The 57,671-nt window shown below is 37.2% G+C and carries 44 protein-coding genes, 1 pseudogene and 1 riboswitch (1 of these 46 running past the window's edge); of the genes and pseudogenes, 25 read left to right on the top strand and 20 right to left on the bottom strand.

Annotation, left to right across the window (positions count from 1 at the left end; translation table 11 throughout):
• Positions 1–328 carry the 3' portion of a glutathione-disulfide reductase gene (gene gorA, locus H3U97_RS01870; protein WP_086360287.1) on the top strand. 1,025 nt of this gene lie to the left of the window's left edge, so 328 of the gene's 1,353 nt are visible here — the last part of the coding sequence; its start codon lies beyond the left edge, outside the window; the stop codon is at positions 326–328.
• A gap of 65 nt (positions 329–393) precedes the next feature.
• Here the strand turns inward: gorA and H3U97_RS01865 are convergent, their stop codons facing one another.
• The gene (locus H3U97_RS01865; RefSeq protein WP_065577525.1) at positions 394–1,743 is read right to left on the bottom strand and encodes an MFS transporter; all 1,350 of its coding nucleotides are present in this window, start codon (positions 1,741–1,743) and stop codon (positions 394–396) included.
• Between the two features lie 246 nt (positions 1,744–1,989).
• Between H3U97_RS01865 and H3U97_RS01860 the strand changes: the two genes are divergently transcribed.
• From H3U97_RS01860 to mnmE, 3 genes are all read left to right on the top strand, one after another.
• Positions 1,990–2,541, top strand: a complete 552-nt coding sequence (locus tag H3U97_RS01860) for a DNA-3-methyladenine glycosylase I (protein WP_034901305.1) — start codon at positions 1,990–1,992, stop codon at positions 2,539–2,541.
• A gap of 10 nt (positions 2,542–2,551) precedes the next feature.
• Positions 2,552–3,160 carry a YdcF family protein gene (locus tag H3U97_RS01855; RefSeq protein ID WP_086360289.1) on the top strand — a complete coding sequence of 203 codons (609 nt, stop codon included), beginning with the start codon at positions 2,552–2,554 and terminating at the stop codon, positions 3,158–3,160.
• A 94-nt stretch (positions 3,161–3,254) separates the two neighbouring features.
• Positions 3,255–4,616, top strand: coding sequence for a tRNA uridine-5-carboxymethylaminomethyl(34) synthesis GTPase MnmE (gene mnmE, locus H3U97_RS01850; RefSeq protein WP_086320491.1), 1,362 nt, complete (start codon positions 3,255–3,257; stop codon positions 4,614–4,616).
• Between the two features lie 191 nt (positions 4,617–4,807).
• Here the strand turns inward: mnmE and H3U97_RS01845 are convergent, their stop codons facing one another.
• The 3 genes and pseudogenes from H3U97_RS01845 to H3U97_RS01835 all read right to left on the bottom strand — a co-directional run bounded on the left by H3U97_RS01845 (position 4,808) and on the right by H3U97_RS01835 (position 8,216).
• Positions 4,808–6,232, bottom strand: coding sequence for an MFS transporter (locus H3U97_RS01845; protein WP_232343713.1), 1,425 nt, complete (start codon positions 6,230–6,232; stop codon positions 4,808–4,810).
• Positions 6,233–6,248: 16 nt separating this feature from the next.
• Positions 6,249–7,421, bottom strand: coding sequence for a M20 aminoacylase family protein (locus tag H3U97_RS01840; RefSeq protein WP_198197813.1), 1,173 nt, complete (start codon positions 7,419–7,421; stop codon positions 6,249–6,251).
• 152 nt (positions 7,422–7,573) lie between these two features.
• Positions 7,574–8,216, bottom strand: a pseudogene (locus tag H3U97_RS01835) (RNA 2'-phosphotransferase).
• Between the two features lie 732 nt (positions 8,217–8,948).
• On the opposite strand from H3U97_RS01835, the gene H3U97_RS01830 reads away from it, so the two are divergent.
• The 3 genes from H3U97_RS01830 to H3U97_RS01820 all read left to right on the top strand — a co-directional run bounded on the left by H3U97_RS01830 (position 8,949) and on the right by H3U97_RS01820 (position 22,749).
• On the top strand, positions 8,949–10,652 hold the full coding sequence (locus tag H3U97_RS01830) for a ShlB/FhaC/HecB family hemolysin secretion/activation protein (protein ID WP_198197811.1): 1,704 nt from the start codon (positions 8,949–8,951) through the stop codon (positions 10,650–10,652).
• A 109-nt stretch (positions 10,653–10,761) separates the two neighbouring features.
• Positions 10,762–22,347, top strand: coding sequence for a hemagglutinin repeat-containing protein (locus H3U97_RS01825; RefSeq protein ID WP_198197809.1), 11,586 nt, complete (start codon positions 10,762–10,764; stop codon positions 22,345–22,347).
• A gap of 12 nt (positions 22,348–22,359) precedes the next feature.
• Complete coding sequence (locus tag H3U97_RS01820) at positions 22,360–22,749, top strand: hypothetical protein (RefSeq protein WP_086361260.1); 390 nt, start codon at positions 22,360–22,362, stop codon at positions 22,747–22,749.
• A 45-nt stretch (positions 22,750–22,794) separates the two neighbouring features.
• Here H3U97_RS01820 and H3U97_RS11525 read toward each other — a convergent pair whose 3' ends face one another.
• Positions 22,795–22,905 carry a SymE family type I addiction module toxin gene (locus H3U97_RS11525; protein WP_086362545.1) on the bottom strand — a complete coding sequence of 37 codons (111 nt, stop codon included), beginning with the start codon at positions 22,903–22,905 and terminating at the stop codon, positions 22,795–22,797.
• A 360-nt stretch (positions 22,906–23,265) separates the two neighbouring features.
• Here H3U97_RS11525 and H3U97_RS01810 point away from each other — a divergent pair, with 360 nt between their 5' ends.
• From H3U97_RS01810 to H3U97_RS01790, 5 genes are all read left to right on the top strand, one after another.
• Positions 23,266–23,835, top strand: a complete 570-nt coding sequence (locus H3U97_RS01810; RefSeq protein WP_198197807.1) for a hypothetical protein — start codon at positions 23,266–23,268, stop codon at positions 23,833–23,835.
• On the top strand, positions 23,825–24,277 hold the full coding sequence (locus H3U97_RS01805; protein WP_198197805.1) for a hypothetical protein: 453 nt from the start codon (positions 23,825–23,827) through the stop codon (positions 24,275–24,277). The genes H3U97_RS01810 and H3U97_RS01805 overlap by 11 nt, the downstream gene beginning before the upstream one ends.
• 992 nt (positions 24,278–25,269) lie before the next feature.
• Positions 25,270–25,542, top strand: a complete 273-nt coding sequence (locus tag H3U97_RS01800; RefSeq protein WP_198197803.1) for a hypothetical protein — start codon at positions 25,270–25,272, stop codon at positions 25,540–25,542.
• Between the two features lie 744 nt (positions 25,543–26,286).
• Positions 26,287–26,538 (top strand): hypothetical protein, encoded by a 252-nt coding sequence (locus H3U97_RS01795; protein ID WP_110448385.1) that lies wholly within the window; start codon positions 26,287–26,289, stop codon positions 26,536–26,538.
• A 317-nt stretch (positions 26,539–26,855) separates the two neighbouring features.
• Positions 26,856–27,062, top strand: coding sequence for a heavy-metal-associated domain-containing protein (locus H3U97_RS01790; protein ID WP_065614003.1), 207 nt, complete (start codon positions 26,856–26,858; stop codon positions 27,060–27,062).
• Positions 27,063–27,159: 97 nt separating this feature from the next.
• On the opposite strand, the gene thiD is transcribed toward H3U97_RS01790, so the two are convergent.
• From thiD to gutQ, 11 genes are all read right to left on the bottom strand, one after another.
• Positions 27,160–27,954 carry a bifunctional hydroxymethylpyrimidine kinase/phosphomethylpyrimidine kinase gene (gene thiD / locus H3U97_RS01785; protein WP_198197799.1) on the bottom strand — a complete coding sequence of 265 codons (795 nt, stop codon included), beginning with the start codon at positions 27,952–27,954 and terminating at the stop codon, positions 27,160–27,162.
• Between the two features lie 11 nt (positions 27,955–27,965).
• A complete protein-coding gene (gene thiE / locus H3U97_RS01780) occupies positions 27,966–28,607 on the bottom strand; it encodes a thiamine phosphate synthase (RefSeq protein ID WP_198197798.1) in 642 nt (213 codons plus the stop codon).
• A 15-nt stretch (positions 28,608–28,622) separates the two neighbouring features.
• Positions 28,623–29,396: a hydroxyethylthiazole kinase gene (gene thiM, locus H3U97_RS01775; RefSeq protein ID WP_370545670.1), complete on the bottom strand. Its 774-nt coding sequence runs from the start codon at positions 29,394–29,396 to the stop codon at positions 28,623–28,625.
• 60 nt (positions 29,397–29,456) lie between these two features.
• Positions 29,457–29,558: riboswitch (TPP riboswitch) on the bottom strand.
• Between the two features lie 50 nt (positions 29,559–29,608).
• Positions 29,609–30,970 carry a Trk system potassium transporter TrkA gene (trkA, locus tag H3U97_RS01770; RefSeq protein WP_034901318.1) on the bottom strand — a complete coding sequence of 454 codons (1,362 nt, stop codon included), beginning with the start codon at positions 30,968–30,970 and terminating at the stop codon, positions 29,609–29,611.
• A gap of 124 nt (positions 30,971–31,094) precedes the next feature.
• Complete coding sequence (gene trpS, locus H3U97_RS01765) at positions 31,095–32,090, bottom strand: tryptophan--tRNA ligase (protein WP_034901320.1); 996 nt, start codon at positions 32,088–32,090, stop codon at positions 31,095–31,097.
• A gap of 23 nt (positions 32,091–32,113) precedes the next feature.
• On the bottom strand, positions 32,114–32,809 hold the full coding sequence (locus H3U97_RS01760) for a phosphoglycolate phosphatase (RefSeq protein ID WP_198197794.1): 696 nt from the start codon (positions 32,807–32,809) through the stop codon (positions 32,114–32,116).
• The gene (rpe, locus tag H3U97_RS01755; protein WP_065614013.1) at positions 32,802–33,479 is read right to left on the bottom strand and encodes a ribulose-phosphate 3-epimerase; all 678 of its coding nucleotides are present in this window, start codon (positions 33,477–33,479) and stop codon (positions 32,802–32,804) included. The genes H3U97_RS01760 and rpe overlap by 8 nt, the downstream gene beginning before the upstream one ends.
• A gap of 41 nt (positions 33,480–33,520) precedes the next feature.
• Positions 33,521–34,342 (bottom strand): Dam family site-specific DNA-(adenine-N6)-methyltransferase, encoded by an 822-nt coding sequence (locus H3U97_RS01750; RefSeq protein WP_034901325.1) that lies wholly within the window; start codon positions 34,340–34,342, stop codon positions 33,521–33,523.
• A 49-nt stretch (positions 34,343–34,391) separates the two neighbouring features.
• Complete coding sequence (locus tag H3U97_RS01745; RefSeq protein ID WP_198197792.1) at positions 34,392–35,252, bottom strand: SPOR domain-containing protein; 861 nt, start codon at positions 35,250–35,252, stop codon at positions 34,392–34,394.
• Between the two features lie 66 nt (positions 35,253–35,318).
• Positions 35,319–35,840 carry a shikimate kinase AroK gene (gene aroK, locus H3U97_RS01740; protein WP_034901329.1) on the bottom strand — a complete coding sequence of 174 codons (522 nt, stop codon included), beginning with the start codon at positions 35,838–35,840 and terminating at the stop codon, positions 35,319–35,321.
• 184 nt (positions 35,841–36,024) lie between these two features.
• Complete coding sequence (gene gutQ, locus H3U97_RS01735) at positions 36,025–36,987, bottom strand: arabinose-5-phosphate isomerase GutQ (RefSeq protein ID WP_198197790.1); 963 nt, start codon at positions 36,985–36,987, stop codon at positions 36,025–36,027.
• Between the two features lie 379 nt (positions 36,988–37,366).
• Between gutQ and H3U97_RS01730 the strand changes: the two genes are divergently transcribed.
• The gene (locus H3U97_RS01730; protein ID WP_198197789.1) at positions 37,367–38,974 is read left to right on the top strand and encodes a hypothetical protein; all 1,608 of its coding nucleotides are present in this window, start codon (positions 37,367–37,369) and stop codon (positions 38,972–38,974) included.
• A 468-nt stretch (positions 38,975–39,442) separates the two neighbouring features.
• A complete protein-coding gene (locus H3U97_RS01725; protein ID WP_198197787.1) occupies positions 39,443–40,906 on the top strand; it encodes a hypothetical protein in 1,464 nt (487 codons plus the stop codon).
• 136 nt (positions 40,907–41,042) lie between these two features.
• On the opposite strand, the gene H3U97_RS01720 is transcribed toward H3U97_RS01725, so the two are convergent.
• The gene (locus H3U97_RS01720; protein ID WP_198197785.1) at positions 41,043–41,666 is read right to left on the bottom strand and encodes a LysE family transporter; all 624 of its coding nucleotides are present in this window, start codon (positions 41,664–41,666) and stop codon (positions 41,043–41,045) included.
• Positions 41,663–43,105: an LTA synthase family protein gene (locus tag H3U97_RS01715; RefSeq protein WP_198197783.1), complete on the bottom strand. Its 1,443-nt coding sequence runs from the start codon at positions 43,103–43,105 to the stop codon at positions 41,663–41,665. Before H3U97_RS01715 ends, H3U97_RS01720 begins: the two co-directional genes overlap by 4 nt.
• Before the next feature lie 266 nt (positions 43,106–43,371).
• Here H3U97_RS01715 and H3U97_RS01710 point away from each other — a divergent pair, with 266 nt between their 5' ends.
• The 10 genes from H3U97_RS01710 to H3U97_RS01665 all read left to right on the top strand — a co-directional run bounded on the left by H3U97_RS01710 (position 43,372) and on the right by H3U97_RS01665 (position 52,820).
• Positions 43,372–44,010 (top strand): nitroreductase family protein, encoded by a 639-nt coding sequence (locus H3U97_RS01710; RefSeq protein WP_086353865.1) that lies wholly within the window; start codon positions 43,372–43,374, stop codon positions 44,008–44,010.
• Between the two features lie 12 nt (positions 44,011–44,022).
• On the top strand, positions 44,023–45,210 hold the full coding sequence (locus H3U97_RS01705) for an FTR1 family protein (protein ID WP_198197781.1): 1,188 nt from the start codon (positions 44,023–44,025) through the stop codon (positions 45,208–45,210).
• A gap of 140 nt (positions 45,211–45,350) precedes the next feature.
• Positions 45,351–45,914 (top strand): iron transporter, encoded by a 564-nt coding sequence (locus H3U97_RS01700; protein ID WP_065578501.1) that lies wholly within the window; start codon positions 45,351–45,353, stop codon positions 45,912–45,914.
• A 67-nt stretch (positions 45,915–45,981) separates the two neighbouring features.
• Entirely contained in the window at positions 45,982–47,232 is a 1,251-nt protein-coding gene (locus H3U97_RS01695; protein WP_198197779.1) for a Fe-S-containing protein, read from the top strand.
• 22 nt (positions 47,233–47,254) lie between these two features.
• Positions 47,255–48,541, top strand: a complete 1,287-nt coding sequence (locus H3U97_RS01690; RefSeq protein WP_198197777.1) for an ABC transporter permease — start codon at positions 47,255–47,257, stop codon at positions 48,539–48,541.
• A gap of 13 nt (positions 48,542–48,554) precedes the next feature.
• The gene (locus tag H3U97_RS01685) at positions 48,555–49,697 is read left to right on the top strand and encodes an ABC transporter permease (protein ID WP_232343711.1); all 1,143 of its coding nucleotides are present in this window, start codon (positions 48,555–48,557) and stop codon (positions 49,695–49,697) included.
• 11 nt (positions 49,698–49,708) lie between these two features.
• Positions 49,709–50,368 carry an ABC transporter ATP-binding protein gene (locus H3U97_RS01680; protein ID WP_065563564.1) on the top strand — a complete coding sequence of 220 codons (660 nt, stop codon included), beginning with the start codon at positions 49,709–49,711 and terminating at the stop codon, positions 50,366–50,368.
• Between the two features lie 20 nt (positions 50,369–50,388).
• Complete coding sequence (locus tag H3U97_RS01675; protein ID WP_198197772.1) at positions 50,389–50,862, top strand: DUF4418 family protein; 474 nt, start codon at positions 50,389–50,391, stop codon at positions 50,860–50,862.
• Between the two features lie 81 nt (positions 50,863–50,943).
• Complete coding sequence (locus tag H3U97_RS01670; protein ID WP_198197770.1) at positions 50,944–52,155, top strand: FtsX-like permease family protein; 1,212 nt, start codon at positions 50,944–50,946, stop codon at positions 52,153–52,155.
• Complete coding sequence (locus H3U97_RS01665) at positions 52,155–52,820, top strand: ABC transporter ATP-binding protein (protein ID WP_198197768.1); 666 nt, start codon at positions 52,155–52,157, stop codon at positions 52,818–52,820. The genes H3U97_RS01670 and H3U97_RS01665 overlap by 1 nt, the downstream gene beginning before the upstream one ends.
• 88 nt (positions 52,821–52,908) lie before the next feature.
• Here H3U97_RS01665 and H3U97_RS01660 read toward each other — a convergent pair whose 3' ends face one another.
• Both H3U97_RS01660 and H3U97_RS01655 read right to left on the bottom strand, forming a co-directional pair.
• Complete coding sequence (locus H3U97_RS01660; RefSeq protein ID WP_198197766.1) at positions 52,909–53,427, bottom strand: nucleoside triphosphate pyrophosphatase; 519 nt, start codon at positions 53,425–53,427, stop codon at positions 52,909–52,911.
• A gap of 329 nt (positions 53,428–53,756) precedes the next feature.
• Entirely contained in the window at positions 53,757–54,185 is a 429-nt protein-coding gene (locus H3U97_RS01655; RefSeq protein ID WP_034904481.1) for a universal stress protein, read from the bottom strand.
• Between the two features lie 1,660 nt (positions 54,186–55,845).
• On the opposite strand from H3U97_RS01655, the gene H3U97_RS01650 reads away from it, so the two are divergent.
• On the top strand, positions 55,846–57,264 hold the full coding sequence (locus H3U97_RS01650) for a hypothetical protein (RefSeq protein ID WP_198197764.1): 1,419 nt from the start codon (positions 55,846–55,848) through the stop codon (positions 57,262–57,264).
• Positions 57,265–57,671: the final 407 nt, after the last annotated feature.

The raw sequence follows: 57,671 nt of genomic DNA, 5'->3' as shown, positions 1-57,671 counted from the left end.
AGTGTTTACTCACCCACCGATTGGTACAGTTGGTTTAAGTGAACCGCAAGCTATATTGCAATATGGTCCAGAAAACGTCAAAGTTTATAAATCTACTTTTACTGCCATGTATACCGCAGTCACTTCGCATCGACAACCTTGTCGAATGAAATTAGTCTGTGTTGGTGAACAAGAAAAAATTGTTGGTATTCATGGTATTGGTTATGGTATGGACGAAATCTTACAAGGCTTTGCTGTAGCATTGAAAATGGGAGCAACTAAAAAAGACTTTGATAATACCGTTGCAATTCATCCAACAGCAGCGGAAGAATTTGTCACAATGCGCTAATATTTATCATTCATCTTACTTTTTAACGAAAACAGGGCTATGGCCCTGTTTTTTATTAATAGACTTTAATGATCCGAATTATTTTGCCAGCCATTTTGGGCTAATGAAGTAAAGCCAACTACAACAGCCAGTAAAGCAACAGCTGAAATATAAATACCTGCGCCAAGATAACTAAATTCACCTAATAAGTGATCTGGACTTAATAAATAAATAGTTAACGTTGGGGTAATTGCACTAAATAGTGCGTAGGCTAAATTATAAGAGAACGATAATCCAGAATAACGAATTGCCGGTGGAAACGTTCTAGTGCCGATAATTGGCGTCATGGCGATCGAGCCAATAAATAGGCCAAATAGTGCCCAAATCGAATAAAGTTTTGTTAATGACATATCTGGCGCTAATGAACTGTAAAAATAGATACTGACTACTGCTAATCCGCCCCAAGTCAGGATTACTGTTTTAGCTGTACCTAATTTATCATCTAACCAGCCAGAAATAACACAACCAATAGATAAGGTTAAAGCAGCAATACAACCACCAATACGCCAATCAAGATTAGCAAAATGGTACATACCACCAACAATACGACCCGGGGTAATTAAAATACCAACCATAATAGCGGTTGATAATGACCAAGTTAATAAAGCGACAATCAAACATGCTGTTTTATGTTTTTTTAATACGGTAACTACAGGTATACTTTTTTCTAACGCTTTACGTGCAGCTAACTCTTTAAAAATTGGTGTTTCAGATAAAAATTTGCGTAAATATACTGAAATAACCCCAAAGATACCACCAATAATAAAAGGAATACGCCATGCATAATCCAAAATATTTTGGTTAGTAAAATAGAGATCAATAATAATTGTGACGAAAAAGCCAAGTAGGATACCACCAGTAATGCCTGATGTTAGAGTGCCGACACCTAAACCATAACGTTGTTTTGGGGTATGCTCTGCAATAAATACCCATGCACCAGGCATTTCACCGCCGATAGCCGCGCCTTGTAGCATTCGCATCAATAACAATAATAATGGCGCCACAATACCAATTGTTTCATAAGTAGGCAAAATACCAATGATAAAAGTAGGTAAAGCCATCATCGCCACACTTAAGGTAAACATTCTTTTACGACCAACTTTATCACCAAAGTGCGCCATAATAATGCCACCAACAGGGCGAACTAAGTAGCCTGCTGCAAAAATTCCCCAAGCAAATAAATCTAACGTTAACGGCGATAAGGTATGGGGTAAAAATAACGGTTTGACAATAGTATCAATATAGAGAGCATAGATAACAAAGTCATAAAATTCTAATGTTCCCCCTAAAGAGGATAATATCAATGTTTTTAAATCTTTACTGTTCAATGGACGTGCCACTGGTTGCCATTCAGCATTAATCTCGGATTGATTCATGAAAAAACCTTATTGTTATAGTTAAATAGATATAGCCAATTAAGAAAATGATTGTATTTTGACTAAATCTTAATAGTGAATGGTCATTCTGCCATAAAAAATAGACTTTTTTTTAATCATAAAAAAATTTAATCAATGACAATGATATGTCTGTTTGATTTATAATCAGTATAAAAAATGATATTAAATGAAAATTTTATTCAATTATCACGTATAATATTTTTGAAACATAAGGATGAAATAATAATGACAAAACGATGCAGTTGGGTGACAAATGACCCGTTATATATTGATTATCATGATAAGGAATGGGGGAATCCACAATATGATAGTCTAAAGCTATTTGAAAAAATCTGTCTTGAAGGCCAGCAAGCAGGATTATCGTGGATTACAGTTCTAAAAAAACGAGATGAATATCGTCGATGCTTTTTCAATTTTGAACCGCAAAAAATTATCCAATTAACGGCGGCTGATATAGAATCATTACTTGAAAATGAAGGATTAATTCGTAACCGACTAAAACTTAATAGCATTGTAAAAAATGCTCATGCCTACTTAGCTATGCAAAGTAATAATGAGGATTTTTCTCAATTTATTTGGTCCTTTGTTAATGGTAAACCTATAATTAACCACTTTAATGATATAAGTGAAGTTCCAGTTAGCACCGAAATATCAGATAGAATGTCAAAAGCACTAAAAAAGAGAGGTTTTTCTTTTGTTGGCACAACGATCTGTTATGCATTTATGCAATCAATGGGATTAGTTGACGACCATTTTGAAAATTGTTTTAAAAAATGAGAGGTATTATATGATAATCATTAAATTAATTAGATGGTTACTGATATTAATACTATTTTATTTTGTTATTTGTAATATTATTATTTTTATTTATGCTCACCAAAAACCAGCAGCCAATGCTGATACTCTGGTGGTATTAGGTTCACAAGTTGTTGGCACACCAGCACAAGCTCCTTTAACGTTACAAATTCGCTTGAATACTGCATTTAATTATTTGCAAGATAATCCCAATACAAAAGTAATTGTATGCGGAGGGCGGGGGAGTGATGAATCAGCGACTGAAGCGAGTGTGATGGCTGATTATTTAATCAAAAAAGGTATCGAATCTTCCAGGGTCTATTTAGAAGATAGATCAAGACGAACGGCACAGCAATTTGTCTATGCTAATCAAGTTTTACCATTGGGCAAGACAGTTGTGGTGACTAATGATTTCCATATTTTACGTTCAATCATGTTAGCTAAACGATCTAATATTGATAATATTTCCGGTTTGTCAGCGCCATTAAGTTATAGCAATTTTGATAAATATATCGCCATGATAAGAGAACCATTAGCTATACTTAACTCATGGCTATTTGATCATCCATTAGATTATGTTGAAACTAAAAATGATAATTAATCGGTTTCATTGCTTTAGACTATTTCACTTTACAGATTTTTAATAGTTGTCGTGGTATGATTAACCATTGCTATTTAAATTAAAATTGATAAATATGAATACAGATACAATTGTTGCACAAGCGACACCTCCAGGTCGTGGCGGTGTGGGAATATTGCGTGTTTCGGGCCCTAAAGCGCAAGATGTTGCTAAAGCAGTGTTAGGTATTTTACCTAAGCCTCGCTATGCGCATTATTTACCTTTTTTAGCATCGGATGGTACAACCTTAGATGAAGGTATTGCTTTATTTTTTCCTAATCCACACTCATTTACGGGTGAAGATGTGCTTGAACTACAAGGGCATGGTGGTCCAGTTATTTTAGATCTACTGTTAAAACGCATTTTAGATATTCCTAGTGTGCGGATTGCAAGGCCGGGCGAATTTTCAGAGCGAGCTTTCTTAAATGATAAATTGGATCTAGCTCAGGCCGAAGCGATTGCAGACTTAATAGATGCCAGCTCTGAGCAAGCAGCAAAATCAGCCTTATCTTCTTTACAAGGGGTATTTTCTAAAAAAATTAATACACTGGTTGAAGCATTAATTCATCTACGTATTTTTACTGAAGCAGCTATTGATTTTCCAGAGGAAGAGATAGACTTTTTATCTGATGGAAAAATAGCGGCAGAACTTGAGCAAGTCATACAACGATTAAACGAAGTCCGTCAAGAAGCTAAACAAGGTTCATTATTACGTGAAGGTATGAAAGTCGTCATAGCGGGTAGACCTAACGCTGGTAAATCAAGTTTACTTAATGCATTAGCAGGACGAGATGCCGCTATCGTAACGGATATAGCTGGAACAACGCGCGATGTTTTACGTGAACATATCCATATTGATGGAATGCCTTTACATATAATCGATACGGCCGGCTTACGTGAAGCTAGCGATGAAGTTGAACGTATTGGTATTGAGCGAGCATGGCAAGAGATTGATCAAGCCGATCGAGTATTATTTATGGTCGACAGTACAACAACTAATGAGACAAATCCTGAAAAACTCTGGCCAGAATTTATTGAACGTTTACCGAAAAACATACCTGTCACAGTTATTCGCAACAAGGCTGATTTAACTGGTGAACCATTAGGTTATAGTGAACAAAATGGCTATTGTCTTATTCAACTATCGGCAAGAACCGGAGAAGGTATTACATTATTACGTGATCATCTCAAACAGGTTATGGGCTTTACTAGTAGCACCGAAGGTGGTTTTCTGGCTCGTCGTCGACATCTGCAAGCACTTGAGAAAGCAGCAGAGCATTTAAATAATGGTCAATATCAACTTACCACCTTCCATGCTGGTGAACTATTGGCGGAAGAACTAAGATTAGCTCAAGAAGCACTAAGTGAAATTACAGGTGAATTTACTTCTGATGATTTATTAGGACGAATATTCAGTTCATTCTGTATTGGCAAATAAGTTTTATCTACAGATAACTAAACATTTCAAACAGATTTTTCTATTTCAAAACCCATATAATTTTTTAAGTTATATGGGTTTATTTTTCAGAGTTGTAAAAATTGTATTTTTATAAAAGTTTTAATTAAAAAATAGGGATAGATGCGAAAAGATTTATCCCTAATTTAAAATGATAAACAACCTATGCTAACTTATTTATTCTTGCCGGCATTATTGGGTACTAAAATTAAAATTGAAACAAAACATAACAGACAAAAGCCAACATTAATCCACAGTCCAATTGCTGCTGCTGTCGCTATGCTTTGCTCATTGGCAATAATTGCAGCATAAGTTGATGCCGAAATCGCCACACCGAATGCACCACCTAATGAACTTGCCATTTTATATATTCCTGATGCAACACCAACTTTATCTTCCGGAGCACTAGCTATTGCGGTATCAATTGATGGTGTGGCATAAAAGCCTAAGCCAAGACCCAATAAAATATAGCCGGCTAACACCGAAATAATATAAAACATGTTGGGTAAGAAAGTCAGTGTCATCAAGGCAATACCCGTACCGGTAATTAACGGCCCGAGTAACATTGGTTTTTTGGCTCCGACTTTTTGTAAGATTTTTTCACCTACTCGAATCATACATAAAACCGAAACTAAATAACCAATGGTCAATAATCCATTTTCGAAAGGGGTAAAGCCTCTTCCTTGTTGGGTATAAGTACTGGCAACAATTAATGTACCGGCAACAGAATTGAGCAGAAAGTTAGATAAGGTAGCACCACGATAAGGGACGTTTTTAAACAGTGAAAAATCTATAAATGCGCCATTCGCTTTGCGATTTTCAATAACAAAAAATAAAATCAGAAAAACCAAACAGATCATAGCGAGTGATAATGTCGTTACACTAGTCCAACCAAAAGTAGATCCTTTGGTGATGACAAGGTTTAACGTAACTAAAGTGATAACAAAAACGAATAACCCAACATAATCAAATTTAGGCAAACTTGATGGATCGTCAATCTTAGTTTCTGGTGTCCCTTTCAATAACAGCATACCTAACAAAGCACAGATGATTGAGATAATAAAAATCCATTGCCAACCTAAATAAGTGGCTATTGCCCCGCCGGCAAGTACACAAGTTCCTGAACCACCCCAAGAGCCAATTGACCAAAAACTTAATGCGCGCTGACGATCTTTACCTTGATAATAGGTTTTCACTAACGCCAAAGTCGATGGCATAATACAGGCAGCAGATAAACCTTGGATAATACGACCAGTAATAAACAGCACTTCACCTTGTGCGCAGATCAAACAAAGACAACCAATAATACTTAAAATAAAACCTAAATAGGTAAAACGAACACGGCCAAAGCGATCAGCTAATCCGCCAGCAACGACAATAAAACAACCTGAAAACAGAGCGGTTAAACTGACAGCTAGATTGAACGATGCAGGTGTAATACCGATACTATGTTGTACAGCCGGCCCGACATTGACAATAGACTGAGCAAAAAGCCAAAAAGTAATCACCCCTAATACAATGCCGAATGTTAACCGGTTATGATTTTTAAACTGCTCTATGGCTGAATTTTGAGTATTTGACATATTTAAATTTGACATAGCTGCACATTAATCCTTATATGTTTAAATAGCTTTCAGTTAATGCCACCCAATATGATGCAGCGATAACAATACAGTTATCATTAAAATCATATCCAGGATTATGCACACTACAAAAACCCGGTTCATCGCCATTACCTATAATCATATAGCAGCCATTGGGGTTACTTTCTAACATAAAAGCAAAATCTTCACTGCCCATAAAAGGATGACAATTATCATGCACGCGATCTTCGCCAACTAATTTTTGGGCAACATCAAAGGCAAATTTGGTTGCATCTGCTCCATTATGTAAAACCGGACTACCATTGACATGCTCAATTTCTACTGAGGCGCCAAAACTTTCCGCTTGTGAAGTGGCAACTTCGCTAATCCGTTTAAGTAATAAAGCACGAGTATCGTTATCCAGTGCTCTAACCGTTAACTTCATTAATGCATCGCTGTTCACCACATTTGGCGCTTCACCTGATTGAATACAACCAATCGTGATAACGGCTTGCTCAAATGGTGATACATTACGAGAAACAATACTTTGCAAGGCGGTGCCGATATAACAAGCGACAAGCGTGGCATCAATTCCTCGTTCAGGCATGGCACCGTGAGCTCCTTTGCCTTTAATCTTGATATGAATGGTATCGGATGAGGCCATAAGTGCGCCGGCTTTGAAATAGAAATGACCTTCTTTAAAACCTGGCATGTTGTGGATACCGAAAATAACATCACAAGGAAATTGTTTGAATAAACCGTCGTCAACCATTACTTTACCACCATATAACAACTCTTCAGCTGGTTGAAAAATGACATGTAAAGTGCCATCAAAGTGACGGGTTTCGGCAAGATATTTAGCTGCGCACAGTAAAATAGTGGTATGACCATCATGGCCACAACCATGGAATTTGCCATGGGTTTGGCTGCTCCATGGTTTTCCTGATGCTTCAATAATAGGTAGCGCATCCATGTCGGCTCTAATACCAATTTTTTTATCACTAGTGCCATTTTTTAAAACACCAACTACCCCGGTTTTAGCTAAACCACGATGTACTTCATAGCCCCATTCAGCCAATTTACTTGCCACTAAATCGCTGGTTTTATGTTCTTCAAAACCTAATTCAGGATGTTGATGAATTTGATGGCGAATATCAATAAACTCTTGCTCTGTTTTTCTAATCGTTTCCATAATATGCTGCATTTTAGGCTCCTAATTAACCTGAATATCGTTATGAAAAAAATAAAAAGAAGGGAACTACAAATCTAAACTATAATTAAAATTATGATTAAATTTAAAACCTGCAAACAACTTAATCAGTAAAACAGCTTAGATGAATAAATATACAATAACCGCTATTCTTGTGAATGTCGATGATTTCTATACGGTAATATTTGAAAATTGTTATAACGAAGTTGCATTGAGGTAATAGTCTGATCGAAAAAATGACTTGGCACATTATTCATTAACCAAACTTTATTATCGGCTAAATAAAACTCAATACCTTATGATACATAGTTAAAGAACTTCTCTTAAGACAACTGGTTTTCCATGACGTAAACCAACGGTTATAGCTGTTTTATTATCAATTGAAGGATGAACATAATGATGTCCGCCTGCAATCAAACATTGTTGAATGATTGAATCAACAGAACGGGTTGCTGTACCATGATATAAATATTCAGGTGGGATTTTTTCTATATGTACTATATTTACTTGATTAATCGAATGTCCTTGGGCTGCACGTATTTTCAAGGCATCTTCCGACAGAGTAAAGCGTTTTTTATCACTAGTTATATCGACTTGGCTAATTAAATCTTGCAACAGTGGTTGTCGATGTTTATTCGCTTGCCGAATTAAAACATCTATTCCAATCCAACCATTACTATCTAATGTGATACCAATAGATTCTGGTTTATGCCTTAAAACATAGCTTAAAAACTTACTAGTGTTCTCTAAATCTTTACTTGTGCGCTTTCTATTTGACTTCTTGCTCATGCGCTAAACACTTGTACTATTAAATCATAAGTTGGATTCTATCTTTTATTAAAAGTAATACAAGGTATATTGATAAAAATATTAAATAGTAATAAAGAAATGGTCTCTGTAGATTCCTTAATTGAATATGAATCTAATTTCAGTTTTGTAGCTTTTGATGAGCTTAATAATGCTACAGAATACATCGCAGATAATTTTGACAAGATGGTTTTTTTAAGTATTCTTACTTATAATAAATTCCGGATATTTCTTCAACGGTTAAATTGGCATAGTATATTTAATAGAATGCAAACTTATTTTCATAAAACTGAAGTTAGGCGCAATGGTTTATTAAATGATAATTACTATTATTTAATTCCCAAAAGGCAAAAAGGATTATTTTAAATGATAAATATCCTAGCTTTATCATCAATATATCTTCGTCATTTTGTTGTCACTCATCTAACCACGCTGTACTAAAAATAAACATAAAGTCAGAGTAACCATTTGATTAATAGAATAAATATATTTATAAATTTAAGCGAAATCCCCGAAACATTTATTACTGGTGTTTATAAAAAAGGAGCGGTTAATCGAATAATTAATTGAAATAAACAATACGAATAACATTGAATATATTATTAAAAAAAATTATAAATTGATATATATCGGTTTTTCGCGTGGATCTCCCTGTATTTTGTTGTTAGGATGGTCTTTGTGTCTATTTTTATGTGATGTTATTTTGTAATTAATATGATGAATTTATCGATTAAAAAATATTTATTTGCCTGGGGTGCCATTATCATACCCTCGTTTGTTGCGTTAGCTGAACCACCACCAACGCAACAACTGAGTGACCAACAACTGCTCCGCCAACAAGAGCGTGATAGAGCCCTTCAAGATACACTAACGCCTTCTGCACCTGACATCCATTTATTACCACCTACTCATGAAACAAGTGACATCAATTTTCCAACTGAATCATTATGTTTCAATATTCATCAGGTGCAATTATTAGAGCGAGATAAATTGCCTTGGTTTATTCCTATCAATAAACTGGCTCGTCAAGCCGAGCACCGTTGTTTAGGTGTAGACGGTGTCAATTTATTGATGACCAAAATACAAGACCGCTTAATTAGCTATGGATATATCACCACTCGCGTGGTAGCGCCTGAGCAAGATTTAACGTCAGGCACATTAAAACTATTGTTAGTGGAAGGCAAAGTGCGAAAACTCTACTACAGTGATGATAGTGATAAATATGCTCAATTGTATAGCGCAATGCCAGTAAGAGAAAATCAACCCCTTAACTTACGTGATATCGAACAAGGTCTGGAAAACCTACAACGGTTACCGACAGTTTCCAGCCAAATGAAACTGCTACCGGGTGACAAACCTGGGGAAAGTGATGTGGTTATCACGCGAAAGCAAAGCAAAATGTGGCGATTAGGGTTATCGGTTGATGATTCGGGGACAAAAGCGACTGGCCGAGACCAAGCTGGTGCGACTTTATATTTAGACAATCTATTATCCTTAAGCGATGCGTTTTATGTCTCCGGTGGTCACGATATTAATGGTAAAGGAAAATATGGATCACGTAACTTCCTCTTATCTTATTCTATCCCTTATGGCTATTGGTTACTGAGTGCATCATTATCCGGCAATAAATACCATCAAACGATAGCCGGTCAAAATGAGAATTTTGAGTATAGTGGTCGCAGCCGCAATGCTAATGTACAAATCAGCCGAGTAATTCATCGTAATGAATCACAAAAAACAACCTTAAGTTATGGCATAACCCTTCGTGAATCCCATAACTATATTAATGACACTGACATGGAGCTCCAACAACGTAAAACTACGCATTGGCAATTAGGGTTACAACATCGACATTATATTGACGATATGACTTTAGATGTGGGTGTTAGCTATCAAAAAGGGGTTCGTTGGTTTAATGCCAAAAAAGCCCCCGAAGAAGACAATCCTGAAGATACCAGCAGTGCATTGTCAAATATTTTTCTGGTTAATTTCTCCGCCAATGTGCCATTTAAAGTGAAAGAGCAATCGTTTCGCTATCGTTTAGACTATCAAGGCCAATATACCCGTGGTGATGACCTAACTTCACCAGACCAATTTTCAATTGGTGGCCGTTGGTCTGTACGTGGTTTTGATGGGGAATTAACATTAAAAGCAGACCGTGGATGGTACTTGCGTAATGAGCTTTCCTGGCAAGGGCCATTTAATCATGAGCCGTATCTAGGTATCGATACGGGTGAAGTGTCGGGCAATAAAAGTGAGTACCTACTAGGTCGACACTTAACCGGTGGCGTGGTCGGTATTCGTGGAAATAATTATGGTTTTTATTATGATTTCTTTGCCGGTAAACCAATCCGCAAACCAAAAGGTTTTAAAACCAACCCATTAACATTGGGCTTTAATGTTAACTGGAACTATTAAAATAATTATTTACTCATACGAAGCAATAAATACAAACAAAAGCAAGTCCTAACGTTTTACCGTAGTCAATCTAAAACAAGAATAAGCAGTATTAAGTAAGGAATAGATGATGAATAAGAAGTTATATCGAGTTATTTTTAATAAAAAGCGTGGTTTACAAATGGTGGTAGCGGAAATCGCTAAAACATCAGGTGGTAAAGAAAAAACAGCTACGGATGAAAAACTACCCGCTATCAAATCACTTTTTTACACACTTAAACCGATAACCTTATTCGTATCTCTTTCGTTAGGTTTTGTCACCCTCAGCTCACCCGTTTATGGTGCCAGCAATATTGTTGCCGATAAACAAGCCGCGAAACATCAACAACCGCAAGTGATTAATACCGCTAACGGTATTACACAAGTCAATATTCAAACGCCAAATAATAAAGGGGTTTCCCACAATAAATATCGGCAATTTGATGTTGCACAGCAAGGGGCGATATTAAACAACAGCAGTAAAATCAGTCAAACACAAATTGCGGGTCATGTACAAGGTAATGAATTTTTAAAAAACAGTGGACCGGCTAAAATCATTTTAAATGAGGTCAATTCTCGTAACCCAAGTCAACTTAATGGTGTACTTGAAGTTGCTGGTCAAAAGGCACAAGTTATCATTGCCAATCCATCGGGTATTACCTGTAATGGTTGTGGCTTTATTAATGCCAGTCGCTCAACACTCACGACCGGTAAACCTATTCTACAAAATGGTGACTTAACCGGTTATCAAGTTGAGCAAGGTAAGATTACGGTGACCGGAAAAGGATTAGATAGTTCAGAGCAAAGCTATACCGATTTAATTTCCCATACTGTATCAGTCAACTCGGCTATTTGGGCAAATGAGCTTAATGTGGTAACGGGGAAAAATAGGGTTAGTCAAGACAGCCAAACCGTTGAACCTTTAGATGATACTAATTCAAGTGAAAGACCCGAGGTATCTATTGATGTCTCGCAATTTGGCGGAATGTATGCTGGCTCAATACGCATGGTGGGCACCGAAAAAGGGGTCGGTGTGCATAATGCAGGTGAATTAGGTGCCAGCATCAACAATATTAGTATTAGTGCCGAGGGTAAAATTACTAACCGCGGTGCGGTACAGGCGACAAAAGATATTCAAATCAGTAGCCGAGATAATATTGACAATCAAAAACAAATTTACAGTAAACAAAATATTAAACTCAATAGTGGTAAAACCATTAATAATGATGGAACGTTAATTGCACAAAAAGATATAAAACTTAGTGCCAATAACATCCATAGTCAACAAAAAAGTGCCATCATTGCGGGTATTGATACACAAGGTAAGCTGACGCAATCAGGTCATATTAACGCCGATGCTAATGTCATCGCCTTAAACGGTCAAAATAAAGCCGGTGACAAATTATCATTAAAGGCCAAGCAAGCCATTAATCTTGATGATAGCCAAACGTATGCCAATGAGATAAATCTGATTGGTGACCAACTTTCGATTAAATCAGCACATTTACAAACTGAGCAACAACTCAATTTAAATCATACCGCATCAATTGATACCTCCAACGCCACATTGCAAACCAAAAAAGGGATTGTTGTATCAACCGAAACATTAACCAATAACAATGGCACATTCATTGCTGAAGAAGATATTGCAGTGAAGGCAAATCATGTGCAAAGTCAAGCCGCTAACATCTTGACATATGGCAAATTGACCATTGATGCCGATGATATTGATATGCAAAAAGCCGCGTTAAGTGCTAAAGATGCTATCACTGTTTCCGCTGGCAACATCAATGCTGATGAGCTTGCACTTATTACTGAACAAGACCTAAAGATTAAGGCACAAAATTTATCGGCTAACCAAGCGGATTTACAAGCGAAGAAGTCAATTCATATCAATGCCAATAACCTTTATGCACAATATCTTAAACTACTGACCACTGATGCGTTATCACTCAAGGCGAATCATTTAGTGTTAAATTATTCACAAATCAGTGCGTTAGGTTATCTTGATGTTGCCGCTAAAACACTACAGAATAAACAATCACGTTGGATTGCTGACAAGGATATCAATGTTAAAGCTGAGGACATTGACAACCAATCAAGTCAATTAAAAGCAACGGGTTCGATTAATTATCTATTTACGCATTTAAATAACAACGATACCGTCTTAGTCAGTGGTCAAGATTTAATCTTTACTGGTGATAAATTACAAAATATCAACGCAAAATGGCAAAGTGGTCATAACACCACCATCAATATAACAGGTTTATTTGATAATCAATCAAGCCTCATTGTATCAAAAGGTGAATTAGCGATACGGGCGCTAACAATAAATAACAATGATGGCGATTTAATTTCAGGCAAGTCATTAACTATTAATAGCAAACAATTAGCCAGTGAAAATAGCGTATTACAAGCCGAGCAAGCCCTTAAATTAACGGCCAGTGAACAGTTTGATGGCCAATCAGCAACGTTATATTCAGACCAGCAAATTGAAATTAATAGTGATAAAATCGATTTAAATCAGGCCTATGTCGGTTCGAAAGGTGATATTACATTAAAAGGGCAACATCAACAATTAAACGAAAGTGAACTCCTATCTAATGGCCAAATTGCAATTACTGCTGCCAATATTCATGCGGATGATGCCATTATTAAGTCCGCAAAAGATATAATCATTAATGCATTAGCCTTTGTGGCATTTAATCGAGCACAGCTTGTTACCAATCAACAATTAAAGATTAAAACCGAGCAAGCCGATACTGCAGAATCAAAGATGTATGCAAAATCGGGTATGCATATAGACGTAACAACACTGAATAACCAACATTCAAATTGGTTAAGTGAAAGTACTATCTCACTGTTTGCAAATCAGTTTAATAATCAAAAGTCGATCCTTGAAGCCAAACAAAATATTGATATTGATGCTACACAATTTAATAATCAAGAGACGGTATTATTAACTGATGGTCGTCTGATTATTAATGCAACAGATATTGATAATACCTCAGCGCAGATTCAGACTAAAGACGGCATAACTATTAATGCCAATAATCAATTATTTAATGATAACACCAAACTTATCACTGAAAATGACATTGATATTCATGCTAATGTGATAAGTAATACTCATGCCCAGTTATCCAGTAATCAATCTATCGCTATCAATGCTCAGCATCTTTATAACCAACATAGTACATTTTTTACTGGTGGTAAAATAAACGTTACAAGTAACATTATTAATAATGAAAAGAGTGAAATTAAAGCGACGCAAGGCATTGATATCCAAACCGATTCATTAGCCAGTGATGAAGCGGATTATCTCACTGAAGGTGATTTCAATCTTAATAGCCAAGATGCTTCGCTTAATAAAGCAAAAATTGCCAGTAAAGGTAACATGCACATTGTCGGTGAACAAACGTTGTCGATGCAAGAGGCACAGCTAACGTCACTAAAAAATATGCAGCTTAATGCCAACACACTTAATAGCTCAGCATCAGACATTTACAGTTTAGGAAATATTGATATTACCGCACAAACCGTAAAGAATGATAAAGCCTCACTCATCAGTGACCAAGACATCACCATACACGCTGACACGATAGATACAACTGAGAGTGAAATAGGCGCAGAGGGGGATATCAACGTCAGCGCCATAACACTTAACAATAATAAAGCCAAATGGATAGCTAAAAAAGCCATCAGCATTAATGCGCAGCAGTTAGCCAATACAGCTGCTCAATTAGCCAGTCATCAATCACTCAATATCCATGCTAAGCAAATTGACAATCAGCATGCCGTGCTTAGTGCAAAAGAAACTATAGCCATTGATGCTGATGAACTTGATAACAGCCAAGCAAAACTATTTAGTGACCAATCTGTTATCATAGCAGCAAATCACTTAATTAACCGTGAAGGGGTGATTAAAGCAGCGGATGAAATTACGATTAACAGTCAAAACATTGATAATAATCAAGCTATTTTTGTTGCTGAAAAGGATATTCAGATCCATGCCAACACACTGAATAATACCAAAGCAGCACTTCAATCCCAATCACAAATAGTGTTAAAAGCCGATCAGCTAAATAATGAGTCAGCATTACTGCTCGCGGGTGATAAAGGGCTTAATATCACCAGCCAAAACCTGAATAATCAGCAAGCGCAGCTTTATTCTAAAGGGGATTTAACAATCGACACCCAGAGCATGGATAATCAACATGCTAAAATGATTGCTGAAAAAGCCTTGCATATTCATACTGACCGGTTAAACAATCAACATGCCGAATTACAGGCTAAAGGCAATATCACGATTGACGCAACTGAGCAAAATAATCAGCAAGCGACAATATTATCGGAAAACGATATCAAACTAAAAGCCACTGAGAGTTTAGATAATCGTGATGCGCAGTTCACCGCAAATGGGTTGATAGATATTCAATCAACCCATCATATCGACAATTCACAGGCTAACTTACTCTCTAATAAGGGTATAGTTTTAAAATCAGCAAATGTGATAAATCAATCGGCGACATTAAAAACCAATGGACTGATAGATATCAAAGCAAACTCACTTGATAATCAAGCATCTGAATATCAGGCCAATAATATCGTGCTTGAAATTGATGATTTAAACAACCAACAAGCCAAATTAACCGCCAATCAAAATCTGATAATCAATGCCCAAGACTTTGATAACCGTCATGGACACTTACTGGCCAATGATATCTATTTAAAAACTAAAGCATATCGTGGTGATGGTACCATGAAAAGCCAAAATAATTTATCACTGAATTTACAAGATAGTTTTATTAATGAAAGTGAATTGTCTGCAAATGGGCATTTAGCGATTCGCACACAAAAAGATATTGTTAATAAAAATAAAATTACCGCAGGTCAACAAGTTTCCTTAGAAAGCCAGCAGTTAACCAATGAACAACACGCTGAAATTAGTGCTGAATATCTGTCGTTAAAACACCAAAATGTAACAAATCACGGGTTAATTGATGCAACCACAGCGGTGATGCGAACCCATCAATTAGATAACTTAGCCGGTGGCCGAATTTATGCAGATAACTTAGCTATTCATGCCAATATATTAAATAATCTGGCAAATAATAACATGGCTCCAGTCATTGCAGCTCGACAAAATTTCCATTTAGGTGTGGGTACGTTAAATAACTATGCCCATGCCCAATTACTTAGTTTAGGTAATTTTGTGATTGGCGGTGAACTGGATGAAAACTGGAGTGTGACTGGCTCTGCCAAGCAAATTAATAACCACTCAGCCACGATTGAAGCACAGGGTGATTTATATATAGCGACTAATGAACTTAATAATATGAATGATCATATTGTTACTGAAATGCGTCCAACGGATGAACCACCTGAAACCGAAACCTACTTCCAAACTTCAGGCGGGAATGGTCAAGATAAATACTCACCTAATGAAGTGACATATCGTATCCATTCGAAACATATGCCCGGTATAGCTTGTCAAAGTGGTGCAAGCCATAAACGATGTTTTTATTGGTGGAATGATATTCCTGAGCATTTACGGCATTCGGGTAGTTTACAACGAATGAGTGTTCCATCAAAAGGGATTAATGGTGTTGCCGACTCATGGGAATTTAATGTCATTAAACATAAATACCGTACCGTTATTTTAGAGACAGATCCAAGTAAAATCAGTGCTGCGGGTAATGTGATTATTCACGGACAAACCATTAATAATCAAGACAGTAAAATAGTTGCGGGTAACACGGTCAATATTAATGCAACCCAACTTAATAATCATGCTCAAGAAGCAGTCTCTAAATATGTGTATTCAGGAAGTATTTATCTACATAAAAGGCATAAGCAGGACAAATATGGCTGTTACTATCAAGGTGAATATAATAAAGCCGATGAAATTTTCGTTGATAATGCATTAAATAAAAATATTGTCGACCATCAAATTGTTGAAAAAACATCATTGACTGAGCAACCACACAGTGAAGTGAATGTTGAAAACAAACATAACCAAGTTGCGGTGGATAAAACCGTCAATGATACACTGACCCAACAAGCTAAAGTGGTTTCAGCACAAAGTATTGCCATTAATTCAAATCAATCAGATAGAACTCATATCAAAACTGATGCCAACCATCAACCAGGCACCATTACGTCGATTCTGCCAAAACCGACAACAACTATTGAAGAGGATTTACCTCATCAGGAAAATAATCCCCCTGCCGTTGATGAATCGACACTACCTGAAGCCGGCAATGACATAACACCATCGAAAACCATTAGTGTTTATGAGCCGGACTTAACCTTACCAGATAATAGCTTATGGATAGTCAATAAAGAGATTGACAAAAATTATATTGTTGAAACCGATCCGCGTTTTACTAACCGTAAAAAATGGTTAAGTTCTGATTATATGATTAATCGTCTAAGTGGCAACCCAGATTCAGTATTAAAACGTTTGGGTGATGGTTACTATGAACAACAACTTATTCAACAACAAATTGTTGGCTTAACCGGTCACCGTTACTTGCACGGCTATAAATCTGATATGGAACAATATCAGGCATTAATGGATGCGGGTATCAGTTTTGCTAAAGAATTTGGTATTGCAATTGGGGTGGAATTAACCGGCGAACAAATGCGGGCGTTAACCAACGATATCGTCTTGTTAGTGAAAAAAAGCATTATGGTAAATGGTCAACCAACTGAGGTACTTGTACCACAAGTCTATATGGTTAACCGACCTCAATTAGGTACTGATGGCGCATTAATTGCGGGTGACAATATTTTTGTTAAAGGTGAACAACTCAATAACACCGGCTTAATTGCCGCCAAACAAGATGCGTTATTACAAGGCCATGATGTCACTAACAAAGGGACCATCTATGGTGACCGAATTCAAATTGAAGCCGAAAATGATATTACCAATTTGGGTCACCTATTTGGTGACAAATTAGTTTATTTATCAGCCGATAACGATATTAATTTATTATCAAGCACGCGTACCCAAACCCGCGATCGAAATCGGCTGACCAATATTGATCAGGCCAGTACGATTTTGGTGAATAATGGCAATATTTTGATTGATGCCGGTCACGATATTAATGCAAAAGCCGGTTATATTGTCAATAATGGCAACGAAGGTAACACTTGGTTACAAGCTGGCCATAACATAGGCTTTACTACCGCAGAGCTGGAAGAAAAATTTGATATTACCAGTAAAAAAGATTATCGCAGAACAAACGAAAAAAGCGTTGTAGGTACACAAATTACAGCGGCTAATAATGTTCAGTTAACTGCTGGTAACGATATAACAGCTAAAACCGTAGACATTGCTACCGGTAACCACCTTGGTTTACAAGCAGGAAATGATATCAGTATAGAAGCTTCAAAAGAGCACTTTGATTTAGATGAATTTCATAAAAGTAAATCTAAAGGCTTTTTGAGTAAAACAAAAAGTAGTTCACATACAGTAATAGATAATAATACTTCTAAAGGAAGTGAACTAAGTGCCAATAGTGTAACAATAAAAGCAGGGCATGATTTAGATATATCGGGCAGCATGGTAATAGGGGCGCAAGATGTCTACCTCAATGCGGGTAATAATGTAAATATTGAAGCGGCAGATGAAACTTATTACCGCTATGAGAAACAAAAAACAAAAACATCTGGAGTATCAACAAGTTCAAAAGGAATAAGTGTTGGTTCGCAATCAACCAAGGCTACCTCAACCTCTAATGAAGTTAATCAATCTCAAGCAGGCAGTTTAGTCGGTACCTCCGGTGGTAATGTGATTATCTCGGCCAATAAACAAGTAACCATTAGTGGCAGTGACATTATTGCCGGTCGAGCAGAAGGTGATGATAAACGCGCCACCGGTCATATAGACATCAGTGGTGAAGATATTTTAATTATTCCGGGTCGAGATATTGTTGATAAAAAGCAGACTTACAAATCAAAATCTTCGGGAGTGGGTATTTCGTTTAGCAATCCAATAACGGATAGTGTGCAAAATATGCGAGATATTTTCAAATCCTCGGGCGGTAAAGTTGAAAAAGCTAAACAATTTACCGGTGAACTGGCTGCATTAGCTATGGATATAGGTAACCCGGTCTCATCACCGATTTCGTACCATAAATCATCAACGAAGAGTCAATCAAGCTTACACGGTGAATATAGTAGTGGTAGTACATTAACCGCTGCTGGCAATATACAGCTTCATGCCACTAATAGTCAGGAAAGAGATGCACAAGGGCAACTAACGCATGGCGATGTCGTCATTAAAGGAAGTGACTTAACCGCAGGAGAAGCAATTATTATCGATGCTAATCGTCATGTTGCTATTGAAACCTCGGCAGATAAACAATCGGAGCACAGTAAAACAACGAGTAAAAATTGGAGTGCCACGACAGCGTCGCCGACAGCGGGTTCATCGGTACGATTTATCAACGGCAGTCCAAATCATGGTGCGGGTATCTTACCTTATGGTAGTGAAAGCTCTGGTAATCGAAGTAATAGTGATGTAGTGGGTCAAAATGCTTCCACGCTCACGGCAAATAACATTGCCATCAATAGCCGTGAGGGCAATATCGACATAAAAGGAAGTCTATTAAACTCGCAATATGATATTAATTTACATGCAGCAAAAGGCGATGTAGATATTAGCGCCAGCACCAATCAATCACACAGTGAAAATAAAGGTTACCATAAAGTGATTGGTGAGCTTGGTGGCGATGGCTATAGTGGCACAGTGGGTTACCAACATTCACGATATAAAGAGTTAGAAGATAAAGCAACCCAAAGTAATATCCGCAGTGGACTTAACAGTACAAAAGGCAATATTAATGTCGTTGCAGGCGATGATGTTAAACTGGCGGGTGTTGATATTAGTGCCGGTAAATCTGTCAACCTCACGGGTAAAAATGTCATTATGGAAACCAGTGAAGACAGTCTGCACCAAAAAACGCAGAGCAGTAATAAACAATATGGTGTCACGGTTTCCACCTCCGGCTATGCGGTTACAGCGGCACAGTCAATTGAAAAGGCCGCCAAAGCAATTGAAAATAAGGAAGACAAACGTTTAGCGGCGATTTATATGGCACAAGCTGGGGTGAATGCCGCACAAGCTAATTTAACGGCGGCTGATTCCTCAGCGGAAATAAACCAACCAACAGTAAATGCTGAAAATAATGCTAATGCTAATGATGGTGGTTCTGCCTCTTTAATTAAAGTCAATGTAAGTGTAACGGCAGATAACTCAAAACAAAAAACAGAGTATCATAGCAATGCTCAAACTGGCACGGTGATCCATGCCGGTCAAAATGTGAATATCAATGCAGAAGAGAACATTGAAGGGAAAGGCGTTGATATTACCGGGCAAAACATCAATCTCAATGCGGGGAATGATATCAAATTTGATGCTGCCCACAGTACTGAAAAACTGAAAAGCACCGATTCAGGCAGTCACTACGGAGCCGGTGTTGGCTTTGGATTAGTGGGTGGGCAAAATGGTTTTTCAATTGAGTTAGCCGCCAGTAAATCCAAAGGTAAAGAAAACGGTACCAGTGATATCAATCACAACAGCACCATCACCGCCAGTAATACACTTAACATCCAGAGTGGTCGAGATGTTATTTTAACGGGCGCGGAGTTATCTGGTGAGCAAGTCATTGCTGATATTGGTCGCAACTTAACCATCAGTAGTGAACAAGATAAAGAAAAATACGATGCTAAACACACCTCTGTTGGTGCGAGTGCCAGCATCTGCGTACCACCATTTTGCTATGGAGCAAGTAGTGCTAGTGCTAACTTTGCCCAAGATAAAATGAAAAGTGATTATGAATCGGTTAACGAGCAATCGGGCATATTTGCCGGCAGTGGTGGTTATGATATTACCGTGGGCGAACATACCCAATTAAATGGCGCGGTGATAGCCTCGAAAGCTGACTCGTCAAAAAATCGCTTAGATACCGGCACTATAGGCTTTACTGATATTGAGAACAAAGCGGAATATGATGTCAGCAGCATCTCTGGCTCGGTTGGGGTAAGTAAAGGACAGGATAGTGGCGGTTTTTCACCAACCAGTGGTCAACCAACCATTTATGACCATAACGATGAAGCCTCGAATATTACCCATGCGGCAATCAGTGACGGTGAGTTAATCATTCGTGACCAAGATAAACAAACACAAGATATTAATGAACTCAGTCATGATACCGAAAATGCCCATAGTAAACTCAAACCAATCTTTAATAAAGAGGATGAGCAGACCAGATTAAACATTGTTACTAGCTTAAAAGAGTTAGGCGAACAGGTTAAAGAGCTTGAACGCACTATTCATAAAGATGCCGGTAAAGACTCGCAAGATGGCAAAATGGGCAATGACTTTAGTAAAGGCGTTGACTCAGCCGTATCAATTATTACCGGCATTATCACCGGCGATATGACCGGCGGTCTTGCTGGCGCCAGTGCGCCATGGCTGGCTGAGCAGATAAAACTGCACACCGGCCATCTAGATAAGGATGGTAAATGGCAAACCGATGATATTGCCGGCAATTTAATTGCTCATGCAATACTTGGCGCAGTAGTCGCTGAGCTACAAGGCAACTCAGGATTAGCCGGTGGAGCCGGTGCCGTGGCCGGTGAAGTTGCGGCAGATATCATCCGCAAACAACTGTATGGCAAAGAAGTCAAAGATTTAACCGAAGAAGAAAAACAAACCATCAGCGCACTATCGCAATTAGCAGCAGGTCTGGCAGTAGCTGCCGGTGGTAGTGTTGGTGATGCTGGCGCAGCTATAAGTAGTAGTAAAAATGCGGTTGAGAATAATGGAGAGAATCTTGGTTTTGATTTCTTTTTTTCAGAGTCAAAAATGAAAGCTCAATACAATTGCTATACAGATGATATTTGTAATAATTTAGATGACAATGCACGTGAACACGCTATACTTGAGCAGTCTGCTGAAATTCAGAAAGAAATTATAGAACCCTATAAAGAGGCCGGTGAACTTTTAGCTAATATAGAAAATACACTCCTTGATTTTACTCCAATAATAGGTGATGCAAAAGCATTTGCTGAAGCTGAAGATGTTATTGATTATACTATTGCATCAGTTGGATTAATACCTGGTGTAGGTGATGTAGTTGGTAAGCTCTTAAAAGAAGCAAAAGCGGCATTAAAAGTAGGCGATACAAAAAAAGCTAGTCAGTTGGTTCAAGAAGCTCAGAATAAACTAAACGCTCTTGACGTAGGCTCAGCAAATAAAGCTAGTAATACTGCTGGAAAGGGGACGAGTGCTAACATAAATAATGGAACAACTGGTACCGTATGGGATTCAGTGAAGGCAACTCAACCGAATTACCCTGGTTCAGTTATCCCTAAATCATTTGAGATGACTTTACCTAATGGGCAGAAAGTATGGATTCATGGTAATGCAACAGAACATATTGCCGAATATGCTCAATTTAAAGCGAAAGACTACACACCAGAAGCTGTAAGGTTATCGTCACAACAACAATTGAACAGTTTGCAAGGGGCTCTTAATTCAGCAACAAAAAATGGCGTTGAATATAATAAGTTAATTACAATCGGCGGTTGGGAGCTAAAATTAGCACCACCTCGTCAACTAGGTGAGCTTCCTGCAGTAATTCATGCTCGACCAGTTAAATAAGTAGGAGTATTAATGAGTATTAATTTAAGTGATCCTATCAAGATTATTTTTAATGAGATAGAAATAGATGATTATTTACCGTCAATTAAATTCAAAATTGATATTAATATAAATCAGTTCACTCATCTTTTAGCATATAGTGGAGAAATTTGGATTGAATGTAGCGTCTGGGATCGATTCTCTAAAGGGCTTAATGAGGGAAAAAACACTATATTAAATGATATGGATGATACTTTTATAATAAAGATAATAAAAAGTAATGAGTTCATAGAGTTTGCATGGTCAATTAAGAGACGAGATCCTGAAGGAAATGTTATGACTGCAGATTATAGCAGTAAAATTACTGATGATGTTTACTCTGTCATCAAAAATGAATTTATTAATTATCCTAAGTGGTGGTAGATAGTAAATCTCCCACCTAACCAACGGAGCTCTTCTTATCTATTTTTAGATCTGCATCGCAAGTTCAACCACCAACTTGCCCTGTTCAATCTTAATGGTGACAGGTAATCCGGGATAAAACCCAAGTTGCTCCAGCCAGCGGCCTTTAATGGTCAGTTGCGGTTTAAGGTTGAATTGCTAGTCGTTGGGACTGTAACCAACCATTTATGACCATAACGATGAAGCCTCGAATATTACCCATGCGGCAATCAGTGACGGTGAGTTAATCATTCGTGACCAAGATAAACAAACACAAGATATTAATGAACTCAGTCATGATACCGAAAATGCCCATAGCAAACTCAAACCAATCTTTAATAAATAGGTGATGCAAAAGCATTTGCTGAAGCTGAAGATATTATTGATTATACTATTGCATCAGTTGGATTAATACCTGGTTTAGGTGATGAAGCAGGTAAGATCTTAAAAGAAGCAAAAGCGGCATTAAAACTAGGCGATACAAAAAAAGCTAGTCAATTGGTTCAAGAAGCTGAGAATAAACTAAACGCTCTTGACGTAGGCTCAGCAAATAAAGCTAGTAATACTGCCGGAAAGGGGACGAGTGGAGCGGGACAAGCTGGAAATGCTGCTTCTGAGTTACCCGCTTTACCTCCGGGTAAACAAGGTTCGGTAATTAGAAATGAGCTTCTTGATCATGAGTACAAACAGGCCTTAGATATTGTTGAGTACAAAGGTGGAACATTTAAAGGAACTACTGAGAAAAGTCAAGCCGGTATTGATGGTTGGTTAAATGGGGTTCCTGTGCAATTAAAAGAAGTTCAGGGTCAAAGTATCCACTCAATACGAAATAATATTGTTCGCGGGGCAAATGATATGGCAAAAGCAGGCTATAAAGGGGATTTATATATAGATGCCTCTAAAACAGGAGTTAGTATGAAAGAAATGATTGATCGTTTTAAACCAGGCTCACCGGTATCCAACATTACTAAAGAAGGCACGGTAAATAATATATATATCAAAACTCAGGACGGTTGGTTAAATGTCACCGGTGATTCAATTACAAAGGGAGTAAGTAATGGCCTATGAAATCATGTTTCCAATTAAAAAAACACCTTCTTTTGAAGAATTATTGGATATTATAGTTGATGGTTTTAAGGTATATTCGTTACCAAGAAGGCAGTTATCTGTCGGACTATCTGCAAGCAAAGGTATTAATCTATCAGATAAATTTGTATATATACAAGACCATCAGCATGGATATTTTTGTTGGATAACTTTTGATTATTTTCAACCTGAATTTAGATATGAAGCTGAAATCGATTTGCCTATTATGGTGGGTATAAAAACCCGAGGAGAAAATGAATTAAAATTTTCTGTAGTAATAGGGTATATATTAGCCAAAGCACTCGAGGCCAGAGTAATTTATGATGATGCTTATCTAGTACAGCGAAAAGAAGTCTATCCTGTAGAGGAATTAAAGCCTTTTGTTGAACAATATATAAAAGAGCTTTATCCGGTAGATGAGTAATGGCGCGCGCCCGCCTAATCAGCGGGGGGGAGCTTTTATCGTTTTTCTTGAACTACATAGCAAGTCTGATAATCAGTTGGTCTTGCTCAACTTTAACCAATACAACCTGACCTGCATAAAAGTCCTATCGGCTAAAAGCAGAGGATTTTAGAAGTATTACTTATTATTACGAAAAAGGTAACATATTTAAAAATAAAGATTATAGAATCATCTTGATAAAGGTGGCAATCCTATTGGTGATTGGATTTTAAATAATTAATACTAAACATCTGTGAATAAAATTATAATTAAGTTTTTCATGATTTTGTAAGTTAGCTTGTCATAAAATATAAAGCAATTTTTTCAACTTGAGCTGAAAAATTTCAAAATGTCTACATACAAAGACAAAGAGGTGCTATCAAATGTTCACCTTTTCCATCATAAAGTTCAAATATCAATAAGACGGTATACACTCCTCAATTATTTTTACAAAGCCAAACTCAATAAACCATCTCAAAATTAACGGAAGGAGATAAGTTTTAACTCCAGCTCTATTGGATCCGAAACAAAAGTAGTAGGAAGTAATTCCATTCAAGCAAATATAACAGTGAAACTGACTTAAACCAGCGACAGCAATTGGAGCTGTTGATCCATTAAAAGGTAAGATAGTTACTGTATCAAATGGGGTTGTTCCTGCTAAGATAGCCCCTTAATTACAAGCCTATGCTGAAATTAGGGGGATTAGGTATTAAGACTTCATGTGGAAATAGATAAGGTTGTTGTGCAGAGTTTAGAGTTGCTAATGAGTTGTTATTAAACAATCCTAATCTTATTCATTACTGATTTTTATAAAAAGAAAAAGGTAATCAAATAATTAATATAAATAAAACATTAAAAGATATTATAAATTGATATATATCAAATTTATTCATGGATCTTCCAGTATTTTGTTGTTAACATGGTTTCATATCTTTTTTATGTGATGTTGTCTCGTAGTCAATATGATGAATTTAATGATAAAAAAATATTTATTTCTTTGGGGGGCCATTATCTTACCCTCGTTTGTTGCGTTAGCTGAACCATCACCAACGCAACAACTGAGTGACCAACAACTTATCCAGAAAAGAAAAAGTGATAAAGTTCTTCAATATTCATCAATACCTTCATCGCCTGACATCCATCTATTACCTACTACTTATGAAATAAGAGATATTCATTTCTCATCGGTTTTTTTCTATTTGAGTATTAATCAGATGCAATTATTAGAGCGAGATAAATTACCTTAGTTTATTCCTATCAATAAACAGTCTCGTCAAGCCGAGCACTGTGTTTAGCTGCATAAGGTTTCAATTTATTGATGACTAAAATGCATGACCGATTGATTAGCTATGGAGATATCAATACAGAATTAGTAGCAACAGAGCAAAAATTAGCATCAACAAAACTAAAACTATTATTTATGTAAAAATAAGAACCAGAAGCATATAAAAGTGAAAATAGTAGTAGATCTAGTGTAACTAGAGTTGGCGATATAGATGATATTGCTACAGCTGTTGCTCGCAGTAAAAATATGAGTGAAAAATAGCTATAAAGATATTAGGAAGTATTATGAATATATAAATATCAATAGGTTATGGAGATAAACCTGTTTCTAGTTATAATTTGGATTAAAAAGGCAATAGATATTTAACTTAATAAGAGTTAATCAAAATGTTAAAAGCGTAGCTACAGGAGAAGGAATATCAGATGGTTATGTTTATATGTGGAGTAAGGAGTTTTACTCACGGTAAAAGATAATTTCTGTCACAGTAATTTGCACTGTTAGGTAGTGGATATGTACATTCATTACAATTCAATAAAAAGATCTTTTACCAGCATAATTAGTTGGTAACAAAAGAAATTCACAGTTAGGAACTGGAAAAAGAAATATAGCTGAGCGAAAACTAGCCTCATAGTATAGCGCTACACTCGAAAGCATTATTTCTACTTTTGTTGGAGATAGTGTACAAGATAATATTGAGAAAATAATCATGAAAAAAAATAAGAAATATTTAGTATTATTAAATTATTTAATCTTTTTACCTTTCATGGGATTTTTATTAATTATTATAATGCGCTTGCTCATCTCATTAATATTGTTGATTAAATATGATATAGCTTTTGAATTTGGTATTCATGATATATGTTTAGCTGGTAAAGCAGCTTGTATTTGGTTTCCTTTAGCATTAGGTGTTTGGTGTTATGAATGCTTCCATTACGGAATTAAAATTTTTGGCAAATAATATTATCCCAGTTTAACAACTGGGATTTTTTTATTATAACGAGTAATTAATACTATAACTTTTATCCCAATCATGATAATTAGTTGTATAACAGTATGATATGTTTAACTTAATCTAGGCAAGGCTGTTAAAATTAGGTTAATTAATTTTTCCAAGTAGGCTTGGTTTTAGTTTGTTTTGGCGTAATATAAAGATTAAATTTTAATTCATTAATGGTAATAGCTAGCAGATTTGTTTTATTTAAAGAATAATCTAATTTTTCTATCTGTTGCCATTGATAATTTATCGGTAAATTATTAAATAACCAAAAGGGGTTAATGATGAAATTAATAGTCGATAATATGAGTTGTCAGCATTGTGTTAAAACCATTACTAAAGCAATTAATGATATTGATCCTAAAGCGAAAGTTACTGTTGATTTAGCTAAGCATGAAGTTGATATTGATGGTGGTACTATCTCGCAAGAAGCGGCAATTGCAGCAATTAATGAAGCGGGATTTGAGTTTGTCGGTATTGCTTATTAACAGTATTTAGCGTTATTAAATTTTAGGCGATTATCTCATCGCCTAAATCTTCGAGAGTACTTTTATCAAATCATCGATTAACAGTTTTTGTATACTTCTACCACCATTGATAAAAATGGTGAGTAGGCCCAATTCCCTTACCAATTTTTAAACTATCTGCATGTTCAATAGCGCCTTGTAGGTATTTTTTGGCTTGTTTAACCGCTTCTTCTAAATGATGTTTCGGTAACAAGGCTGCAATTGCTGCAGAGAGGGTACAACCTGTACCATGGGTATTTCTCGTTGCGATCCTCGGTGATGTCATTCTAATGATGTTGTCGTGAGTGATTAAATAATCAGGGCTTTCTTGACTTGGCAAATGTCCGCCTTTCATTAAGACTGCCTGACAACCCAATTTTAGTAACTCATAACCTTGTCGTTGCATTTGCTCTTCGTTTTTTGCCTCACTACAATCAAGTAATGCAGCCGCTTCAGGTAGATTAGGGGTGATGATTGTGGCTAATGGTAATAATAGATCTCGAATAGCAGAAACGGCATCAGCTTTTAACAATGGATGTCCGCCTTTAGCAATCATTACGGTATCAAGCACAATATTGGCAATAGGATGATTGTTTAATAGCTGATGAACTGTAGTAACAATCTCTTTATTCATTAGCATACCAATTTTAACACTATCAATGTGGATATCTTGATATAGTGTATTAAACTGTGCTTCAATAAATTCAGCGGGAATAGCATGTACACCATTAACGCCTTGCGTACTTTGTGCGGTTAATGCGGTGATCACTGACATACCATAAGCACCAAGTGCTGAAAATGCTTTTAAGTCAGCTTGAATACCTGCGCCACCACTAGGGTCACTGCCTGCTATTGTTAATGCAACTGTTGTCATGATTTGGTTTCCTATTTTGCCAGTTTTATTTTACTGATTAGGTCGGATGTCGCTTTGGCAAGATTAGCTTGTCCGCATATTGCCGACACAACGGCAATACCTTCAATGCCAGTTTGGATTACTTCGGTTAAATTATTCACGCCGATACCACCGATCGCCACGGCAGGGCATTGTTTCGCTTTAACCAGTTCTTTCAATTGAGTAATGCCAGTCGCAGCTGCGGCATCCTTTTTGGTTGTGGTTGGATAGATAGGTCCTATGCCAAGATAATCGACTAAATGCCAAGGAACATTCTCTAGTTGTGATTGATTTGAAACTGAAAGTCCTAACCATTTGTCTGTGCCAATTAAGCGTCGAGTAACGTCGACCGGGAGATCGCTTTGTCCTATATGAACGCCATCGGCATCAATGGCTAAAGCAATATCAACATGGTCATTGATAAATAGCGGAACTTGGGTACTACTTAGCACTTCTTTGAGCACTTGTGCAGCGTCATACCAATTTTTACCAGAGTATTCTTGTTCTGAACGTAGTTGCACTGCAGTAACGCCATTTTCAACAGCAATTTTGGTGGTAGTGACCATACCATCTATACCGCCACATAATAACGGATCGAGGACTAAATAGAGGGTTAAATCAAGTTGCTTTTTCATCAAACATCCTTATTTTTAGTTTTGATTGAATCGTGAAAGATGATCAATAACAGCAATGGCGAAACTACCTAACCCTTGTTGCTTACTAGCGAGTTGTCCTGCTTTTTTCATCATAAAACAAGCTGTTGCGGTAGCGGTTAAACGATCACTAGTGGTTGCAATAAATGCTGCTACCATTGCAGATAACGAACAGCCGGTGCCGGTTACTTTAGTTAAAGCGATATCGCCACCGACAATGCTATAAATTTGTTCGCCATCTGTGACATAATCTATCTCACCTGTTATTGCGACGATGGTTTGATATTTTTGTGCTAATAGTATTGCTGCATTTAATGCAGAATCGGTAGAATCAAGTCCATCAGGCCCTTTCGATGATGATTGTTGACCACTCAATGCAAGAATTTCAGAGGCATTTCCTCGAATAACACTTGGTCTAAAGGTTAACAGTTGTTTGGCAACTTCAGTGCGGTATTTAAGTGCCGCACCAACCGCTACAGGATCTAGTACCCATGGTGTCTGCGTCTGTTCAGCTTTTGCTGCAGCTAACAACATACTATTTGCGCTGTGCTCATCAATGGTACCAATATTAATTAATAAACTACTGGCAATAGTTACAAAGTCCTCAACTTCTTGTTTCGCAACGACCATTGCTGGCGAAGCACCAATGGCTAATAAAACATTGGCGGTAAAATTCTGTACCACATCATTGGTAATGCAATGGACTAACGGGCGTTGTTGTTTAACTTGCTCAATAAAGGGAATGGCATCATTGTTTTGAAATAACTGAATGGTAGACATATTCTTTCCTTATTTATTATTGATATTAAGGGAAGAATGTGTCAAAACGGATAATTAAGACGGAGACTTCCCTACGCTGGTATGAGCCAGATCAGGTTCAACGGGTAAAATCTCAGTTTTTTGTAGTAACAAAAAACACCCCGAGTCAAAAAATAATTTATAAAAACAGTTTTATTATCTACTGAGTTTATACTTTATACAAGCTATTGTAATAATCTTTCGATATCGCTAATAGATCGTCTATCTGGTAAGAAAATGATTAAGTGATCACCATCTTCGATCATTAAATCGGTATTAACAATAATCACATCTTCACCACGCACCACAGCACCAATAGTTGCCCCTGAAGGCAATTTTAGACTGTTAATATTTTTACCAACTAATTTTGAATTTTCTGCCTCACCATTGGCAACTACTTCGACAATTTCTGACTCACCCTGACGTAGTGAGACCACTTTAACCACACCTGTTTGTCTAACATGACTTAATAGCTCTGAAATAGTTGCATGTTGTGGTGAAATGGCAATATCAATTACGCTATCGTTTATTAACTCTAAATAAGCTTGTCGTTGAATAAGTACGATGACTTTTTTGGCTCCCATCCTTTTGGCAAGCATTGACGACATAATATTTGATTCATCATCACTCGTCACTGCCACAAACAGATCGGTAAGTTCGACTTGTTCTTGCGATAATAGCTCTTGATCCGATGATTCACCATGTAATACGGTCGTATTAACTAACTGCTCGGCAATTAATTCTGCTTTTTCGGCATTACGTTCAATCAATTTAACTTGATAATCGTTTTCTAATCGCTTAGCTAAAGCAACAGCAATGCCACCACCACCACTAATGAGTATTCGTTTATAAGGCTTTTCTAACCGTTGTAATTCACTGGTTACCGCTTTGATGTTAAGCGGTGGGGTAATAAAGTAAACCATATCCCCAGCTTCAATCAAAGTTGAACCAATCGGACGAATAAAACGATTTTTACGATAAATAGCCACCACCCGAGCTTCGACATGAGGTAAATGTTCTTTTAGCTCTGATAATTCACTACCCACCAATGCACCACCATAGTAAGCTGTAACGGCAACTAAGCAGACTCGATTATCATAAAATGAGGCAAATTGTAGTGCGCCAGGATATTGCACTAGCTGGCTGATATGATTGGTGATTAGATTTTCTGGGGCTATAATATGATCGATATTAATACAATCTTTATTAAAAAATGAGTATCTTTCATCATTATATTCTGGAGCTCGAATACGTGCGACTTTTTGAGGAATATTGAACATCACATGCCCAATCTGGCAAGCCATCATATTGACCTCATCAGAATTGGTAACAGCGACTAACATGTCGGCAGATTCTGCACCAGCACTTTCTAATACTTGTGGATAAGATGATTTTCCACAAATAACTTGTAAATCAAAACGTTCTTGCAATGATTGCAACTTGTCATGATCTTCATCAACAACAGTCACATCGTTCTGTTTTTCGGTAACCAGATATTCGGCAAGAGCACTACCTGTTTGACCTGCACCAAGAATGATAATTTTCATAACTAACCTATGATAATCAAAAAGGCTTCAATGGCATTTTTCGTTAACAAAAACGATAGTGCGTTTAGTCATTAAAGCCAATTGATATTGTTTAGCGTTAATTGCAATCTAGTTTTACGGTTAACTATACAAAACCGATTGCGTCATAAACTTTTTTCAACGTTGGCTCTGCTTTTGCACGAGCTTTTTGTGCACCTTCTTGCATAATTGTCAGAAGATAATTTTCATCATCACGATACTGATGATATTTTGCTTGTAAATCAGTTAACATATCAATAACTTGATTTGCGACCTCGGTTTTTAGATGGCCATACATTTTACCTTCAAATTCTTTCTCAAGTTCAGCAATAGGTTTACCCGTAATACCGGTTAAGATATCTAACAGATTTGATACCCCCGTTTTATTTTTTAAATCATAACGGACGACTGGTGGTTCATCAGAATCGGTCATTGCCCGTTTAATTTTCTTCTCGACATCTTTTGGATTTTCAAGTAAACCAATAACATTATTGCGATTTTCATCTGATTTAGACATTTTTTTGCTAGGATCTTGTAATGACATAACCCGAGCGCCAACTTTAGCAATAAATGGTTCAGGAACAGTGAAAATATCGCCATAAAGGGCATTAAAACGCATTGCAATATCGCGAGAAAGTTCAAGATGTTGTTTTTGGTCATCACCAACGGGAACTAAATTAGCTTGATATAACAAAATATCGGCAGCCATTAACACTGGATAATCAAAAAGCCCGGCATTTATATTTTCTGAATGACGAGAAGATTTATCTTTAAATTGTGTCATACGGCTCAATTCACCAAAATAGGTATAACAGTTTAATGCCCAACCTAATTCAGCATGTGCAGGCACATGGGATTGCACAAAAATAGTACTTTTTTGTGGATCAATACCACAGGCTAGATAAAGTGCTAATGTATCAAGTGTTGCTTTACGTAACTTATTAGGATCTTGGCGTACCGTGATCGCATGTTGATTGACGATACAATAAACGCAATCATATTCATTTTGTAAAGACACCCAATTCTTTAAAGCACCTAAATAGTTGCCTAATGTTAGTTCTCCTGATGGCTGAGCGCCACTAAATACAATTGGTTTACTCATAATTTATTCCTAATTTAAACTTATTATTTTTTTGCTTCAGCTTTTGGCTGAGGTAATAGGGTTAATATATCTTGAAAATCATCAAATAAAAAATCGGGTTCACTTGTTGCAATTGATTCGCCATAATTATAACCATAACTTAACGCAACAGTAGGGCAATTAGCATTTTTGGCTGCGCTAATATCATTTTTCGAATCACCAACAAATAATAACTGATCATTGTATAATCCAAATGTTGCCATGACTTGATAAAGTGGAGCCGGGTGTGGTTTTAATTTAATTACATCACCACCGCCGAGTACTAATGAAAAATACTCTTTGATACCTAATGAGCTTAGTAATCCCGGTAAAAATTGAGCCGGTTTATTAGTTACAAGTGCTAAAGGATAATGATTTTCATAAAGAGCTTTCAAGGTCTGTTTTACATGAGGAAACAGTGTTGTCTGTTCATCCATAACCTTATCATAATGCTGACTAAATATTTGTTTAGCTTCAGCAAAATATTCGTTTGACGGATTAATATCAATGGCTTTGAAAACGCGTTCAAGCATCACATCAATACCATTACCTACCCAGTTTTTAACTTGTTCATTGGTAACTGTTGGTAAATTTAAATCTGCCAACATTTTTTGGCTTGCTAAAGCAAGTCCAGGTACGCTATCTACTAATGTTCCATCTAAATCAAAAGCAATAGCTTGAATATCATCTAATTTAGCCATGTTTTACTCCTGCTAACTCTTTACGCATTGCATCAATTACCGTTTTATAGTCAGGTTGACCAAATATGGCTGAGCCAGCAACAAACATATCGGCTCCTGCCTTGGCAATTTCAGCTATATTATCTACTTTTACACCGCCATCAATTTCTAGGCGAATATTTCTACCAGAATCAATAATGCGTTGTTTAACTTGCCGCAATTTTTTAAGCGTTGCTGGGATGAATGATTGACCACCAAAACCTGGGTTAACACCCATCAATAAAATAATATCAACTTTATCCATCACATAGTCTAAATGGTCAAGTGGTGTTGCTGGATTAAGCACAATACCGGCACTGCAACCATGATCTTTAATTAATTGTAATGAACGATCTAGATGAATTGTCGCTTCTGGATGAATAGATATGTTTGTTGCTCCAGATTTGGCAAAAGAGGTAATTAGCTCTTCAACAGGAGAAACCATTAGATGGACATCAATTGGTGCACTAATTCCATAGTCTCGCAGTGCCTTACAAAACATACTACCCATTGTTAAATTGGGAACAAAATGATTATCCATCACATCGAAATGGACAACATCCGCTCCTGCATCTAATACTTTTTGGGTATCTTCACCAAGACGAGCGAAATCGGCGGATAGTATTGATGGTGCAATAATAAATTCATTCATAACATACCTCTACTCATAAACACCTTATACTTAAAAATAGCTTAAGATTTTTGGTATAAGGCCAATATTTCATCAATTTTTTTGCGTCCTTCGCCAGCGCAACTAATTGAGCGCCGCATTTCTGCTCGGTAAAGATGGCGCGCTTTACTATATAACGTTCTGGTATAGTGAGTATCATGATTTGATACCAGCACTGGAATCTCTTTTTTATAGGCAATTTGCTCAGCTAATTGTGACAACCTTTGATGTTCGTCAAACCCAAAATTATTAGAATAGTAGGCGGTAAAACCTGCTGTTTCATTAGGCGATAGATAAGGTGGATCACAATAAATAACGGAGTTACGTTTCGCCATTTTCATCGCTTTATGATAAGGCGTACAGACAAACTCAGCATTTTGCGCTTTTTTGGCAAAGAAATAGAGTTCCCTTTCTGGGAAATAAATAGTCTTGTAACGGCCAAATGGCACATTAAATAAACCACTATTATTATAACGACATAAGCCGTTGTAACAGTGACGATTTAAATAGACAAATAAAAGCGATCGCAAATATTGATCTTTACTATAATTAAACACATCACGTAGTTGATAAAATGCTTCAGCTTGGTTATTTTGATCATTAAATAGTAATTTAAGATCATTAATAAACAGCTCCGGATTGGATTGTAATAGCTTAAATAGTGCAATTAGATCATGATTGATATCAGCTAAAATATAACTTTTGAAGTTAGTATTTAAAAAAACGGAACCAGCACCTACAAAGGGCTCAATGAGTTGTTCACCTTCCGGTAGATACTGTTTTATAGTGTCTACAAGCTCATATTTTCCTCCAGCCCACTTTAAAAAGGCTCGTCGCTTCTTCAACGGAAACTCCTATTTTGTCATTGGTAGGATATATGAACAATATCCCTTACTATTTTGCCGATTTTTCTTTATTAATAGTTGCGCCAGATTTAACCCAAGGTTTATCTTTTTTTAGTGCATCTGGTAAAGACTTGATTGCTTTTCTGGCTTCATCAGCAGAATTATATGTACCATTAACTAAAATAAACCATTTGACATTATTTCGTTTAGTTTCATAAATTTGGTAATTGGTTATATTATGTTTTTTTACCAATTTTTTTAAACCTTCAAGCGAAGTTGAAGCACTCAGTTGAACTGAAAACTGATTACTCTTTATTTTGTCAATTTTAGTCGGTTTAGTATTTACTTTAGAACCACTAGTTGATTCAGTGTCAGGTTTATTGACTTTAGATTCAACTTGGTTCGGCGAGTTTAGTCTATTATTATCCACATTATTATGCGATGAATTATTACCCTGATGAGTATTATGGTCAACTTGTGACTCAGGTTTACTCTCTGGTGAACTCTGAGTGTTTGCATCACTACCGTTACTACCAGTTAATTCGCTACTATTTTGTTGTTCATTAACATTGGTAATTGGTGCTGGCGCCATAGGCGATGGTACCGTATCAGATGCTTGACCTTGAGCTGTAGCCGTTGCAACGTCATTGGATTGTGTTGTTATGGTTGGCTCAGGTTCTTGCGTTGAAACACCGCTAACTTCAGGAGGAGTTAGTTGTGTAGGAGCTTTTGGTTTTGACGAACGAAATAACATTGTACTAACTAATAAGACAATAATAACAACAGTTAACCCCATAATTATCAATTTCTTTTTCGAATAATGCTGAAAAAAATTGGTAATACTAAATGAGGGCGTAGACGGCTTATTGGATTGTTCTGATATATAACGATCATCTTTATCTACACGCATATTAACTCCTTAACCTATTAATAGGTTTAATGCCTTATAACCAACCATGGTTTATCGATCAATGATTTAAATTTGTTCTATTTTATCAATGATATATCCAGCAACACCTTTAGCACTTTGCTCATCGGTTTTAATTGTGATGTCAGCAATTTCTTCATAAAGAGGATCTCGTTCCTGAGCTAACTCTTCATAAAGTTCGCGAGGGGTATTGCCACCTTGTAATAAAGGACGACGTTTATCTTTTTGTGTTCTTGCCATTTGTTTTTCAATTGTTGTTTCTAAATAAACGACAATACCACGTGCTGATAATCGATTACGTGTCTCTTTCGATAGTACTGAACCACCACCGGTAGCAAGTACTACACCTTGTTTTTCAGTCAATTCATTAATGACTTTCTCTTCTCTGGCTCGGAATCCGTCTTCACCTTCTAAGTCAAAGATCCATGCAATATCAGCACCTGTACGTTTTTCGATCTCTTGATCAGAGTCAAAAAATTCCATGCCTAACTGCTGTGCAATTTGTCGGCCTATTGTGCTTTTTCCTGCCCCCATTGGGCCAATTAGAAAGATATTTCGCTTTTCTGCCATTGTAGTTTCATCATCTATTAATTTTGGTTAAAATTTACAACACAATATCAATTTGCTATGATTTTTATCATCATTTTATCTTTGAATTGTGTAACTTTCTTGGATCTCCGTCTAACGACAAAAATTTAGGTCGGTAATTATCTCAATAGATAGCCCCATTTTGCAACAGGTATTTAATAATCAGTTAACTTATTCCCGCTTGGTGTAGATCATGAATATTAAGTGCACCAACTAATTCACCTTGATTATTCACTACTGGCGCAGCTGTAATATTATGATCATTAAATGTTTTTAAGGCTTCGACCGCTTTCCAATTTTCCGGTATTTGATGTCCTGGACTGGTCATTACTTCGATAACATTGTCTTGTAGTGTACCATGTTTTAATAGTAATCGACGCAAATCTCCATCAGTAAAAACACCAACAATTTTATTATCATCTTGACATATTGCCACTAACCCTACACCAGTTCGACTTAATTCTAACATCGCATCGAGTACCGTTGCTGATTGTGAAACTTTAGGAATTAAATCTCCTTTTCGCATAATATCTTTTACGTGATTTAACAATTTAGCTCCTAGACTACCAGCAGGATGTGAACGAGCAAAATCTTCTTCTTTAAAACCACGAGCTCGCATAACGGCAATAGCCAATGCATCACCCATTAATAATGTATTAGTTGAACTTGATGTTGGTGCTAGTCCCATTGGGCAAGCTTCTTTTTCAATTGAAATGTCTAATACTGCTTGTGCTGCTGTCGCAAGTGGCGAATCAAGTCCTCCAGTAATAGCGATAACCGGAATATTCATGGCTGCAAGGATTGGTAAAATAAATTGAAACTCCTTTGCTCGACCAGAATAAGAGATCAAAATTACTACATCGTTTTCGGTTACCATGCCTAAGTCACCGTGTAGCGCTTCCGACGGATGCATAAAAAAAGCCGGACTACCGGTACTAGCTAATGAAGCGGCGATTTTTTTTCCAATATGTCCTGATTTACCAATACCTGACACGACAACTTTTCCCTTGGTGGACAAGATGAATTGACAAGCCTTAATAAAGTCTTTACCAAGTCGGGCGGGTAACTTTTGTGCTTCGTGAAGTTCAAGTTCAAGAAGTTCTCGACCATATTGTAACAATTTATCCATGTTTAATTGCCTATTGAATTAAATTTACACAAAAATTAAATCTATAATCAATTTTATGATTATATTTAATCAGATTATGCTAGATAGTCTAACAATTAACTATTGAATATTCAAAAAGCTTTTAGAATTAAAAAACAAAATGAGTGAGACAATATTTAAGAATGGTGTTTTTAAACGGTTAATACTATGTTTTAAAGATTTAACTCTCTAATAATATTTACAAAATTTAACAATTACATCATTAAATGTAGTTGCGTAGATTTTTTTGTGGCACTATACTCTATAGATTATTTTAACCGCAATATTTGGTGGTAATTTAGTCGGTCTAACTGAAATAAAGTGAAATAAAACATAGTATTACTTGACAAGGGATGTCAAAATGCGTTATAATTTAAAACACCAAACACCAAACACCAAACACCAAACCTGCCCAACTTTTAATTTAAATTCGTCTCGTTTTAGCCAACGAAGTTTCGTTTTTTCGTGTGGTTTATTTTTTCAGCAATCCCTTAAATTGTTATCAAGATTGTGTTTATCTTGGTCGATTTTTTTAACTTTACTGCCTATTATCTTTCTACCATTTTCATTTAATAGTCAAGCGCTGACCGCTTATACTACAAATGTTATTCACGGTAATGTGCCATATTTAACTTTTGATGGTGGTCAAACGCGCGCGACAGACTTAGACGAACTGATGAAGATATCCTTCTCTGATGGTACGACATTAACACCAGCAAGTAATAACTCAAACTCATCACATGCTATTTTACTGCCGGTTGCCGGTCAGAGTTTTGCCGATATTGATATGTTGGTGCCAACTAATGTTAATGCCATACCATTAAGCACCCTTATTGGCGCGCCTTATAACTATTGGGATGACGATGATGGCGATGGTGATTTTACCGTTACAGGGCAGTTGCATTTATCTATTCTTGATAAATTTGACCGTCCGGTTACTCGTGACAATGTGCCGACTATTTGTAAAGCACCTTATCGAGTGATATTAAGAACTGATGATGTTATCTTATCCTCCCGTTATGGCGTACCTAAAAGTACTTCTTTTACTGCAAGTACTGTCACTTATTATATTAAACCACAGCCGATGGCGGATATTTGCTCTGCCAGACCTTTGTTAGAATATAACGGCGAACGTGCTGGTCCTTTTTCTATGTGGGACCCAGGTTTGGGTTTTCTTGTTCAGTCATCCGAACCGTCATCTTATGGTTTGAATTTTCCTACTACTGGCGCAGATGGTTTATATTTTGATTTAGTGTTAGGTAGTATTGATACGCAATTAACTTGGGATCCTGTTTCTCCTAAGGGCGATATTAAAGCGACTATGACCTATTTAAATAGCTCAGACCCTAGTCTTGTCCGAGTCACCTTAAATGGTCCCGTGGCTACACCGCAGCAATGGCGTGTAGATAATCCGGGTTGGGCCGGTGAGAAGATAATTGCTCCATCATTGCCTCAGACATTTGAGTTGGTGGGTAAAGGTAAAGATAGTCACAATAATGATATCGTGTTGAAGTATGGTTTTGTGTTAAAGCAGTGGTTTGTCAACCGAGGTAATAAATCAGCGGTAGCTTCCATACAGGGATCATGGTGTCTTAATCTAGGTCTAGGTTTAGGTTATCGTCTTCCGCGCCTTAGAGAATTAACTAACGCAAGGTGTTCTAGCTCGAAAGATTACTGCCCTAAAAATGATTATCCATCAAATGGTACTGGTTATTCACGACGAATTGGTGCAGGACTCCTTGCTGAGTGGGGTTCTCTGGACCGATACTCTAATGCTAATTTCATATATGCTAAACCCTATTGGTCGAGTGAACCGGTTCCAACTGATGCGGAAGGCAAAGAGACGAGCGAAAGCACCACCCAGTACGCCGCGACCGTTAGTACTGGTACAATCAGTCGTCTTAGTAAGATATATCCCTATGTTGGTGCAATTTGCGCCGTAGGGGATGAGAAGGAAGAAGATAAATAGCTTTACTAGAGCTTAAAAAAGAAGCTGATTGACGGGAGTGATAAAAGACAAGATTCTGCTGAATTCACCCCGATAGGTTTATTTTTGAGGAACGGGGTTTTTACAGTAAAAAAAATTGCTGAATGGCGTTTTTAAAAGATTAACACTATGTTTTAAAGACTTAACGCTCTAATAATATTTACAAAATTTAGCAATTAAACCTTTAAATACAGTTGCATAGATTTTTTTCAAGTACTATACTCTATAGGTTATTTTAACCGCAATATTCGGTGATGATTTAGTCAGTTAAGCTGGAATAAAATGAAATAAAACATAGTATTACTTGACAAGGGATGTCAAAATGCGTTATAATTTACAACACCAAACACCAAACACCAAACCTGCCCAACTTTTAATTTAAATTCGCTTCGTTTTAGCCAGCAAAGTTTCGTTTTTTCGTGTGGTTTATTTTTTCAGCAATCCCTTAAATTGTTATCAAGATTGTTTTTATCTTGGTCGATTTTTTTAACTTTACTGCCTATTATCTTTCTACCATTTTCATTTAATAGTCAAGCGCTGACCGCTTATACTACAAATGTTATTCACGGTAATGTGCCATATTTAACTTTTGATGGTGGTCAAACACGCGCGACAGACTTAGACGAACTGATGAAGATATCCTTCTCTGATGGTACGACATTAACACCAGCAAGTAATAACTCAAACTCATCACATGCTATTTTACTGCCGGTTGCCGGTCAGAGCTTTGCCGATATTGATATGTTGGTGCCAACTAATGTTAATGCCATACCATTAAGCACCCTTATTGGTGCGCCTTATAACTATTGGGATGATGATGATGGCGATGGTGATTTTACCGTTACAGGGCAGTTGCATTTATCTATTCTTGATAAATTTGACCGTCCGGTCACTCGTGACAATGTGCCGACTATTTGTAAAGCACCTTATCGAGTGATGTTAAGAACTGATGATGTTATTTTATCCTCCCGTTATGGCGTACCTAAAAGTACTTCTTTTACTGCAAGTACTGTCACTTATTATATTAAACCACAGCCAACAGCGGATATTTGCTCTGCCAGACCTTTGTTAGAATATAACGGCGAACGTGCTGGTCCTTTTTCTGTGTGGGACACAGGCTTAGGGTTTCTTGTTCAGTCATCCGAACCGTCATCTTATGGTTTGAATTTTCCTACTACTGGCGCAGATGGTTTATATTTTGATTTGGTGCTAGGTAGTATTGATACGCAATTAACATGGGATCCTGTTTCTCCTAAGGGCGATATTAAAGCGACTATGACCTATTTAAATAGCTCAGACCCTAGTATTGTCCGGGTCACCTTAAATGGTCCCGTGGCTACACCGCAGCAATGGCGTGTAGATGATCCGGGTTGGGCAGGTAAGAAAATAATTGCTCCATCATTGCCTCAGACATTTGAGTTGGTGGGTAAAGGTAAAGATAGTCACAATAATGATATCATGTTGAAGTATGGTTTTGTGTTAAAGCAGTGGTTTGTCAACCGAGGTTATATAACAGCGGTAGCTTCCAGACAGGGATCATGGTGTCTTAATCTAGGTTTAGGTTTAGGTTATCGACTTCCACGCCTTAGAGAATTAACTAACGCATCATTCTGTTCTGGCTACTGTCCAAGTGTTGATTATCCATCAAATACTTATCATTATTCGCGACGAATTGGAGCCGGGTTTTTAGCTGAGTGGGGTGATATGACTAGATACAAGGATGAGGCGAGAAACCACTATTCCTATTGGTCGAGTGAACCGGTGCCAACTAATCCGGAAAAACCTAACGATACAAGCAATAGCACCACCCAGTACGCCGCGACCGCTGTTCACGGTCTGATTACAAATTCAAGTATGAACGCCTATGCTGCAGTAGCTTGCGTCACGGGGGATGAGAAGAAAGAAGGTAAATAACTTTGCTAGAGCTTAAAAAAGAAGCTGATTGACGGGAGTGATAAAAGACAAGATTCTGCTGAATTCACTCCGATAGGTTTATTTTTGAGGAACGGGGTTTTTACAGTAAAAAATTGTGGAATATTTTTTTGACGTCCTAAAATCCCAACGCTACTTTAACCCCTAGTAAGATCAATATTACACCTAATAATTTATCAATAATAAATTGAAGTTTGAAATAACGTCGCTGGACGATTTGGGTTTGAAAGATAAATACAACCAATGGCCACCAAAGTAAGGCTTCAAGCCAAATAATAAATGCGACGAGCAATTTATCCATTAAAGTTGAGTCTGCATTGAGTAGTTGGGTAAATATAGCCAGAAAAAACAGTGTCGCTTTCGGATTTAGTAAGTTACATAATAGCCCTTGCATAAATGCCGCCTTTGCGGTGACATTAATTGGCTGAGTTTGTTTGCTGATGTAAGTGGTAGCACTACTTTTAGCTAATAACGCTTTAGTACCTATCCATAGCAAATAAGCAGCGCCAGCATAACGCAAGGCATTATACAGCCACGGGGTAGCGGTGATTAATACCGCAATACCTGCCACACAATAGCTCATATGAATGGCGATCGCGCTTATCACCCCTAAACAGGTCATTAATGCCATTTTTCGGTTATAACTTAAGCTGTTTTTTAAGACCAGAAAAAAATCTGGTCCCGGGGATATCATGCCTAAACAGCTAATAGTGATAACTAAAATTAAGGTATCGACGCTCATTTTTGCACTTGTGCCGCATTGTTTAATGTCGCGATATTCGATTTATGTTGTTCTATAAATTGTTTTTTATCAACGTTCTCACCGCTTAAGTAATCGGTTAAAAATTTTGCATTGGTTTTAATTTGTGCACCATTTAGAATCAATCTCGGTAAATCAATTTGATAAATATTTTGATTAGGTGATTTTTGTAAATCATCAACATTTGCATTGGTTAACAAATAGAGTTTGCGCTCTTTTTCTGATAACTTTTTCACCGTTTCGGTGCCAGCTCCCATCATTAAATGGTCAGGGAAGATGTAAAATACAGTATTATCTAATATACCTTGCTGTTTCAGGTGGTTAATAAATTCCCCTAAATTATAATCGAGCGAAGCGGCCACAAAAGACATATTATCTGGTTTAGGGCTGATGACAGCAGTCATGCGCTCATCATTAAAACCGTTTGGAGCATGAGTTGAGACAGTTGAGATAAATAGCGCAAAGGGTTTATCGGCATTTTGCAACTCTTGTATTTGCTGTTTAGCAATGTCTAATATATCTTTATCATACAATCCAAATGGTGCATTTGGATATTTGCCTACATAATTTTTTTCGGAAACGACTTGCATGCCTATTACTTCGGCGGTGTGGCCAATTCCTGCAAATTCCGGACCAGCCATAACATAGCGAGTTTGATAACCGGCTTGTTTTAGCACATCACCTAAGGTAACTAATTGAGTGGTATTTGCACCTTTTAATGGTGAAGTTGAGTGTTCTCCGATTAAAAATGGCACACCAGTCATATAGGTATACATAGAGGCTGTTGTCCATGTACTACCTGCACTCATTGGCATATTAGCAAAGAAAGTATATTGTTGCTTGAGTTGTCTTAAATTTGGCGTGATATCAGCAAAATCTAAAAATCCTTGTTCGAAGGATTCTAACGACAACACAATAATATTTTTGCCTTTTTGGCTATCAAGTTGTGATTTTTCAACATAATCATTCATATTTAAGTTTTGTAACGCTTGGGCAAAAGTTGCTTTTGGGGCGCAAGTAACTTGATAGATTTCATAAGCACGACTAATAGGGCCGTTATGATAACTAATTGAGGCAACGGCAATGGCAACTAATAGTAATCGCCAGTGTAATTTACATTTATGGCGAAACCAGTTGGCTAATTTGCTGAGGATAACTACTAACCCCAAAAATACCACAATCACCAATAGCGCTTGCAGTTTAAAGATGAATAATCCTTCAATAATATCATTCATGTTCAGATTGACGTAAAACTGATAATCAATAAATCCACCACTAAAATAAATTGAGGTAAGCTCCATCACAATAATAACGGTCATTAAAATGATGGTGAATAATTGCCATTTTTTTTGTTTAAAAAACGAAGCTAAACTAATGGTTAAGATAAAAAGTGGTAAAACAACTAAAGTCGATAATGGCATAACAATCAATACTCATTTTTACTTTAAAATTTAAAAATTGTCCCAGTATATACTTAATAAACAGAAAAATAAAAATCGGAATTGATTGGTTAATACATTAACCAGTCCTTTGCTGTCGATGTAGGTTTCTACTTTATCAACTATATCAACTATCTTACTTAAGTTATTTCACCTTAATGATAATAATTATTGTTTGTTGTTGATAATTGGAAGCATTAGCAATAAGATAGTTAGCAAATATTTGCAACTGTTTTAAGGTCTACGCCATGTTGTGCTGGTTACGCAATGTTACAATTGTTTTATCAATGTCTTTATTTTGTTTATCAATAAGTTATGCCGATATCACTTTACCTACGCCACAAATGAAAGATGGCATGGGGTTATTTGATAGCCTTAAAAAACGTGCTTCAACTCCAGGCGGAGGGTTTCCAACCGGGATGGTCTCAGATGATGAACTATCAAGTGTGCTTTGGTCGGCAACGGGATTAAATCGAGGTAAAAATGGTTGGACGGTGCCAATGGCTAGTGGTAAACAACCTTATGTTCGTCTTTATGTCGCTAGCGATAAAGGTGCCTTTTTATATGAATGGGAAGGACACTATCTTCGTGAGATAACTAAGCAAGATATTCGTGCTGACATTGGTATGCAAAATTTTACTAAGCGAGCACCATATATTGTTATTTTTGTAGCTGATGGTGCAAGTCTCAATGATTTTGATGCACAAAAAGCCAATGATTTTAGTCAAATTGCCGTTGGTGCTATGAGTCAAAACGTCTATTTGTCTGCTGCAGCATTAAAACTCAGCACTCGTTACATCCATTCAATAAAGCCTGACATTATTAGTCAATCGTTACAATTGCCAGAAAGCAGTAAACCAATAGGGATAATGTTGTTAGCAAAATAAAAGGAGTAAGCAGTGAAAAAGTATTTAACTTTAGTGTTACTACTGATTGCCAGTTTAGCGATTTTTAGTTCCCCTTCTTACGCAACTGAAAAGAAGTATGCAAGCTGGAATGCGATTGTGGATGAAATGGATATCATTTTAAATGATGCTTATAACATCTATTTTATGAAAGACAACGAAGCTGCTAAAGATCGAGTAAACAATGCTTATTTTGGTTTTTATGAAAAGCATGGTGTTGAACGTGCGGTAATGTCTTACATTTCCGGCAAACGAGGCACTGATACCGAATACCAATTTGCTAAAATTAAACGATTAATGAATCAAGGCGCGCCTAATAAAGTTGTGCGAACTGAGATTGATGTTATTCTGAAAATGCTCCACGAAGATGCTAATGAGTTAGATGGTAAAAAAGAGAGTGGCTGGAGTGTCTTCTTTGCCTCATTTATTATTATTTTCCGTGAAGGATTAGAGGCGATACTGGTGATTGCGGCAATTTCTGCATATTTAGTTCGTTCAGATAATAAGCCAATGCTTAAAGTCGTCTATCTAAGCAGTTTATTTGCGGTGTTTGCCAGCGTGTTGGCTGCTATCGCCTTGCATACTATTGTTGGTTTAAGTGGTGCCAATCAAGAAATTATGGAAGGTGCCGCCATGTTACTCGCAACAGTGGTGCTGTTCTTTATAAGTAACTGGATGCTATCTAAGTCAGAATCGAAAGCTTGGAAAAATTATGTTGAAGGAAAGGTGCAAAGTGCGGTATCAACAGGAAGCAGTTTTGCTTTAGGGTTTGCTGCCTTTTTAGCTGTATTTCGTGAAGGAGCGGAAACGATCATATTTTATCAAGCTATGTTAGCTGATGCTAAAGATCACATGGATATGGTTTGGTATGGACTAGGTGTTGGTACCATCGTGTTGACTTTGGTATTTATTGTTATCCGCTTTGGCAGTGTTAAATTACCGCTTAAACCATTTTTTATTTGTACCAGTGCATTAATGTATCTTATGGCGATAGCCTTTGCTGGTGGTGGTGTGAAAGAGTTACAAGAAGCAGATATTATTTCGGTCACCCCAGTAGATTTTGTCCATTCAGTAGAGGTATTAGGCATCTATCCAACGGTTGAAACATTGGTGCCACAGTTAGTCATGCTAGTTGTCGTGATGCTCTCTATTATGTATTACAAAAAATATCATAAAAATTAAATAATATTATTATTCTTGGTGTAATTTAAACTTGAATAGTAATTAAAACATTGGCAGTAATTTGTAATTGATTAGTCATTAGTTTATTGATTAATTATTAAAGGGTAAAACAAGTTGTTAAAAAAATTAAGGAGTTTTCAATGAAAAAACTAATTATTTCTGCTGGTATTTCGTCAATACTTGCACTTTCTTCAATGGCAAATGCTGCTGCGCCGGCACCCGGTGAAGAAAAAGGTTTTGAAGAGTTTCCAATCGGTGAAGAAGTCACTGTTGGTCCATTACATATTGGTGCGGTTTACTTCCAACCTGTAGATATGGAGCCTGCTGGTATGGGTGGCTTACCTGCTTCTAAGTCAGATATGCATATCGAAGCCGATATTTCTGCTGCCGAAGGTAATAAGTTAGGTTTTGGTGTAGGTGATTTTGTCCCTTACTTAACTGTAAAATATAAAATTCAAAAACAAGGTAGTGACAAAACTATCGAAGGTAATTTTATGCCGATGAATGCATCAGATGGCCCACACTATGGTAACAATATTAAGTTAGATGGTGCGGGTAAATATAAAGTTACATTCACAATCGAAAACCCTGAAAAACAAGGTTATTTATTGCATGTAGATAAAGAAACTGGTGTTGAAGGTCGTTTCTGGTCTAAACCAATCGAGGTTTCTTGGGACTTTGACTACATCCCTCGTGCATGGTAATAATTAGCTAAACTATTGGCGAGTGTAACAACTCGCCAATATACGTTGTAATCTTTAGGCAATCGTTATGCTCCAATATCTTATCAGTATTACCGATAATACTTTTGTACCTGTGATCATATTGGCACTTGTTAGTGCAGTGTTTGTTCAGTCAAACCTATATAGTGGTAAAAAATATCTTTTCATTGGTTTTTTATTGGGAATGCTGGCGGCAATCATTTATGCAATCTTAAAGCGTAATACCGGTATTGCTGTTCGAGAGTACTATGACCTTAGTGTGATTATTCCGTGGTGCATCATTGTCATTCCATTGCTTATCTGCTGGTCGCTCAGAAATTCGTTCCAACAACCTATTATTAAGATTCTATTGGCTGTATTAACAGCTGTTGCCATAGGGCTGATTACAGCTCAATGCTTACCGAATATTTTACTCTACCCATTTGGATTTGATGTTGGCATGGAGTCAATATTCAATAATGATTATCTGTTTAAATGGGTTGGTTATGGCTTTGCTCTATTAGTTTGTGGTTTAATTGGCTGGTTGATTTATCGCCTTTGCGCTAGGTTATCAACTCGATTGGTGGTGGTGATTGCGACATTTGCCATTATTATCTTTACCATTCAAAACGCCATTAATTTACTGCAAATATTAATTGTCAGACGATTTATCTCACCGCAACAGTGGATGATGGATTTGGTGATTTTTATTTTAGCGCATGTCAACTTGTTTACTTTTATCTTTATGGTGTTGGTATTACTACTCACTGTTTTATTATATACCAAAGCAAAAACCACCTCGCTGGTTGGTAATAATCCCGCTCAAATACGCAAACTTAAAGCAAGTTTACGCCGTGATCGTCGTACATCATTATTGTTAATGGCGGGAGTGGCTATTACTGCCTACACCGTCACTCGTGCTCGTTATATATTTGAAAAAGGGGTCGAACTCACCCCTGCTGAACCGGTTACGCCAAATGCTGATGGTTTAATTGTTATTCCATTAGAACAAGTTAATGACGGCAATTTGCATCGTTATGGTTATAAAACAACCGATGGCACATTAGTAAGATTTATTGTGATTAAGAAAAGCGAAAATGCCTATGGGGTCGGTTTTGATGCTTGTGATATTTGTGGGGCAAGTGGTTATTATCAACGAGGAAATCAAGTTGTCTGTATTTTATGTGATGTCGTGATGAATATTGCGACTATTGGTTTTTCTGGTGGTTGTAATCCCGTTCCGCTTAAATATGAGATTTTAGATGGCAATATGATTATTCGACCTACGCATCTTGAAGCTGAAAAAAGTCGTTTTAAGTAAATGGTTTTAAAAGGAAGAAAATATGTTTCGTAGAATGTTACTTAGCGTGTTAGTTCGTCAAAAAAAGAAGCTATTTTTAATTGCCTTAACCGTTGCTTTAGGTGTGTCGCTGGCGACTGCCATGTTAAATGTAATGTTTGATGTCGGTGATAAAGTTAATCAGGAATTAAAGGCCTATGGTGCTAACTTAAATATCGTTCCCAAAGGGGCTGCATTGGTTAATGAGTTATATCAACTGGATAATACAGATACACAAGCTGCTATTCAATATATCAAGCAAGATGATTTAGTAAAGATTAAGATGATCTTCTGGGCATATAATATTGTTGATTTTGCACCTTATCTTACTACACAAGTAACAGTTAATGATAAACCAGTTAGCTTAGTTGGAACTTGGTTTAATAAACATCTGACTATACCAACTGGTGATGAAGTTGACACTGGCATGTTAGCTATGAAGTCATGGTGGTCAATTGAAGGCAACACTATGAAGGATGATAATTTGCAAGGTGTAATGGTGGGTGAGAGTCTTGCTAAGCAAATGAATCTTAAACTAGGCGATAGCCTTGAGCTAATTTCACCATTAACCAATAAAAAAGTGACTTTAACTGTAAATAATATATTCCACAGTGGTGGGATCGAAGATTCTCAGCTTTATGTGTCACTTCCTGTCGCGCAAAATCTGGCTAATAAAGACGGTTTGGTTGAACGGGTAGAAGTGAGTGCATTAACCACGCCCGAAAATGATTTAGCCCGTAAAGCAGCACAAGATCCTAATAGCTTATCACGCACTGAATGGGATACATGGTACTGTACCGCTTATATCAGTTCGATTGCCTATCAATTAGAGGAGTTAATGCCAGATGTTCGGGTAAAAGCGATAATGCAGGTAGCCGAATCTGAAGGATCTATCTTGCAAAAAACGCAGTTATTAATGCTATTGTTAACTGTTTTATCCTTAATTTGCTCGGCGCTAGCAATATCCAATTTAGTTACTGCCAATGTGATTGAGCGTAGTACTGAAATTGGTTTATTAAAAGCGTTAGGGGCAACAAATATTTCGGTAGCGATGTTAATCCTTACTGAAATACTGATCATTGCTTTACTCGGGGGGATGGTAGGTTATTTTGTCGGTCTTGGCTTTGCGCAAATTATTGGCCAAACGGTATTTGGTTCGTTTATTGAACCTAAGATGATAATTATTCCACTGGTGTTAATTATGGTAAGCATGATCACCTTATTAGGCAGTTTACCGGCACTACGTATTATGATGTTTTTACGCCCAACCGATGTGTTGCATGGTCGGTAAGTGAGGCTAAATGATGATGAATAAAAATCAACGCTTTATTTTAAAAACGCTGCTTAGTTCGTTAATTCGCCGTCGTTCCCGGATTGCTATTGCTCTACTCGGTGTAGCGATAGGAGCAACCGTTTTACTTGGTATGGTTACACTTTGTTATGATATCCCAAGACAAATGGGACAAGAGTTTCGCTCTTATGGTGCCAATCTGCTGTTGATGCCGGCTAATAATCAACCTACCATGCCAATGGCGGAAGTAAAAAAAGCCGTAAGCTTACTACCGCAAGATAAGCTATTAGGGGTTACCCCATTTCGTTATGACTCTATCCGCAGTAATCAACAGCCTTATACCATTGTCGGCACCCAGTTTGATCAAGTTATCAATACTAGCCCTTATTGGAAAATAGAAGGTGAAGTGCCGAAAAATCCAAATGAAATTATGATCGGTACCGATATTGCCCATTTTGCTAAGCTTAGCATTGGTAGTACGATGCCGATTTCAGGAAAATCTAAACAAAATTCGCGCTTCGATGAAGAATTAACTATTACCGGCATCGTCAAAACCGGTCGAGCTGAGGATAACTTTATCTTTATTGAACTCAATGATCTTGAAACGTTACTCGAAGAAAACAATCAAGCCGAAGTGGTCGAAATAAGTATTACGGCAACGCAAGATGAGTTACAGCGCTATATTCAAACCATTAAAGATAATTCCAACACGGTCGAACCCCATCTTATAAAATGGGTAACACAATCGGAAGCATCGGTACTTGGTAAACTGTCATCTTTACTCTATTTGGTAACACTAGTGGTGTTAATTTTGACAATGATCTGTGTTGCCACCACTATGATGACGGTCGTTATGGAGCGCCGTAAAGAGATTGGTCTGAAAAAGGCTATTGGTGCAACCAACAAAAGTATTGCCAAAGAATTTTTAGCCGAAGGATTAATCTTAGGTATTGTCGGTGGCGTGATTGGGGTAATTTGTGGTCTGATTTTTGCTCAAGTAATCAGTGCTAACGTATTTGGGCGATCAATTGTAATTGAATTTTATTTAATACCAACAACGATTATTATTTCGGCTGTGGTAACCATTATTGCGTGTTTGATTCCAGTAAAACGTGCACTTGAAGTTGAACCAGCATTAGTTTTACGTGGCGAATAGGATAGTAAAGTATGAATATGCTCGAAGTGAATAATGTATCTAAAATCTATGGCTCATTACATGCCTTGTCTGAAGTTAATTTAACCGTTGAAGAGGGTAAATGGTTATCTATTATGGGACCATCAGGCAGTGGTAAAACAACCTTAATGAATATTATTGGTTGTATGGATAAACCGTCATTAGGCTCTGTGATTTTAGATGGACAAGATATTACCCAGTTGTCATTACCACAGCTGACGGAAATTCGCCGTGATAAGATTGGTCTAATCTTTCAACAATTCCATCTTGTTTCCTATTTAACTGCATTAGAAAACGTAATGGTGGCGCAATATTATCACAGTATGGTAGATGAAAAAGAAGCCTTACAAGCATTAGAACGAGTTGGACTTGCAGCACGGGCCAAACATTTACCGCGCCAATTATCGGGTGGTGAACAGCAAAGGGTCTGTATTGCCAGAGCGCTAATTAATTATCCAAAACTGATTTTAGCTGATGAGCCAACTGGTAACTTAGATGAAAGTAATGAAGCAATGGTTATGAACTTACTACATCAACTTCACGAAGAAGGAAGTACAATCATCGTGGTTACGCATTCGCCTGAAGTATCAAAACATGCGCAGACTACGGTGGTTCTTGAACATGGTAAGGTAGCAAGTATTATCAATAATTAATAATTAAAGGGTCTATATTTATGAAAAATCGTGTTGTTACATCTGTATTGTTTATATTTATCGGGGCACTACTTATTTTGTTTCCGCTTTATATTTTACCTGTCTGCCCGTTACCTGATGCGCAAGCTATACCTGCTACAACGATGGCAGGGGATGGGCATATGCATATGCATTCAACTCCAGGTAAAATCATGAAATGCTTTTGGACTGCAAGGGCTGAAATTGGTATTGGTAGTTTAGTGATTGCCATTGGTGCGTTAGTACTATTTAGTCGCTCACTATTTGTCCGTATGGGATTGAGTATGGCGTTAGCTTGCACCGCAGTTTTAGCGGCAGCTATTCCAACTATTTTAATTGGTGTTTGTGGCAATGAGATGATGCGTTGTAATATGGGTGCCAAACCTGCACTGATTTTATTAGCTATCGTTTTGGCAATTGCTGCAATCAGCAATGTGCTTTATTTGAATAAACAAGTAAATAAACAAATAAGATAAACAGTATTAAGTAAGTATCAACAATCAACATTAGTCACCATCAGCCTTAATACAACAAGATATAAAAACGAGAACTAAAACATGCAAGAAAAACCGATTACTATAGCAAATTTAGCATGGCGAAACATTCAAAGACGACCATTTCGGAGTTGTTGTTTGATTATCATTATTATGCTGTTTTCCGCTACGCTATTTGGCGGTAGCGTGTTAATGAAAAATCTGAGTTTAGGTATTTCCGGTATGGCTAATCGTTTAGGCGCGGATATTCTTGTTGTACCTTACGGTTATGAAAAAAATCTTGAAGTGGCATTGTTACGTGGTGAACCAAGCAGTTTTTATCTAAAAGCGGATTTGATGGATAAAATTAAAGTAATCAAAGGGGTTAAAGCTGTCTCCCCCCAACTGTTTATCGCTTCATTGAATGCTGGTTGCTGTACGTCTAAAGTACAACTTATTGGTTTTGATCAGCAAAGTGATTTTGTGATCAAACCTTGGTTGCAAACGCAGTTAAACCAACCATTGAACAATAATCAGGTTGTTGTTGGTAGCAAAATTACCGCCAATGTCGGTGATGAAATTAAGTTTTTTAATCATCCATTTAAAGTCGCAGCCAAAATGGATAGTACCGGAATGGGCTTTGATACCTCTGTATTTATGACGATCCCGACGGCACAGTTACTGATGAAAGAAGCGAACCTAATTGAAGGCGATACTGAACACTTTGCTAACTATGTATCATCAATTTTTGTTAAAGTCGATCCTGATTATCAGCCTAAAGATGTTGTTAATCAGATGATGCCGAAATATGCTATTGACTACAATATTGATTTTGTGATGACCAAAGGCATGTTAAGTAATATTTCCAAATGGCTAACTGGTTTTTCAACTATTGTCTATAGTTTATCGGCAATTTTCTGGGTATTGGCAATTATTGTCATCTTTGTGATATTTTCATCATCACTTAATGAACGTAAACGTGAAATAAGTCTATTACGTATTTTAGGCGCTTCACGTAGTGATCTGGTTAAAATGTTACTGCGAGAATCGCTTATTATTAGCGCTTTAGGTGGTATTGCAGGTATTGTGATTGCTGGTGTATTGATTTATGCCTTTAGCTTATTGATTTGCCAGTCGATAGGTTTGCCATGTATGAACATTTCCATTACTGACGGATTTATTTATGCATTAATGGTATTTATGTTGACGTTAATTATTGGTCCACTGTCTAGTATTTATTCGGCATTATCGTTGACTAAATTTGATACTTATCAAACATTAAGAGAGGGTGAATAATGTTATTGGATGTCAAAAACCTTCGCAAAGATTATCAACGTGGTTCGCAACATTTCTCAGCGGTAAATAATGTTAGTTTTTCAATGGCACAAACCGATTTTATCACTATTATGGGCAAATCAGGCAGTGGTAAAACGACGTTACTTAATATGATTGCTGGGTTATTGACCCCGACTCAAGGTAAAATTACCATTAATGGTACCAACTTATTTGAACTTGATGATAAGCAGGTGTCAGCATTTCGTAATCAAAATATTGGCTACATTCCACAAGGTAGTAGTTTATTACCCAATTTAACCGCACTGGAAAATATTCGCTTACCATTTTATTTAACTAAACGGGAAAACCAATCTAGCTTAAATTATGCGCTGGAGCTGCTTGAAAAGGCTAAAATTGGCTACTTAAAAGATACTTATCCCGCGAATATGTCGGGAGGAGAAATGCGTCGAATTGCTATTTTACGGGCGCTGATTTGTCGGCCACAATTAGTGATTGCCGATGAACCTACCAGCGATCTTGATGAAGAAAGCTCCGCACAAATTATGGCATTATTAACCGAGATTCACCAACAAGGTACAGGACTATTAATTGTTACTCATGATAATGATGTAGCAAATTATAGCCAAAGAAAGTTAAAAATGTCCTCAGGTCGATTAATCGATTAGTTTGCACTAATGGTATCTCGAGTAATTATAACAATAGTGGATTACAGCCCATATCGATCATAATTTTATTTAACTTTATCAGCGGTAATCAGACTAATGAATTAATATCATCACCTTCAAGTTTATCAAAAAGGGTGATACCTAACTCGTCACATTTAAAACTGCCAGCGCATTGTAATGGCATCTCTTTCGCGATATAAGCATCAATTTCTGCATCAGTTAACTGGCGAAAAGTAACCTTAAACGGTTCACAAATTGTTTGCGATTGGCCAGTACGAGTATCAATGACGGTCATTCCGGTATAAAAGTAAAACGCTTTACCGCTGCTATTTCTCAATTGTTGTTGGGCATTTTCAATGGTATGTGGTTTGCAAACAATCTGATCATCCAATACACCTACTTGATCAGAACCAATAATCAAACTATCAGGATAATTAGCCACTAACGACTGCGCTTTGGCATTAGCTAAACGCACCACCAATTGCTGTGCACCTTCATTTAACAAAGGCGTTTCATCACAAATGGGTGGTACACACTCAAACGGAATGGCTAATTTTTCCAATACCTTTTTACGTGATAACGATGTCGATGCTAAGATAATTCTCATTGCAACTATTCTCTTAAGATTCATGGCGAAAGATGAGCATTAAAACCGATATAACGGTAATAATCAACAGTCAGTTGTGTTATAAAGTTATCTAGCAACGATGGTCAGTTTTATTTTGGGGCGATTGTCTCAATGGCTTATCAATCACTCTTTTTCGATAAGTTTTATTAACCACTAAATTAGTTAAACTGCAAGTAATTGCAACAAATCGTTGTTCATTGAATTTCAGACGTTTTATTGTTTGGCAGCAATTTCAATATCGAGATTACGTCCGAGTAAAGTGGATTTGCGCGAACCCTCTTTACTCGGAAGTAAATTTTAAATTAAATCTAGCGTACCACTAACACTGATGTTTGTGCGCCACGCACCACTCCTGAGGCATTTGATCCCAGTAAGTGTGTTGAGATATTAGGACGTCTTGAACCTAAAATAATTAGATCTGGTTCAATTTCTTCGGCTATATGTAAGATCTCATCTCTTGGATTACCAAAAGCGATTGAAAAAGATAAATTTTCCCGTGGTAAATTAATCGTATCAATCAAACGATGTAACCACTGTTCTGTTTGTACAGTAGCTTGATCTTTAAACTCATCAAAACCAAATGAGTAAGCATTCACGATAGCCGATGCAACCGGTAAGGTATGAAAGAAGATAACTTGTGCATTGGATAATTTTGCTAAACACTCAACATGAGGGATCACTTTTTGAGTGAGTTCATCTTCAAGCACATCAATCGGAACTAATATTTTTTTGTACATAACGCCTCCTCACAATATTTAAACTTGGCTTTACCATTTTATTGGTGAAGGCCAACGGTATTGGTTCAGTATGATACTAATTTTAAATGAAATCCAATTGTTACATGACTATCCTAACGCGAATTTAAAAGATTGAAATAATTTTTTTGCAAAATCATGATGGAGATCAACTATAACTAACATTATTTATCATCATGACCTTAAACCGACACTAAAACAAACAATAACAAACAATTTGCGTGGTGTCGCCGCGGGAGATTGTAAAGAGGGTTGGCGCCAACCCTCTTAACTCGGACGTAATCACCGTATAAAAATAACCGCAAAACTAGCTATCAAACAACAAAACGTCCAAAACTCAAACAACCAAAAAAACTTGAGGAAAGAGGTTTTTAAAGCCTAAAAATCCCGCCAATAAATCGCTAACGCTAGTTATAACATCAGCTATTACTGATAATAAACGTTTATTTTTATAAATTAGTTTAGTGCTTCTTATTTAGCGACATCCGCAATGTGCTGACAACTGAGTGAGGTTAGCATGGCAAACAGGGATGTTTGGCAAGGCTGTGTTTTGTCAGGAACAAATCACAGCCGGTGCGTTAAGAGCGAACGCAGGCAGAAGGCAGTCACGCAGTGACCACTTGCGTGGTCGCCGCGGGAGATTGTAAAGAGGGTTCGCGCCAACCCTCTTAACTCGGACGTAATCACCGTATAGAAATAACCACAAAACAACAAAACGTCCGAAACTCAAACAACCAAAAAAATTTTGAGGAGAGGGGTTTTTAAAGCCAAAATCCCGCCAATAAATCGCTAACGTTAGTTATAACATCAGCTAGTTCCAATAATTAAAGTGTATTTTGGCAAATAAGTTTGGTGTATTTAATTTAGCGACATTCGCAATGTGCTGACAACTGAGAGAGGTTAGCATGGCAAACAGGGATGTTTGCCAAGGCGGTGCTTTGTCAGGAACAAATCACAGCCGGTGCGTTAAGACCGAACGAAGACGGAAGGCAGTCACGCAGTGACCACTTGCGTGGTCGCCGCGGGAGATTGTAAAGAGGGTTGGCGGCAACCCTCTTAACTCGGACGTAATCACCGTATAGAAACAACCACAAAACTGCAAACGTCCGAAACTCAAAGAACTAAAAAATTTTGAGGAACGGGGTTTTTAAAGCTAAAATCCATCCAATAAAACGCTAACGTTAGTTATAACATCAGCTAGTAACCAAAAAATTTGAGGAAAGGGGTTTTTAAAGCCTAAAAATCCCCCTAAAGTTTCTCCGAAATTGGTTTTAAGCGAGTAATTAAGACATAATATTACATTAATCTTTACAAAAGTTAACAATTAAACCGCCAAAAAAAGTTGCATGGTTTTTTCCAATCACTATACTTTTATAGCATATTTATACGAATGGATAAATTTTATGCCGTTAGGCTTAAAATTTTAAATAAATCATAAAATTGGATTGACAAGGATATCTGATATGGATTATAATTTTCAACACACAACACACAACACACAACCTGCCCAACCTATAATTTCACCTTTCTAAAGTTAAGCTCACACCGTTTATTATTTCACAGTAGTTTATTATTTCAGCAATTTCCAAAATTTCAGCAAAATTTTTCAAAATTTCTTGGTTTAGTCTGTTTATCCCGGCCGATGGTTTTGGTATTAACCGTGGTTGTATTACAGTCTATCTCTTTTTCTAACTATGCATTAACCACAAAAACGACCAATATTATTTATGGCTCAGCACCTTATTTAACCTTTGATGGTGGTCGTACCCGGGTAACAAATACTGAAGCGCTACTCGGGATATCGCTTTCAGATGGAAGAACATTTACTCCCACAACCAATAATTCGAGTTCAACTAATCCTATCGAGTTACCTGTTGCTGGTCAGAGTTTTGCAGATATTGGTATGTTAGTACCAACGGATACTAATTCTATTGAATTAAGTTCACTTATTGGCACACCGTATAATTATTGGGGGGATGATGATGGTGATGGTCAGGGAGTTAATGGTATCACCGCTACCGGTAGTTTAAAATTAACTATTGTTGATAACGACAATAATCCTGTTGCCCGTAATGAAGTACTGACTATTTGTACCGATCAAGCGCCATATAGATTAACTTTATCTAATACTAGCGGTAGATTAAAAACACGTTATGGGGTGCCTAATGAAAGTTATTTTACGTCAGGTAGCGTCACTTATTATATTAATCCTAAGAAAGAATCATCGCCATTCATTTGTTCTGCAAGCCCTTTAGCCACAGGCAGATATCGAACTAAAGGGCTTTCTGATGCCGTTTGGGACTGGCGTATGGGTTATCTACCACAGTCAGTTACACCATCGTCTTATGGTTTAAACTTCCCGACTACGGGTACTAATAAGTTGTATTTTAATTTACGTATAGGTGGTAGTAATCAGGTCTTATCTTGGAAGCCAGTTACGCATAGTGGTATTACTGCTACTATGACCTATCCATATGGAACAAGTACAAGAGTTCGAGTCACCCTAACTGGTCCTGTTGCTACACGCTCGCAATGGCAATCAAATAATTCAGGTCAAATCGACAGACCATCTTTACCGCAGACATTTGAGTTAGTCGGTCGTGATAGCAGTGGTAATGCGGTGGTCAAATATGGTTTTGTGTTAAAGCAGTGGTTTGTTGGAGGTGACTATGGAGGTTCCCATTCTTTTGTATCATCTAAATGTAATAGTTTTGGATACCGTGTCCCAAAGGCCAGTGATTTAACTAATGCGACTTGTCAACCAGCTTGGGGGCAGAGCCAAGATGTGTGTCAAGGTGCAGAAGGTGCAACGCCTTCGTCACCTTATAATCGTGCCTTGAATCACATTGGTGGAGGATTGTTCACGGAATGGGGGGAAATGTCCCTTTACCATAACTATGACCGAGCAAACCAGTTCATCGAAAATGGTAGATATTGGACGAGTGATCAGACGAGTGAGAACAACGTTCAGGGATACCATAAGGTTTACTGTGATGGTTATGGTGGCTTTGCAACAGATGATAGAGGGGACTCCGCCAACGGAATCTGTGTCTATCCTTAGCTATTATTTCTTAGTTCTTAGGTATTAAAGCTGAGGATAAGAAAAATAACATTAGGACATTAAACGATCATTGCGCCCTGTCAAGGCAATGGCGTTGACGCTGACGAAGTGGGCGTTAAAAACGATTTTGTGGCGCGACATTCGCAATGTGCTGACAACTGAGCGAGGTTAGCATGGCAAACAGGGATGTTTGCCAAGGCTGTGTTTTGTCAGGAACAAATCACAGCCGGTGCGTTAAGACCGAACGCAGGCGGAAGGCAGTCACGCAGTGACCACTTGCGTAGTCGCCGCGGGAGATTGTAAAGAGGGTTGGCGTCAACCCTCTTAACTCGGACGTAATCACCGTATAGAAACAACCACAAAACAACAAAACGTCCGAAACTCAAACAACCAAAAAATTTTGAGGA

Source organism: Gilliamella sp. W8128 (genome assembly GCF_016100545.1).
Taxonomy (GTDB): Bacteria; Pseudomonadota; Gammaproteobacteria; order Enterobacterales; family Orbaceae; genus Gilliamella; species Gilliamella apis.
The sequence above is the reverse complement of the archived record's forward strand: the minus strand, read 5'-3'. Positions and strand labels throughout refer to the sequence as shown.

Bases quoted from the DNA above. Each gene is read 5' to 3' on its own strand.
- H3U97_RS01865 (WP_065577525.1), bottom strand. From the start codon at position 1,743: ATGAATCAATCCGAGATTAATGCTGAATGGCAACCAGTGGCACGTCCA.
- H3U97_RS01860 (WP_034901305.1), top strand. From the start codon at position 1,990: ATGACAAAACGATGCAGTTGGGTGACAAATGACCCGTTATATATTGAT.
- H3U97_RS01855 (WP_086360289.1), top strand. From the start codon at position 2,552: ATGATAATCATTAAATTAATTAGATGGTTACTGATATTAATACTATTT.
- mnmE (WP_086320491.1), top strand. From the start codon at position 3,255: ATGAATACAGATACAATTGTTGCACAAGCGACACCTCCAGGTCGTGGC.
- H3U97_RS01845 (WP_232343713.1), bottom strand. From the start codon at position 6,232: ATGTCAAATTTAAATATGTCAAATACTCAAAATTCAGCCATAGAGCAG.
- H3U97_RS01840 (WP_198197813.1), bottom strand. From the start codon at position 7,421: ATGCAGCATATTATGGAAACGATTAGAAAAACAGAGCAAGAGTTTATT.
- H3U97_RS01830 (WP_198197811.1), top strand. From the start codon at position 8,949: ATGATGAATTTATCGATTAAAAAATATTTATTTGCCTGGGGTGCCATT.
- H3U97_RS01825 (WP_198197809.1), top strand. From the start codon at position 10,762: ATGAATAAGAAGTTATATCGAGTTATTTTTAATAAAAAGCGTGGTTTA.
- H3U97_RS01820 (WP_086361260.1), top strand. From the start codon at position 22,360: ATGAGTATTAATTTAAGTGATCCTATCAAGATTATTTTTAATGAGATA.
- H3U97_RS01805 (WP_198197805.1), top strand. From the start codon at position 23,825: ATGGCCTATGAAATCATGTTTCCAATTAAAAAAACACCTTCTTTTGAA.
- H3U97_RS01800 (WP_198197803.1), top strand. From the start codon at position 25,270: ATGATAAAAAAATATTTATTTCTTTGGGGGGCCATTATCTTACCCTCG.
- H3U97_RS01795 (WP_110448385.1), top strand. From the start codon at position 26,287: ATGAAAAAAAATAAGAAATATTTAGTATTATTAAATTATTTAATCTTT.
- H3U97_RS01790 (WP_065614003.1), top strand. From the start codon at position 26,856: ATGATGAAATTAATAGTCGATAATATGAGTTGTCAGCATTGTGTTAAA.
- thiD (WP_198197799.1), bottom strand. From the start codon at position 27,954: ATGACAACAGTTGCATTAACAATAGCAGGCAGTGACCCTAGTGGTGGC.
- thiE (WP_198197798.1), bottom strand. From the start codon at position 28,607: ATGAAAAAGCAACTTGATTTAACCCTCTATTTAGTCCTCGATCCGTTA.
- trkA (WP_034901318.1), bottom strand. From the start codon at position 30,970: ATGAAAATTATCATTCTTGGTGCAGGTCAAACAGGTAGTGCTCTTGCC.
- trpS (WP_034901320.1), bottom strand. From the start codon at position 32,090: ATGAGTAAACCAATTGTATTTAGTGGCGCTCAGCCATCAGGAGAACTA.
- H3U97_RS01760 (WP_198197794.1), bottom strand. From the start codon at position 32,809: ATGGCTAAATTAGATGATATTCAAGCTATTGCTTTTGATTTAGATGGA.
- rpe (WP_065614013.1), bottom strand. From the start codon at position 33,479: ATGAATGAATTTATTATTGCACCATCAATACTATCCGCCGATTTCGCT.
- H3U97_RS01745 (WP_198197792.1), bottom strand. From the start codon at position 35,252: ATGCGTGTAGATAAAGATGATCGTTATATATCAGAACAATCCAATAAG.
- aroK (WP_034901329.1), bottom strand. From the start codon at position 35,840: ATGGCAGAAAAGCGAAATATCTTTCTAATTGGCCCAATGGGGGCAGGA.
- gutQ (WP_198197790.1), bottom strand. From the start codon at position 36,987: ATGGATAAATTGTTACAATATGGTCGAGAACTTCTTGAACTTGAACTT.
- H3U97_RS01730 (WP_198197789.1), top strand. From the start codon at position 37,367: ATGCGTTATAATTTAAAACACCAAACACCAAACACCAAACACCAAACC.
- H3U97_RS01720 (WP_198197785.1), bottom strand. From the start codon at position 41,666: ATGAGCGTCGATACCTTAATTTTAGTTATCACTATTAGCTGTTTAGGC.
- H3U97_RS01715 (WP_198197783.1), bottom strand. From the start codon at position 43,105: ATGCCATTATCGACTTTAGTTGTTTTACCACTTTTTATCTTAACCATT.
- H3U97_RS01710 (WP_086353865.1), top strand. From the start codon at position 43,372: ATGTTGTGCTGGTTACGCAATGTTACAATTGTTTTATCAATGTCTTTA.
- H3U97_RS01700 (WP_065578501.1), top strand. From the start codon at position 45,351: ATGAAAAAACTAATTATTTCTGCTGGTATTTCGTCAATACTTGCACTT.
- H3U97_RS01695 (WP_198197779.1), top strand. From the start codon at position 45,982: ATGCTCCAATATCTTATCAGTATTACCGATAATACTTTTGTACCTGTG.
- H3U97_RS01690 (WP_198197777.1), top strand. From the start codon at position 47,255: ATGTTTCGTAGAATGTTACTTAGCGTGTTAGTTCGTCAAAAAAAGAAG.
- H3U97_RS01685 (WP_232343711.1), top strand. From the start codon at position 48,555: ATGATGAATAAAAATCAACGCTTTATTTTAAAAACGCTGCTTAGTTCG.
- H3U97_RS01680 (WP_065563564.1), top strand. From the start codon at position 49,709: ATGAATATGCTCGAAGTGAATAATGTATCTAAAATCTATGGCTCATTA.
- H3U97_RS01675 (WP_198197772.1), top strand. From the start codon at position 50,389: ATGAAAAATCGTGTTGTTACATCTGTATTGTTTATATTTATCGGGGCA.
- H3U97_RS01670 (WP_198197770.1), top strand. From the start codon at position 50,944: ATGCAAGAAAAACCGATTACTATAGCAAATTTAGCATGGCGAAACATT.
- H3U97_RS01665 (WP_198197768.1), top strand. From the start codon at position 52,155: ATGTTATTGGATGTCAAAAACCTTCGCAAAGATTATCAACGTGGTTCG.
- H3U97_RS01660 (WP_198197766.1), bottom strand. From the start codon at position 53,427: ATGAGAATTATCTTAGCATCGACATCGTTATCACGTAAAAAGGTATTG.
- H3U97_RS01655 (WP_034904481.1), bottom strand. From the start codon at position 54,185: ATGTACAAAAAAATATTAGTTCCGATTGATGTGCTTGAAGATGAACTC.
- H3U97_RS01650 (WP_198197764.1), top strand. From the start codon at position 55,846: ATGGTTTTGGTATTAACCGTGGTTGTATTACAGTCTATCTCTTTTTCT.